54 protein-coding genes (1 of these 54 running past the window's edge) are annotated in these 57,671 nt (G+C 59.9%); 20 read left to right on the top strand and 34 right to left on the bottom strand.

Annotation, left to right across the window (positions count from 1 at the left end; genetic code table 11):
- The 9 genes from HX792_RS03115 to pdeM form a co-directional block, all read left to right on the top strand.
- Positions 1-81: the final stretch of a ligase-associated DNA damage response exonuclease gene (locus tag HX792_RS03115; RefSeq protein ID WP_176994719.1), read on the top strand. 924 nt of this gene lie to the left of the window's left edge; the window shows 81 of its 1,005 coding nt (coding positions 925-1,005); its start codon lies beyond the left edge, outside the window; it ends in the stop codon at positions 79-81.
- Positions 78-1,712 carry an ATP-dependent DNA ligase gene (locus HX792_RS03110; RefSeq protein WP_176994718.1) on the top strand — a complete coding sequence of 545 codons (1,635 nt, stop codon included), beginning with the start codon at positions 78-80 and terminating at the stop codon, positions 1,710-1,712. The genes HX792_RS03115 and HX792_RS03110 overlap by 4 nt, the downstream gene beginning before the upstream one ends.
- 328 nt (positions 1,713-2,040) lie before the next feature.
- Positions 2,041-2,820 carry a transporter substrate-binding domain-containing protein gene (locus HX792_RS03105; protein ID WP_176994717.1) on the top strand — a complete coding sequence of 260 codons (780 nt, stop codon included), beginning with the start codon at positions 2,041-2,043 and terminating at the stop codon, positions 2,818-2,820.
- A 59-nt stretch (positions 2,821-2,879) separates the two neighbouring features.
- A complete protein-coding gene (locus HX792_RS03100; RefSeq protein WP_176994716.1) occupies positions 2,880-3,608 on the top strand; it encodes an ABC transporter permease in 729 nt (242 codons plus the stop codon).
- Entirely contained in the window at positions 3,605-4,315 is a 711-nt protein-coding gene (locus HX792_RS03095; RefSeq protein ID WP_176994715.1) for an ABC transporter permease, read from the top strand. Before HX792_RS03100 ends, HX792_RS03095 begins: the two co-directional genes overlap by 4 nt.
- 9 nt (positions 4,316-4,324) lie before the next feature.
- Complete coding sequence (locus HX792_RS03090) at positions 4,325-5,443, top strand: succinylglutamate desuccinylase/aspartoacylase family protein (RefSeq protein WP_176994714.1); 1,119 nt, start codon at positions 4,325-4,327, stop codon at positions 5,441-5,443.
- A gap of 13 nt (positions 5,444-5,456) precedes the next feature.
- Positions 5,457-6,221: an ABC transporter ATP-binding protein gene (locus HX792_RS03085; protein WP_012722621.1), complete on the top strand. Its 765-nt coding sequence runs from the start codon at positions 5,457-5,459 to the stop codon at positions 6,219-6,221.
- A gap of 57 nt (positions 6,222-6,278) precedes the next feature.
- On the top strand, positions 6,279-8,759 hold the full coding sequence (locus HX792_RS03080; protein WP_176994787.1) for a ligase-associated DNA damage response DEXH box helicase: 2,481 nt from the start codon (positions 6,279-6,281) through the stop codon (positions 8,757-8,759).
- Entirely contained in the window at positions 8,759-9,409 is a 651-nt protein-coding gene (gene pdeM / locus HX792_RS03075; RefSeq protein ID WP_176994713.1) for a ligase-associated DNA damage response endonuclease PdeM, read from the top strand. Before HX792_RS03080 ends, pdeM begins: the two co-directional genes overlap by 1 nt.
- Before the next feature lie 30 nt (positions 9,410-9,439).
- Here the strand turns inward: pdeM and HX792_RS03070 are convergent, their stop codons facing one another.
- Positions 9,440-9,640 (bottom strand): hypothetical protein, encoded by a 201-nt coding sequence (locus HX792_RS03070; RefSeq protein WP_176994712.1) that lies wholly within the window; start codon positions 9,638-9,640, stop codon positions 9,440-9,442.
- Positions 9,641-9,747: 107 nt separating this feature from the next.
- Positions 9,748-10,314 carry a dCTP deaminase gene (gene dcd, locus HX792_RS03065; protein ID WP_016973172.1) on the bottom strand — a complete coding sequence of 189 codons (567 nt, stop codon included), beginning with the start codon at positions 10,312-10,314 and terminating at the stop codon, positions 9,748-9,750.
- 390 nt (positions 10,315-10,704) lie between these two features.
- Here dcd and HX792_RS03060 point away from each other — a divergent pair, with 390 nt between their 5' ends.
- Positions 10,705-10,914, top strand: coding sequence for a cold-shock protein (locus HX792_RS03060; protein WP_002554837.1), 210 nt, complete (start codon positions 10,705-10,707; stop codon positions 10,912-10,914).
- 245 nt (positions 10,915-11,159) lie between these two features.
- Here the strand turns inward: HX792_RS03060 and rpoS are convergent, their stop codons facing one another.
- The 8 genes from rpoS to HX792_RS03020 all read right to left on the bottom strand — a co-directional run bounded on the left by rpoS (position 11,160) and on the right by HX792_RS03020 (position 18,290).
- The gene (gene rpoS / locus HX792_RS03055; protein WP_176994711.1) at positions 11,160-12,167 is read right to left on the bottom strand and encodes an RNA polymerase sigma factor RpoS; all 1,008 of its coding nucleotides are present in this window, start codon (positions 12,165-12,167) and stop codon (positions 11,160-11,162) included.
- Between the two features lie 106 nt (positions 12,168-12,273).
- Entirely contained in the window at positions 12,274-13,116 is an 843-nt protein-coding gene (locus tag HX792_RS03050) for a peptidoglycan DD-metalloendopeptidase family protein (protein ID WP_176994710.1), read from the bottom strand.
- Between the two features lie 210 nt (positions 13,117-13,326).
- Positions 13,327-13,962 carry a protein-L-isoaspartate(D-aspartate) O-methyltransferase gene (locus HX792_RS03045; RefSeq protein WP_169850588.1) on the bottom strand — a complete coding sequence of 212 codons (636 nt, stop codon included), beginning with the start codon at positions 13,960-13,962 and terminating at the stop codon, positions 13,327-13,329.
- A gap of 41 nt (positions 13,963-14,003) precedes the next feature.
- Positions 14,004-14,753 carry a 5'/3'-nucleotidase SurE gene (surE, locus tag HX792_RS03040; RefSeq protein ID WP_176994709.1) on the bottom strand — a complete coding sequence of 250 codons (750 nt, stop codon included), beginning with the start codon at positions 14,751-14,753 and terminating at the stop codon, positions 14,004-14,006.
- Positions 14,741-15,799, bottom strand: coding sequence for a tRNA pseudouridine(13) synthase TruD (truD, locus tag HX792_RS03035; protein WP_176994708.1), 1,059 nt, complete (start codon positions 15,797-15,799; stop codon positions 14,741-14,743). Before truD ends, surE begins: the two co-directional genes overlap by 13 nt.
- The gene (ispF, locus tag HX792_RS03030) at positions 15,796-16,269 is read right to left on the bottom strand and encodes a 2-C-methyl-D-erythritol 2,4-cyclodiphosphate synthase (RefSeq protein WP_176994707.1); all 474 of its coding nucleotides are present in this window, start codon (positions 16,267-16,269) and stop codon (positions 15,796-15,798) included. The genes truD and ispF overlap by 4 nt, the downstream gene beginning before the upstream one ends.
- Positions 16,270-16,323: 54 nt before the next feature.
- Complete coding sequence (gene fghA / locus HX792_RS03025; RefSeq protein WP_176994706.1) at positions 16,324-17,169, bottom strand: S-formylglutathione hydrolase; 846 nt, start codon at positions 17,167-17,169, stop codon at positions 16,324-16,326.
- Between the two features lie 8 nt (positions 17,170-17,177).
- Positions 17,178-18,290, bottom strand: a complete 1,113-nt coding sequence (locus HX792_RS03020; protein WP_176994705.1) for an S-(hydroxymethyl)glutathione dehydrogenase/class III alcohol dehydrogenase — start codon at positions 18,288-18,290, stop codon at positions 17,178-17,180.
- Positions 18,291-18,399: 109 nt separating this feature from the next.
- Here HX792_RS03020 and HX792_RS03015 point away from each other — a divergent pair, with 109 nt between their 5' ends.
- Positions 18,400-19,302 (top strand): LysR substrate-binding domain-containing protein, encoded by a 903-nt coding sequence (locus tag HX792_RS03015; protein WP_176994704.1) that lies wholly within the window; start codon positions 18,400-18,402, stop codon positions 19,300-19,302.
- A gap of 75 nt (positions 19,303-19,377) precedes the next feature.
- Here HX792_RS03015 and ispD read toward each other — a convergent pair whose 3' ends face one another.
- The 23 genes from ispD to rpsB form a co-directional block, all read right to left on the bottom strand.
- Positions 19,378-20,091, bottom strand: a complete 714-nt coding sequence (gene ispD / locus HX792_RS03010; protein ID WP_176994703.1) for a 2-C-methyl-D-erythritol 4-phosphate cytidylyltransferase — start codon at positions 20,089-20,091, stop codon at positions 19,378-19,380.
- The gene (gene ftsB / locus HX792_RS03005; protein WP_017137157.1) at positions 20,088-20,366 is read right to left on the bottom strand and encodes a cell division protein FtsB; all 279 of its coding nucleotides are present in this window, start codon (positions 20,364-20,366) and stop codon (positions 20,088-20,090) included. Before ftsB ends, ispD begins: the two co-directional genes overlap by 4 nt.
- Before the next feature lie 183 nt (positions 20,367-20,549).
- Complete coding sequence (eno, locus tag HX792_RS03000; RefSeq protein ID WP_176994702.1) at positions 20,550-21,839, bottom strand: phosphopyruvate hydratase; 1,290 nt, start codon at positions 21,837-21,839, stop codon at positions 20,550-20,552.
- Between the two features lie 171 nt (positions 21,840-22,010).
- Positions 22,011-22,856: a 3-deoxy-8-phosphooctulonate synthase gene (kdsA, locus tag HX792_RS02995; RefSeq protein WP_176994701.1), complete on the bottom strand. Its 846-nt coding sequence runs from the start codon at positions 22,854-22,856 to the stop codon at positions 22,011-22,013.
- Between the two features lie 5 nt (positions 22,857-22,861).
- Entirely contained in the window at positions 22,862-24,493 is a 1,632-nt protein-coding gene (locus HX792_RS02990; RefSeq protein ID WP_034096253.1) for a CTP synthase, read from the bottom strand.
- A gap of 273 nt (positions 24,494-24,766) precedes the next feature.
- Positions 24,767-26,086 (bottom strand): tRNA lysidine(34) synthetase TilS, encoded by a 1,320-nt coding sequence (gene tilS / locus HX792_RS02985; protein ID WP_176994700.1) that lies wholly within the window; start codon positions 26,084-26,086, stop codon positions 24,767-24,769.
- A 192-nt stretch (positions 26,087-26,278) separates the two neighbouring features.
- Positions 26,279-27,226, bottom strand: coding sequence for an acetyl-CoA carboxylase carboxyltransferase subunit alpha (locus HX792_RS02980; protein WP_016974415.1), 948 nt, complete (start codon positions 27,224-27,226; stop codon positions 26,279-26,281).
- 128 nt (positions 27,227-27,354) lie between these two features.
- Positions 27,355-30,876 (bottom strand): DNA polymerase III subunit alpha, encoded by a 3,522-nt coding sequence (dnaE, locus tag HX792_RS02975; protein ID WP_176994699.1) that lies wholly within the window; start codon positions 30,874-30,876, stop codon positions 27,355-27,357.
- Between the two features lie 73 nt (positions 30,877-30,949).
- Positions 30,950-31,582, bottom strand: a complete 633-nt coding sequence (rnhB, locus tag HX792_RS02970) for a ribonuclease HII (RefSeq protein WP_176994698.1) — start codon at positions 31,580-31,582, stop codon at positions 30,950-30,952.
- On the bottom strand, positions 31,579-32,718 hold the full coding sequence (lpxB, locus tag HX792_RS02965; protein ID WP_176994697.1) for a lipid-A-disaccharide synthase: 1,140 nt from the start codon (positions 32,716-32,718) through the stop codon (positions 31,579-31,581). Before lpxB ends, rnhB begins: the two co-directional genes overlap by 4 nt.
- A 2-nt stretch (positions 32,719-32,720) precedes the next feature.
- A complete protein-coding gene (gene lpxA, locus HX792_RS02960) occupies positions 32,721-33,497 on the bottom strand; it encodes an acyl-ACP--UDP-N-acetylglucosamine O-acyltransferase (RefSeq protein WP_176994696.1) in 777 nt (258 codons plus the stop codon).
- The gene (gene fabZ / locus HX792_RS02955; protein WP_003172281.1) at positions 33,494-33,934 is read right to left on the bottom strand and encodes a 3-hydroxyacyl-ACP dehydratase FabZ; all 441 of its coding nucleotides are present in this window, start codon (positions 33,932-33,934) and stop codon (positions 33,494-33,496) included. The genes lpxA and fabZ overlap by 4 nt, the downstream gene beginning before the upstream one ends.
- 110 nt (positions 33,935-34,044) lie before the next feature.
- Positions 34,045-35,100 carry a UDP-3-O-(3-hydroxymyristoyl)glucosamine N-acyltransferase gene (gene lpxD, locus HX792_RS02950; RefSeq protein WP_176994695.1) on the bottom strand — a complete coding sequence of 352 codons (1,056 nt, stop codon included), beginning with the start codon at positions 35,098-35,100 and terminating at the stop codon, positions 34,045-34,047.
- Positions 35,101-35,103: 3 nt separating this feature from the next.
- Entirely contained in the window at positions 35,104-35,607 is a 504-nt protein-coding gene (locus HX792_RS02945) for an OmpH family outer membrane protein (RefSeq protein ID WP_003172279.1), read from the bottom strand.
- Between the two features lie 45 nt (positions 35,608-35,652).
- Positions 35,653-38,040, bottom strand: coding sequence for an outer membrane protein assembly factor BamA (gene bamA / locus HX792_RS02940; RefSeq protein WP_176994694.1), 2,388 nt, complete (start codon positions 38,038-38,040; stop codon positions 35,653-35,655).
- A 74-nt stretch (positions 38,041-38,114) separates the two neighbouring features.
- The gene (gene rseP / locus HX792_RS02935) at positions 38,115-39,467 is read right to left on the bottom strand and encodes a sigma E protease regulator RseP (protein WP_176994693.1); all 1,353 of its coding nucleotides are present in this window, start codon (positions 39,465-39,467) and stop codon (positions 38,115-38,117) included.
- Between the two features lie 52 nt (positions 39,468-39,519).
- Positions 39,520-40,710: a 1-deoxy-D-xylulose-5-phosphate reductoisomerase gene (ispC, locus tag HX792_RS02930; protein WP_176994692.1), complete on the bottom strand. Its 1,191-nt coding sequence runs from the start codon at positions 40,708-40,710 to the stop codon at positions 39,520-39,522.
- A complete protein-coding gene (locus HX792_RS02925; RefSeq protein ID WP_176994691.1) occupies positions 40,707-41,516 on the bottom strand; it encodes a phosphatidate cytidylyltransferase in 810 nt (269 codons plus the stop codon). Before HX792_RS02925 ends, ispC begins: the two co-directional genes overlap by 4 nt.
- Complete coding sequence (uppS, locus tag HX792_RS02920; RefSeq protein ID WP_016974405.1) at positions 41,517-42,272, bottom strand: polyprenyl diphosphate synthase; 756 nt, start codon at positions 42,270-42,272, stop codon at positions 41,517-41,519.
- 17 nt (positions 42,273-42,289) lie between these two features.
- A complete protein-coding gene (gene frr, locus HX792_RS02915) occupies positions 42,290-42,847 on the bottom strand; it encodes a ribosome recycling factor (RefSeq protein ID WP_016974404.1) in 558 nt (185 codons plus the stop codon).
- Complete coding sequence (gene pyrH, locus HX792_RS02910; protein WP_003189161.1) at positions 42,844-43,587, bottom strand: UMP kinase; 744 nt, start codon at positions 43,585-43,587, stop codon at positions 42,844-42,846. The genes frr and pyrH overlap by 4 nt, the downstream gene beginning before the upstream one ends.
- Positions 43,588-43,798: 211 nt before the next feature.
- Positions 43,799-44,662: a translation elongation factor Ts gene (gene tsf, locus HX792_RS02905; protein WP_176994690.1), complete on the bottom strand. Its 864-nt coding sequence runs from the start codon at positions 44,660-44,662 to the stop codon at positions 43,799-43,801.
- 202 nt (positions 44,663-44,864) lie between these two features.
- The gene (gene rpsB, locus HX792_RS02900) at positions 44,865-45,602 is read right to left on the bottom strand and encodes a 30S ribosomal protein S2 (RefSeq protein WP_003189158.1); all 738 of its coding nucleotides are present in this window, start codon (positions 45,600-45,602) and stop codon (positions 44,865-44,867) included.
- Between the two features lie 387 nt (positions 45,603-45,989).
- On the opposite strand from rpsB, the gene map reads away from it, so the two are divergent.
- The 5 genes from map (at position 45,990) to HX792_RS02875 (ending at position 52,677) form a co-directional block, all read left to right on the top strand.
- The gene (gene map, locus HX792_RS02895) at positions 45,990-46,784 is read left to right on the top strand and encodes a type I methionyl aminopeptidase (protein ID WP_176994689.1); all 795 of its coding nucleotides are present in this window, start codon (positions 45,990-45,992) and stop codon (positions 46,782-46,784) included.
- A gap of 64 nt (positions 46,785-46,848) precedes the next feature.
- On the top strand, positions 46,849-49,551 hold the full coding sequence (locus tag HX792_RS02890; RefSeq protein ID WP_176994688.1) for a [protein-PII] uridylyltransferase: 2,703 nt from the start codon (positions 46,849-46,851) through the stop codon (positions 49,549-49,551).
- A gap of 146 nt (positions 49,552-49,697) precedes the next feature.
- Positions 49,698-50,897: a succinyldiaminopimelate transaminase gene (gene dapC / locus HX792_RS02885; RefSeq protein ID WP_176994687.1), complete on the top strand. Its 1,200-nt coding sequence runs from the start codon at positions 49,698-49,700 to the stop codon at positions 50,895-50,897.
- Between the two features lie 172 nt (positions 50,898-51,069).
- The gene (locus HX792_RS02880; protein ID WP_176994686.1) at positions 51,070-51,786 is read left to right on the top strand and encodes a M12 family metallopeptidase; all 717 of its coding nucleotides are present in this window, start codon (positions 51,070-51,072) and stop codon (positions 51,784-51,786) included.
- Positions 51,787-51,942: 156 nt separating this feature from the next.
- Entirely contained in the window at positions 51,943-52,677 is a 735-nt protein-coding gene (locus HX792_RS02875; RefSeq protein WP_176994685.1) for a M12 family metallopeptidase, read from the top strand.
- On the opposite strand, the gene HX792_RS02870 is transcribed toward HX792_RS02875, so the two are convergent.
- The gene (locus HX792_RS02870; protein ID WP_176994684.1) at positions 52,667-54,310 is read right to left on the bottom strand and encodes a Na+/H+ antiporter; all 1,644 of its coding nucleotides are present in this window, start codon (positions 54,308-54,310) and stop codon (positions 52,667-52,669) included. The two genes, HX792_RS02875 and HX792_RS02870, sit on opposite strands and share 11 nt — an antisense overlap.
- 267 nt (positions 54,311-54,577) lie before the next feature.
- On the opposite strand from HX792_RS02870, the gene HX792_RS02865 reads away from it, so the two are divergent.
- From HX792_RS02865 to HX792_RS02850, 4 genes are all read left to right on the top strand, one after another.
- Positions 54,578-54,886, top strand: a complete 309-nt coding sequence (locus HX792_RS02865; RefSeq protein WP_231982825.1) for an arsenate reductase — start codon at positions 54,578-54,580, stop codon at positions 54,884-54,886.
- Between the two features lie 33 nt (positions 54,887-54,919).
- Entirely contained in the window at positions 54,920-55,954 is a 1,035-nt protein-coding gene (gene dapD, locus HX792_RS02860; protein ID WP_176994683.1) for a 2,3,4,5-tetrahydropyridine-2,6-dicarboxylate N-succinyltransferase, read from the top strand.
- A gap of 64 nt (positions 55,955-56,018) precedes the next feature.
- Positions 56,019-57,224: an aminotransferase class V-fold PLP-dependent enzyme gene (locus HX792_RS02855; RefSeq protein WP_176994682.1), complete on the top strand. Its 1,206-nt coding sequence runs from the start codon at positions 56,019-56,021 to the stop codon at positions 57,222-57,224.
- Positions 57,221-57,628: a SufE family protein gene (locus HX792_RS02850; RefSeq protein ID WP_176994681.1), complete on the top strand. Its 408-nt coding sequence runs from the start codon at positions 57,221-57,223 to the stop codon at positions 57,626-57,628. Before HX792_RS02855 ends, HX792_RS02850 begins: the two co-directional genes overlap by 4 nt.
- The last annotated feature ends 43 nt before the right edge of the window (positions 57,629-57,671 follow it).

The raw sequence follows: 57,671 nt of genomic DNA, 5'->3' as shown, positions 1-57,671 counted from the left end.
CGCCACCTGCGGGAAAAAGGCCTGGATGCCCAGGGTTTCACCACCGAATACGGCGATGACGAAGAAGAGGCCACGGCATGAAGGCCTTCGCCGAGCTGTACGCCAACCTCGACGCCACCACCTCCAGCAACGCCAAGCTGGCGGCCTTGCAAACCTACTTCTCGCACGCGCCGCCCGCCGATGCGGCATGGGCGGTGTACTTCCTGTCTGGCGGACGGCCCCGGCAACTGGTGCCCACGCGCCTGCTGCGGGACATGGCCACTGCAGCGTCAGGCATCGAGCCTTGGTTGTTTGAAGAAAGCTACCAGTCCGTGGGTGACCTGGCCGAAACCATTTCGCTGCTGTTGCCAGAATCGCCCTATACCTCTGAAGACGGCCTGGCGGTGTGGCTGGAAGAAAAACTCCTGCCCTTGAGAGGCTTGCCACCCGGGGACTTGACCGAACGCCTGCCCGCGTTATGGGCACAACTGGATCAACCCAGCCTGATGGTGTGCATCAAGTTGATCACCGGCAGTTTTCGCGTGGGCGTGTCCAAGTTGCTCGTCACCCGGGCTCTCGCTGCCATGGCTGACCTGGACAGCAAACGCGTGGCCCAGCGGCTGGTGGGCTACACCGATTTATCCAACCGTCCGACAGCAGAGGGTTACCTCAAGCTGATCGCGGCTGAATCTTCGGACGAGCACGCGCAAAGAGGCGGGCAGCCCTATCCGTTTTTTCTCGCCCATGGTTTGTCGCAACCGCTGGAACAATTCGACGCCCTGCTCGGTTCGCCCGCCGACTGGCAGGTGGAATGGAAGTGGGATGGCATTCGCGCACAACTGGTCAAGCGTGAGGGCCGCTTGTGGATCTGGTCCCGAGGAGAAGAACTGGTCACCGAACGCTTTCCTGAACTGCACAGCCTGGTGAGTGGTTTGCCGGATGGCACGGTGATTGACGGTGAAATTGTGGTGTGGAAAGACGCGGTGCAACCCTTCGCCCTGCTGCAACAGCGCATTGGTCGCAAGACTCTGAGCAAAAAGGTGCTCGACGAGGCGCCCGTCGTGGTCCTCGCCTACGACCTGTTGGAGTATCAGGGCGACGACTGGCGCAACCATACCCAGGCTGAGCGCCGCGCCCAACTCGAACAGGTGATTACCCTGTGTAACCAGCCCGTGTTGCTCGCCTCGCCACTGCTGACAGGCACGAGCTGGGAAGCGCTGGCGAAACAACGCGAAGCCTCTCGCAGCCTTGGTGTGGAAGGCATGATGCTCAAGGCATGCGACGGCCTCTACGGTGTGGGTCGCACCAAGGACATGGGCGTCTGGTGGAAATGGAAGGTCGACCCGTTCAGCGTCGATGCCGTATTGATCTACGCCCAGCGCGGCCACGGCCGGCGCGCCAGCCTGTACAGCGACTACACCTTTGCCGTGTGGGACGGCCCGCCCGGCAGCGAGCGCACGTTGGTGCCGTTCGCCAAAGCGTATTCAGGGCTCACCGACGAAGAGATGCGCAAAGTCGACGCGATTGTGCGCAAGACCACGGTGGAGAAGTTCGGCCCGGTCAGCAGCGTAACGCCGAGCATGGTGTTTGAGCTGGGGTTTGAGGGGATTGCCTTGTCGAAGCGGCACAAAAGCGGGATTGCGGTGCGGTTCCCACGGATGTTGCGGTGGCGGCAGGATAAGACGGTGGAAGACGCCGACAACCTTGCCACCCTGCAAGATCTCCTGACCTGACATCTCCCTGGCAAACACTGCAAATCAATGTGGGAGCCGGGCTTGCCCGCGATAGCGGTGGATCAGACAGAGCGATGTAGCTGACCCATCGCTATCGCAGGCAAGCCAGCTCCCACATTTTGATCAATGCCAGGATCCAAAATAGTGCACTGAAAAACCAATGCCCATTTTCGGGCATCTCCTACACTCAAAACGCCCTCGTCTCACCTTTTAAAACGCTCATTCGGAACTATGGTGCAGAAATTGCTACTTGTGATCCGTCTGACACCGTTCAGTAACAGTCCTAAACGCGCCACAAGCGCTTATCTTGGTTTCCAGGGATTACATAATGAAAAAAGCATTGCTGACCCTTTCTGCACTGGCTCTGTGCATGGCTGCAGGTGTTGCGACAGCCAAGGAATACAAGGAATTGCGTTTTGGTGTCGATCCGTCCTACGCGCCGTTCGAGTCCAAGGCCGCTGATGGCAGCCTGGTGGGCTTCGATATCGACCTGGGCAATGCGATCTGCGCCGAGCTGAAGGTCAAGTGCAAGTGGGTTGAAAGTGACTTCGACGGCATGATTCCGGGCCTCAACGCCAACAAGTTCGACGGCGTGATCTCCTCGATGACCGTGACCGAAGCCCGTGAAAAGGCGATCGACTTCTCCAGCGAGCTGTTCTCCGGCCCGACGTCCCTGGTGTTCAAAAAAGGCGCGAACTACTCCACGCCTGAGTCCCTCAAGGGCAAATCCGTGGGCTACGAGCAAGGCACCATCCAGGAAGCCTACGCCAAGGCCGTGCTGGACAAAGCCGGTGTGACCACCAAGGCCTACGCCAACCAGGACCAGGTGTACGCCGACCTGACTTCGGGCCGACTGGACGCTTCCGTGCAGGACATGTTGCAAGCCGAGCTGGGTTTCCTGAAGTCGCCAGCCGGTGCTGACTACGAAGTCAGCAAGGCCATCGACGACCCATTGCTGCCGTCCAAAACTGCGGTCGGTATCAAAAAAGGTAACAAAGAGCTCAAGGCGTTGCTCGATAAAGGTATCAAAGCGTTACACGATGATGGCACCTACGCCACCATCCAGAAGAAACACTTCGGCGACCTGAACCTGTACAGCGGTAAATAACACCCCGGCGCCCACCTGTTTCAGGTGGGCGCTTTTTTATCGCCATAGGTCCTGAATTCATGTTTGAAGATCTTTTACAAACCCTGGGGCTGAGTGCCTTCAGCTTGAAAGGGTTCGGCCCACTGTTGCTGCAAGGTACGTGGATGACCGTGAAGTTGTCGGTCGCCTCCCTGGCCGTCAGCGTCTTGCTGGGCCTGCTCGGCGCCAGCGCCAAACTCTCCAGCGTCGCCCTGTTGCGCGTTCCGGCGCAGATTTACACCACCCTGATTCGCGGCATACCCGACCTGGTGCTGATGCTGCTGATATTCTACAGCCTGCAGATCTGGCTGACCGGCCTCACCGACTTCATGGAATGGGAGTACATCGAGATCGACCCATTCAGCGCCGGGGTCATTACCCTGGGCTTTATCTACGGTGCCTATTTCACCGAGACCTTTCGCGGCGCGATCCTCGCGGTGCCCCGTGGCCAGCTTGAAGCGGCGACCGCCTACGGGCTCACCCGTGGCCAGCGGTTTCGCTTCGTAACCTTCCCGCAGATGATGCGCTTTGCCCTGCCCGGCATTAACAACAACTGGTGCGTGATGCTCAAGGCCACGGCGCTGGTGTCGATCATCGGCCTGGCAGACCTGGTAAAGGCCGCCCAGGATGCGGGCAAAAGCACCTATCAACTGTTCTATTTCCTGGTGCTCGCCGCCTTGATCTACCTGCTGATCACCAGCGCATCCAACGTCGTGCTGCGCTGGCTTGAACGCCGTTACTCCGCTGGGGCCCGGGAGGCCGTGCGATGATCGAACTTATCCAGCAATACTGGCGGCCTTTCCTGTATAGCGACGGCCAGCACATCACCGGGCTGGCCATGACCCTGTGGCTGCTCAGCGCGGCATTGGTCATCGGTTTCGTGGTGTCGATCCCGCTCTCCATCGCCCGGGTTTCGCGCAAGCGCTACATCCGCTGGCCGGTGCAGTTCTACACCTACCTGTTTCGCGGCACGCCGCTCTATATCCAGTTGCTGATCTGCTACACCGGCATCTACAGCATCGCGGCAGTGCGTGCGCAACCGGTGCTGGACGCGTTCTTTCGCGATGCGATGAACTGCACCATCCTGGCCTTTGCCCTCAACACGTGCGCCTACACCACCGAGATCTTCGCGGGTGCGATTCGCAGCATGGCTCATGGCGAAGTCGAGGCGGCCAAGGCCTATGGCCTGACCGGCTGGAAGCTGTATGCCTACGTGATCATGCCCTCGGCGTTACGCCGTTCGTTGCCCTACTACAGCAACGAAGTGATCCTGATGCTTCACTCAACCACCGTGGCCTTTACCGCGACCGTGCCCGACATTCTCAAAGTGGCCCGGGACGCCAACTCGGCCACGTACATGACCTTTCAATCATTCGGCATCGCTGCGCTGATCTACCTGACCGTGACCTTTGCCCTGGTCGGTCTGTTTCGCCTGGCGGAGCGCCGTTGGCTGGCCTTCCTCGGGCCGAGCCACTAAGGAGTCTTCATGCGTCATCAGGTACATGATCTGATCGCGCCGGTGCCAGGTACGGCGCGGCAGATTCACAGTTTCCACTTCGGCCCGGAAGAAGCCGCTGGCAAGGTCTACATCCAATCGTCGCTGCACGCCGATGAGCTGCCGGGCATGCTGGTGGCCTGGCACTTGAAAGTACGCCTGGCCGAGTTGGCCGCCGCCGGGCGCCTGCGCAGTGAAATCGTGCTGGTGCCCGTCGCCAACCCGGTGGGCCTGGAACAGGTGCTGATGGATATTCCGCTGGGCCGCTACGAGTTGGAAAGCGGGCAGAACTTCAACCGCTGGTTCGTGGACCTCAGCGACGAAGTCGGCAACAGGGTCGAGGACCTGCTGGGGGGCGATCCACAGCACAACGTCGAACTGATCCGCGCCGCGCTGTCCACTGCCTTGGCAGCACACACCGCCGACACCCAGCTGCATTCCCAACGCCTGGTGCTGCAACGTCTGGCCTGCGATGCCGACATGGTGCTGGACCTGCATTGTGATTTCGAAGCCGTGGCACACCTGTACACCACGCCTGAAGCCTGGCCGCAGGTGGAACCGCTGGCGCGCTATATCGGCTCGGAAGCCAACCTGCTCGCCACCGATTCGGGCGGGCAGTCCTTCGATGAGTGTTTCACCCTGGTGTGGTGGCAACTGCAGCAACGCTTCGACGGGCGGTTCCCAATCCCCATGGGCAGCTTTTCGGTGACCGTCGAGCTGCGCGGCCAAGGTGACGTCAATCACGGCCTGGCCGCCCTCGACTGCCAGGCGATCATCGACTACCTGATCCACTTCGGCGCGATTGCCGGTGACGTGGCGCCACTGCCCGACCTGCCCTACCCGGCCACGCCGTTGGCGGGGGTGGAACCGGTGGCCACGCCTGTCGGCGGTTTGCTGGTGTTCAGCGCCCTGCCCGGCGAATACCTGGAAGCCGGGCAACTGATCGCCGAAATCATCGACCCCATTACTGACCGCGTAACGCCTGTGCACTGCCAGAAGGCCGGCCTGCTTTACGCCCGTTCGCTACGGCGCATGGCCACTGCCGGGATGGTCATCAGCCATGTCGCTGGCAGTGAGGCCTACCGCAGCGGCTACCTACTTTCGCCTTGAGGATGCACGCCCCATGTACAAATTGACCGTTGAAGGCCTGCATAAAAGCTATGGCGACAATGAAGTGCTCAAAGGTGTCTCACTCAAAGCCAAGACCGGTGACGTGATCAGCCTGATCGGCGCCAGCGGCTCGGGCAAAAGCACTTTTTTGCGCTGCATCAACTTCCTGGAAACCCCCAATGACGGCGCGATGACCCTCGACGGCCAGCCGATCCGCATGGTCAGCGACCGCCACGGCATGCGCGTGGCCGACGACGCCGAACTGCAACGCCTGCGCACGCGCCTGGCGATGGTGTTTCAACACTTCAACCTGTGGAGCCACATGAGCGTGCTGGAAAACATCACCATGGCCCCGCGCCGGGTGCTGGGCTGCAGCAAGAAGGACGCCGAAGACCGCGCCCGCCGTTACCTCGACAAGGTGGGCCTGCCGGCACGCGTGGCCGACCAGTACCCGGCATTCCTGTCCGGTGGCCAGCAGCAACGGGTGGCCATCGCCCGCGCGCTGGCCATGGAACCGGAGGTGATGCTGTTCGACGAACCCACCTCGGCCCTTGACCCGGAACTGGTGGGTGAAGTGTTGAAGGTCATCCAGGGCCTGGCCGAGGAAGGCCGCACCATGATCATGGTGACCCACGAGATGAGCTTTGCGCGCAAGGTGTCGAGCCAGGTGCTGTTCTTGCACAAGGGCCTGGTTGAGGAACAAGGCGCGCCTGAGGATGTATTGGGCAATCCGAAGAGCGAGCGCCTGCAACAGTTCTTGAGCGGTAACTTGAAGTAAACCTTTGCTGCGCCTGGAGGGTCTTTGAAAGAGAGCCTCCAGAGCGTCAGCCGCCGAATGGCAAAACCCGTCGACTTCGCCAAAAAATGGTTTGCCGCCAAAGGCTGGAAACCGTTCGCCTTCCAGAAAGCCGTGTGGGCAGCGGTGAAGGACGGTCAGTCCGGTTTGCTGCATGCCAGCACCGGCGCGGGTAAAACCTACGCGCTGTGGTTTGCGGCCCTCAATCGTTTCGCCATCATTCGCCCGCCTGTCACCGCAAAGCGTAAACCGCCTGCCGAGCCTTTGACTGTGCTGTGGATCACGCCGATGCGTGCGCTGGCCGCCGACACCGCGCGCGCCCTTGAGGCGCCATTGCAGGCGCTGCAGATTCCGTGGAGCGTCGGCCTGCGTACCGGCGACACCAGCAGCAGCGAGCGCGCGCGCCAGACCCGCCGCCAGCCCACCGCACTGGTCACCACCCCGGAAAGCCTGACGCTGATGCTCGCCCGCGCCGACAGCGAGGCGAGCCTTGGGCACCTGCGCATGGTCATCGTGGATGAATGGCACGAACTGATCGGGAATAAGCGCGGCGTGCAACTGCAACTGGCGTTGGCCAGGATGCGGCGCTGGCACCCTGAGCTGATGGTGTGGGGGATCTCGGCAACCTTGGGTAATCAGTCCCACGCCTTTGAGGTATTGGTCCCGCAAGGCAACGGAATCAATGTGCAGGGGCAAACCGCCAAGCAGTTAATCGTCGATACCCTGGTGCCCCCAGTGACCGAGCGTTTTCCGTGGGCCGGACATCTGGGTTTGAAGATGCTGCCGCAAGTGGTCGCCGAGGTGGACGCCAGCACCAGTTGCCTGGTGTTTACCAACACCCGTGCGCAATCGGAGATCTGGTATCAAGCGCTGCTGGAGGCGCGGCCAGATTGGGCAGGGCCGATCGCGTTGCATCACGGTTCGCTGTCCCGGGAAACCCGCGACTGGGTCGAACGGGCATTGAAAGAAGGCCAGCTCAAGGCCGTGGTGTGCACCTCCAGCCTGGACCTGGGGGTGGATTTCCTACCGGTGGAGCGGGTGCTGCAAATTGGCTCGGCCAAGGGCGTGGCGCGCCTGATGCAACGCGCCGGGCGTTCGGGGCATGCGCCGGGGCGCCCCTCGCGGGTGACGCTGGTGCCGACCCATAGCCTGGAGTTGGTGGAGGCCGCCGCGGCCCAGGACGCCATTGCCCGGCGGCATATCGAGGCCCGGGAATCCCCCCACAAGCCGTTGGACGTACTCGTACAACATCTGGTGAGTATGGCTTTGGGAGGCGGTTTTACGCCGGATGCACTTTTGGCTGAAGTTCGCGGCGCCTGGGCGTATCGCGATCTCACCGACGCCGATTGGGCCTGGGCCCTGGGGTTTGTGCGCCATGGAGGCCTGTCGCTGACGGCCTACCCGGATTACCGCCGCGTCGAGCCGGATGAGCACGGCATCTGGCGCGTCCCGGATGCACGCCTGGCACGTCGGCATCGCATGAGCGTGGGCACGATTGTCAGCGATGCCAGTATCCACCTGAAGTTCTGGAGCAAGGGCGGCGGCGGCAAGAACCTGGGGAGTGTCGAGGAGGGCTTTATTGCACGGCTAAAACCGGGGGATGGCTTTCTGTTCGGCGGGCGCCTCTTGGAATTGGTGCGGGTGGAAAACATGACCGCGTACGTAAAGCGCAGCACTGCGAAAAAGGCCGCCGTGCCGCGCTGGAATGGCGGGCGAATGCCGCTTTCCAATGAGTTGGCGCAGGCGGTGGTGGAACGCTTTGACGCAGCTGCACACGGGCACTTCGATGGCCCGGAAATGCAGGCAGTGCAACCCTTGTTGCAAACACAGTTGCGCTGGTCCGGGCTACCGACACGCAAGCATTTATTGGCCGAGGCTCTGAAGTCTCGTGAGGGGTGGCACCTGTTTCTCTACCCCTTCGCCGGTCGGCAGGTGCACCTGGGGCTGGCGAGCCTGTTGGCGTGGCGGGTCAGCCGTGATCAAGCAGTCACTTTCTCGATCGCGGTCAACGATTACGGGATGGAATTATTGAGCGCCACAGAAGTGCAATGGCCGACCTTGCTGAACGAGGCGTTGTTGAGCCCCGACACGCTGTTGGAAGACGTCGTTGCCAGCCTGAACGCGGGAGAACTGGCCCTGCGGCGCTTTCGCGAGATCGCACGCATTGCCGGGCTGGTATTCGCCGGCTACCCCGGCGCGCCGAAAAGTACACGGCAGGTACAGGCTTCCAGCGGGTTGTTCTTTGAGGTGTTCAAGCAATATGACCCGCAGAACCTGCTGCTGGCCCAGGCGGGGGAAGAAGTCTTGCGTGATGAATTGGATATTCGCCGGCTGGAACAGACGTTACGTCACCTGTCGACACTGAAATTGGACATGCATCTGATCGAACGTCCTACGCCCCTGGCCTTCCCACTGCTGGTGGAGCGGATGCGCGAAAGCATGAGTTCGGAAAAACTCTCGGAACGCATCGCACGGATGGTCAGGGACCTTGAAAAAGTCGCGGACAACGGGAAGCGTTGATGGCCTGTTCAGTCATGCTTGAGGGTGAAGAACTGTGGCTGCTGGCAGACAAGGCGGTTTATTGGCCCGCTCGCCGCTGCCTGCTGATCGCAGACGTGCACTTTGGCAAGGCCTCGGCCTATCGCCGCCTGGGGCAGCCGGTGCCCCAAGGCACCACCACGGAAAACCTGGCGGTGCTGGATCGGCTTCTGGCGGCTTTTGCGTGCGAGCAGGTAATTTTTCTCGGCGACTTCCTGCACGGTCCGGGCTCCCATGCATCGGGCACCCTGGGCGCGTTGAGGGCGTGGCGAGCGCAAAACGCCTCGCTGTCCCTGGTGCTGGTCCGCGGTAATCACGACAAACGTGCTGGCGACCCGCCCATCGATTTGAACATCGAGGTGGTTGCAGAGCCGTTGCTGATGGGACCATTTGCCCTGCAGCATGAACCTCAGGCCCATCTCAGCCACCACGTGCTGGCGGGGCATGTGCACCCGGTGTATCGCTTGCGCGGTAAAGGCCGGCAGAGCTTGCGCCTGCCGTGCTTTCAGATCGGCAAACGCGTGAGCTTGCTGCCAGCGTTTGGTGCCTTTACGGGCGGTTATTCAGTGGAATCGAACGACGATCAGCAGGTATTCGTGATCGGCGATGCAGAGGTATGGCCGGTACGCTGAAGAACCGGCCATGTCTGCTGCACACCTCAATCAGGCGACAGGTGCGGGTGGCGGCTCATCAGGAAGGGTGGGCTCACCGGGCTCGGTGGGCTGCTGTGGCCAGTCTTCATCGGGCTGGCCGGGAATGCCGCCCGCAAACGCTGGGTCAGCCATCAGGGACCAGGCCAGAACGCCAATCTGGTTGGGTTCAAGCCGGGCGAGTTCGGCGCTTATTCGCGGGTCGAGCTTCATAAAGTACTCCTCAAGCGTGGCTCGGCGCGTTTTGCACGCGCCGAGGCAGTACACCCAATAGAGTCACTTCCCGCAGACAAATTCCCTTTGCGTGTAAGACCTTTCGATCAAGCGCGTGGGAGAGTAACGCCGCGCTGGCCCTGGTACTTACCGCCACGGTCTTTATAGGACACTTCACAGGCCTCATCGGACTGCAGGAACAGCATCTGTGCCACGCCTTCGTTGGCGTAGATCTTTGCTGGCAGCGTGGTGGTGTTGGAGAACTCCAGGGTCACGTGCCCTTCCCACTCAGGCTCAAGCGGCGTGACGTTGACGATGATGCCGCAACGCGCGTAGGTGCTTTTACCCAGGCAAATGGTCAGCACGTCGCGGGGGATACGGAAGAACTCCACGGTGCGTGCCAGGGCGAAGGAGTTGGGCGGGATGATGCACACGTCGCTCTTGATGTCGACGAAGCTCTTTTCGTCGAAGTTTTTCGGATCGACGGTGGCCGAGTTGATGTTGGTGAACACCTTGAACTCATCGGCGCAACGCACGTCGTAGCCGTAGCTGGAAACCCCGTACGAAATCAGGCGTTCGGCGCCTTCGCCACGCATCTGACGCTCTACGAAGGGCTCGATCATGCCGTGCTCTTGCGCCATGCGGCGAATCCACTTGTCCGATTTGATGCTCATGGCGGGTGTCCTGAATAGCGAGGTGGAAAAATTCTGTGGGGCATCTTACCGGGGCCGGCCCCGGGGTTCAAAGGCCATGGGGCTTTTCTTGACGAATGCACAGGCTGCTGTAAGCCGCGGCCAGCGGGGCCGGGACCTGCGTTGCAGGCGGCCGGTGACCTTAAATACCACCGCCAGTCACGAAAATAGAGAAACCTTCGGAAATATCATTGGCACGTCCCGGAAAAAGGGTTAAGGTGGCGCCACTGTGCTGCTTGTGTCACTGAGAATCTCTACACGATATGTTGAATTTCGATCCAACCATCTCCAAGAATTTTTCCTGCTCTTTGCACTCAGTCTCGGCCAGGGCTTTTCCTGAGTCGCAGTTAACTTTGTCCAAGGAGATACACCATGTCTAATCGCCAAACTGGTACCGTTAAGTGGTTCAACGATGAAAAAGGCTTCGGCTTCATCACTCCACAATCCGGTGACGACCTGTTCGTTCACTTCAAAGCTATCCAATCCGACGGCTTCAAAAGCCTGAAAGAAGGCCAACAGGTTTCTTTCATCGCTACCCGCGGTCAGAAAGGCATGCAAGCTGAAGAAGTTCAAGTTATCTAACTTGTACTGACTTAGTCGAAAAGACCCCGCCCTTAAAAGCGGGGTTTTTTTATGCCTGCCATTCGGTGCTACACCTTCCCTCGTAGGAGCCCGGCTTGCTGGGGATAGCGATCTCAGAGCCGCCATCGCCGGCAAGCCGGGCTCCCACGAGGGGGGAGTAGGTGTTGGCTATGAATGATCAGCACACAGCAAAACGCCCGGTGCACTCCCATACACCGGGCGTTTTGCTATAGCCGTCCTGATCGTTACTGGAACAACGACTCACTCGACAAGCCATTCTTCTCCAGGATCTCACGCAAGCGCTTGAGGCCCTCTACCTGGATCTGACGCACCCGCTCGCGGGTCAGGCCGATCTCCAGGCCTACATCCTCCAGGGTGCTGCTCTCATGGCCGCGCAGACCGAAGCGGCGAATGACCACCTCACGCTGTTTGTCCGTAAGCTCCGACAGCCACTGGTCAATGCTTTGGGAAAGATCATCGTCCTGCAACAGCTCGCAAGGATCTGTAGGGCGATCATCCGTCAGGGTGTCCAGCAGGGTTTTATCCGAATCCGGACCCAGCGAGACATCGACCGAAGACACACGCTCGTTCAGGCCGAGCATGCGCTTGACCTCCCCTACCGGTTTCTCCAGCAGGTTGGCGATTTCTTCGGGCGAAGGTTCATGATCGAGTTTTTGGGTAAGCTCACGCGCTGCCCGCAGGTAAACGTTGAGCTCCTTGACCACATGGATCGGCAACCGGATCGTACGGGTCTGATTCATGATCGCCCGTTCGATGGTCTGGCGAATCCACCAGGTGGCATAGGTTGAAAAGCGGAAGCCCCGCTCAGGATCGAACTTCTCCACCGCCCGGATCAGGCCCAGGTTGCCTTCCTCGATCAGATCCAACAGGGAGAGCCCACGATTGACATAACGTCGGGCGATTTTCACCACCAGGCGCAGGTTGCTTTCAATCATGCGCTTGCGCCCAGCCGGATCGCCCTTTTGCGACAAGCGCGCAAAATGGACTTCTTCTTCGGGAGTCAGCAGAGGGGAAAAGCCGATTTCATTGAGGTACAGCTGGGTCGCGTCGAGCGCCCGTGTGTAATCAATGTACTTGTGTTGCTTTAACGCGGTGGAGTTCTTGGATTTGGTGCGAACTGAAGGTGCAGCAGCCCCCTCATTATTCGACATCGATTCCGTATCGATGGGTTCTCCCATAAGGAGAAGCTCATCGTCGATGTCAAACTCCGGCGCTTCTTTACTGAGAGCCATTGTTATAGTCCTTTGGTGAGTTCGACCTCAAGCTCAAGCGACGCCTTTATCCTTGGCAACGCTGGAGCCTGTTCCTTCTACGTGAGGGAACAGGCTGTGCAACACATCAACGACGGGGCAGGAATTGCAGCGGATCTACAGGTTTTCCTTGGCGGCGAATCTCAAAGTGCAGTTTCACCCGGTCTGTACCAGTTGACCCCATTTCGGCAATTGTCTGTCCGACTTTGACCTGCTGCCCCTCCCGAACCAACAGCCTACGGTTGTGGCCGTAAGCACTGACGTAGGTATCGCTGTGCTTGATGATGACCAGCTCGCCGTAGCCCCGTAAACCACTCCCGGCGTACACCACTGTCCCATCAGACGCAGCTAAAACAGGCTGTCCCAAATCTCCGGCGATATCAATGCCTTTATTCAAACTACCGTTTGAAGAGAATTTTCCAATCAATACACCGTTCGAAGGCCATCCCCAACCGGTCGGCGCAGGGCCTGGAGGCGGCAACGGCGCGGGTGCCGGCTTGGTCGCAACCGCAGGCGCGGCGGTGCCTGCAGGCCGGGTAATGACGGTGGTTCGGCTCGAAGACGACGGCGAAGATCCGGTGTTTGTCACAACTCGCGTAGGCGTTGAACCCGTGCGCCCGTCAAAGCGAATGACCTGACCTATTTGTATCGTATAGGGCACAGGAATATTGTTACGAGCTGCGAGCGCCTTGTAATCCCAACCGTATCGGAAGGCGATCGAGAACAGCGTGTCCCCCTTTCGTACCACATATTGCCCGGTGGTGACCGTCGGCTTTTGAGGTACGGCACTGGCGTTGTTGCGGTCGACAACCCGCGCGCCGCTGGAGGGAGAGCTGGAGCAGCCCGCCAACAAGGAACTCAAGACAAGGCCAAGCACCAGTCGCTGAAAGCTTGTTTTACTCATACGCTGCGCAAGACCTGTGAGACTCACCCGCCGCTCCCTTTTATGGTGGCTGAACATGAATGCCTGTATCAGGCTTGAAATATGACGCAAGTATAACTGGGCATTGGTTTTTTACCGGCACACGACTGAAACGAAAAATTCATCGTGTTTAAAGCCAACAGCAGATCATGTTGACTTCATGAACCCCGCTGTAAGACACATCCCCACCAGCAGAATTCACTGCCCGCGCACAAATGATCAGGCCAGCGGGCCATTGAGCAACGGCACAAAGCGCACAGCACCCAGCACATGCCGTGAAAAACCTTCGTCCTCACGGATAATGAGCATCAATTGTTGCACTTCGCCGGAGCCCACCGGGATCACCAGCCGCCCGCCTGGGGCCAGTTGATCGAGCAGTGCCTGGGGAACATCGGTCGCCACGGCGGTGACAATGATGCCGTTGTACGGCGCGAGTGCCGGCCAGCCTTCCCAGCCATCTCCCCAGCGGAACACCACGTTGCGCAGATTCAGCTCCACCAGGCGTTCCTTGGCGCGGTCCTGCAGGACCTTGATGCGCTCCACCGAGAACACCCGCTCCACCAACTGCGAAAGCACGGCGGTCTGGTAACCCGAACCGGTGCCGATCTCCAGCACCTTGTCCAACGGCCCCGCCGCCAGCAGCAACTCGCTCATGCGCGCAACCATATAAGGCTGGGAGATGGTCTGGTTGTGGCCGATCGGCAACGCGGTGTCTTCGTAGGCGCGGTGCGCCAGGGCTTCATCGACAAACAAGTGCCGTGGCGTACGCCGAATCACTTCCAGCACCTGCGCATTGGACAGGCCTTCTTCATACAGGCGCTGGATCAAACGCTCGCGGGTGCGCTGGGAGGTCATCCCGATGCCACGGCGCAGCAGGTCATCCTGTTCACGAGCCATCAGCGCAGCCTCTCCAGCCAGCCATCGAGACGACTGAAGGCATCACTGAAGGTGCGATCAAGTTGCAGCGGGGTAATCGAAACATAACCTTGCATCACCGCATGAAAGTCCGTGCCGGGGCCACCGTCTTCGGCATCGCCCGCTGCGGCAATCCAATAGCCTTCCTTGCCACGCGGGTCGACCACCTTCAACGGTGCCGCCGCACGGGCACGATGGCCCAGGCGCGTGAGCTGGATGCCGCGGATGTGGTCGAGCGGCAGGTTGGGAATATTGACGTTGAGCACAGTACGCGGCGGCAGGTCCAGCGAACCGTGGGCCTCTACCAGCTTGCGCGCGAAATAGGCGGCAGTGGGCAGGTTATCCAGTTGCCGCGAGGCAAAGGAAAAGGCAAACGAGGTCCGGCCAAGAAAGCGCCCTTCAAGGGCCGCCGCCACCGTGCCGGAATACAGCACGTCATCGCCCAGGTTGGCGCCGAGGTTGATCCCCGACACCACCAGGTCCGGCTCACGGTCCAGCAGGCTGTTGATTGCCAGGTGCACACAGTCGGTGGGCGTGCCGTTCACACTGATAAAGCCATTGGCCAGGACTTGCGGGTGCAGCGGACGGTCGAGCGTCAGCGAACTGCTGGCGCCGCTCTTGTCCTGGTCCGGGGCAACCACCACGCACTCGGCATAATCCTGCAGCGCAGCATGGAGCGCAGCAAGGCCGGGTGCGGTGGCACCGTCATCGTTTGATATCAGAATACGCATGGGTTGTCCGTCTGCCCCACCGGCACCAGATCAACAAGCTCGCGCACCAAGACAGTGGCGAAGCATCCGGCCGGCAGGACGAATTCCAATTGCAGAATGTCCAGCGACGGATAATGCCACGTCAACCCGCCAATGGGCAGTCGCAGAATGCGACGTTCCTGGCTCATGCCTGCCTTCACCAGCCAATCGCGCAAGTCGGCTTCACCGGCGGCGACGGCCTGCTCCAGTTCAAAGGTTGCGCCCGCGGCCGGTGAATCCCCCTCGCCCCACTGTGGTCCGGTGGGATGCAGGTCGAGAATCGCCAGGCGCGGATCGCTGCATTCAGCCTCCCCGGCCGGGAAGAAACTGCGGCTGTCGGTGAACGCCAGCAGATCGCCGACTTGCGCACGCTGCCAGGAGCCATCGGCCACCCGCGCCGCCAACACTTTGTTGAACAGGTAACTGCGCGCCGTGGACAGCAGGCGTGAACGCACATTGCGCTGCTCTGGCAAGGCTTTGCGCGCCGCCCACTCGCGAGCATCCACCACATTGCCACCGTTGTGGCCGAAGCGCTGGGCGCCGAAATAATTGGGAATGCCGTGTTGTGCAATCAGTTGCAACCGCGCATCGATGGCGGCGGTGTCACCGGCCAGCTGGGTCAGGCGCAGGGTGAAACCATTGGCCGAATGTGCGCCGCGTTGCAGCTTGCGTTTGTGACGCACGATTTTCAGGATCTTGAGCGTGTCGTTTTCTGCACCGCTCATGTCCGGGTCGGCCTTGCCGGGCAGTTGCACGCTGAACCACTGGCGGGTCAGCGCCTGGCGATCCTTGAGCCCGGCATAGCTGACCGTGCGCAACGGCACGCCCGCCGCCTTGGCGATACGCCGCGCAGCTTCCTCAGTATTGAGGCCACGCTTCTCCACCCACAGCCAGAGGTGCTCGCCGTCACCGGTCAGTGGGATGTCCAGCACTTCGTCGACTTGGAAATCTTCAGCCGTGGCTTTGAGTACCGCGCTGCCCAAGGCCTCGCCATAGGCCCGCGGGCCCAGCAGTTGCAGGTCATTCATGCGCGCAGCAACAAGGCAACGGAGTGCACCGCGATGCCCTCTTCACGACCGGTAAACCCGAGCTTTTCGGTGGTGGTGGCTTTCACGTTCACTTGATCCAGTTCAATTTGCAGGTCTGCGGCGATCAGCGTACGCATCGACTCGATATGCGGCGCCATTTTCGGTGCCTGGGCCACGATGGTGTTGTCGACGTTGCCGACCTTCCAGCCCTTGGCGTGGATCAGGCCGACCACGTGACGCAACAGCACACGGCTGTCCGCGCCCTTGAAGGTCGGGTCGGTGTCCGGAAAATGCTTGCCGATGTCACCCAACGCCGCAGCGCCGAGCAAGGCATCGCTCAAGGCATGCAACACGACATCGCCGTCCGAATGAGCCAGCAACCCATGGTGATGTGCAATGCGCACGCCACCCAGGGTGATGAAATCGCCGTCGGCGAAACGGTGCACATCATAGCCGTGACCAATACGCATAAAAAAACGCCCCGATTTAATTCAGGGCGTGATTCTACCTACTTTTGCCTGACATTAACCGAGCAAAGCACGTCCGTGATGACGCAAATGATCGTCAATGAAGCTGGCGATAAAGAAGTAGCTGTGGTCATAGCCGGGTTGCAGGCGCAGTTCCAGCGGATGGTTGGCCGCCTTGGCCGCTTGCTGCAGGGCTTCGGGCTTGAGCTGGACTGCGAGGAAATCGTCACGGTCGCCCTGGTCCACCAGCAGTGGCAGTTTTTCCGAGGCTTCGCTGATCAGCACGCAGGCGTCCCATTCGCGCCACTTGGAGCGCTCTTCGCCCAAATAACGCGAGAAGGCCTTCTGGCCCCACGGACAATCCATCGGGTTGTTGATCGGCGAAAACGCCGACACCGATTGGTAACGCCCGGGGTTGCGCAGCGCACACACCAGCGCGCCATGGCCACCCATGGAATGGCCACTGATGCCACGTTTGTCCGAAGCCGGGAAATGCGCCTCAACCAGTGCCGGCAGTTCCTGCACCACGTAGTCATGCATCCGATAGTGCTTGGCCCAAGGCTCCTGCGTGGCATTCAGATAGAAGCCCGCCCCGAGGCCGAAATCCCAGGCGTTGTCCGGGTCACCTGGCACCCCGGGGCCACGGGGGCTGGTGTCCGGTGCCACGATGATCAACCCCAGTTCGGCCGCCATGCGCTGGGCGCCGGCCTTCTGCATGAAGTTCTCGTCGGTGCAGGTGAGACCGGACAGCCAGTACAACACCGGCAGCTTGCCGCCCTGCTCCGCTTGCGGCGGCAGGTAGACGGCGAAGGTCATGTCACAACCCAACACATCGGAATGATGCTTGTAGCGTTTATGCCAGCCGCCGAAGCTCTTCTGGCACGACAGGTTTTCCAGACTCATGGCCGACCTCAGAAGTGGATGACGGTACGAATGCTCTTGCCTTCATGCATCAGGTCAAACGCTTTGTTGATGTCTTCCAGGCCCATGGTGTGGGTGATGAAGGTGTCCAGCGGGATCTCGCCGGTCTGGGCCATTTCCACGTAGCTTGGCAATTCGCTGCGGCCGCGCACGCCGCCGAACGCCGAACCGCGCCAGACGCGCCCGGTGACCAATTGGAATGGGCGGGTAGCGATTTCCTGGCCAGCACCGGCCACGCCGATGATCACCGACTCGCCCCAGCCTTTGTGGCAGCACTCTAGGGCGGCGCGCATCAGTTGCACGTTGCCGATGCATTCGAAGGAGAAGTCCACGCCGCCGTCAGTCAGGTCGACGATCACATCCTGAATCGGGTGATCGTAGTCTTTCGGGTTGATGCAATCGGTAGCGCCCAGTTGCTTGGCGATTTCGAACTTGGCCGGGTTGATGTCGATGGCAATGATGCGACCAGCCTTGGCCTTCACCGCGCCGATCACCGCCGACAAACCGATACCGCCCAGGCCGAAGATGGCCACGGTGTCACCCGGCTTGACCTTGGCGGTGTTGATCACCGCACCGATGCCGGTGGTGACGCCGCAACCCAGCAGGCAGACCTTTTCCAGCGGCGCTTCTTTAGGAATCTTGGCCACGGAAATTTCCGGTAGCACGGTGTACTCGGAGAAGGTCGAGGTGCCCATGTAGTGGAAAATCGGCTGGCCCTTGTAGGAGAAACGCGTGGTGCCGTCCGGCATCAGGCCCTTGCCCTGGGTGGAGCGAATGGCCTGGCACAGGTTGGTCTTGCCCGACAGGCAGAATTTGCACTTGCCGCATTCCGGGGTGTACAGCGGGATCACGTGGTCGCCCACGGCCACCGAGGTCACGCCCTCGCCGATCGCTTCAACCACCGCGCCGCCTTCGTGACCGAGGATCGACGGGAAGATGCCTTCCGGGTCTGCACCCGACAGGGTGTAGGCGTCGGTATGGCAGACACCGGACGCGACCACGCGCAACAGCACCTCGCCGGCCTTGGGCATGGCCACATCCACTTCAACGATCTCGAGGGGCTTCTTGGCTTCAAAGGCTACGGCGGCGCGGGACTTGATCATCCGGGTTTCTCCAGGGGGTTAAAAACTGAGACGGTAAGTGTAAAACATGGCCTGTTGATTAATAATCCAGCCAAAAGCAAAACTTTATTGCCGTACAGGGATAATCACCATGTTGGAAAACCGCTGGGAAGGCATTGATGAGTTCGTCGCTGTAGCCGAATGCAGCCAATTCACCGCCGCGGCCGAGCGACTTGGGGTATCTTCGTCACACATCAGCCGGCAAGTGGCACGCCTGGAAGAGCGCCTGCAAACCCGCCTGCTCTATCGCAGTACGCGCAAGGTGACGCTGACCGAAGCTGGCCAGACCTTTCTGCAGCATTGCCAGCGCCTGCAGGATGGACGTGAAGAAGCCCTGCGCGCAGTCGGCGACCTCACCAGCGAGCCCAAGGGCATGTTGCGCATGACCTGCGCGGTGGCGTACGGCGAACGCTTTATCGTGCCGCTGGTCACGCGGTTCATGGCGCTCTATCCGCAATTGCGCGTGGACATCGAACTGACCAACCGCCAACTGGACCTGGTGCACGAAGGCCTCGACCTGGCGATCCGCCTGGGCCGCCTGCAGGATTCACGCATGGTTGCCAGCCGCCTGGCGCCCCGGCGCATGTACCTCTGCGCATCGCCGTCCTACCTGGAGCGGTATGGTCGGCCACATAGTTTGTCGGAATTGAGTCGGCACAATTGCCTGATCGGCAGCTCGGATATCTGGCAACTGGCACAGGACGGGCGGGAATTTTCCCAGCGTGTGCAGGGAAACTGGCGCTGCAACAGTGGGCAGGCGGTGCTGGATGCCGCACTTCAGGGCGTGGGGTTGTGCCAGTTGCCGGATTATTACGTGCTGGAGCATCTGCACAGTGGTGCGTTGGTGTCGCTGTTGGAAGCGCATCAGCCGCCGAATACGGCGGTGTGGGCGTTGTATCCGCAGCAGCGGCATTTGTCGCCGAAGGTCAGGAAGCTGGTGGACTTTTTGAAGGCTGGTTTAGCCGAACGCCCCGAATATGAACACCCTCTGTAGGAGCCGGCTTGCCGGCGATGAGGCCAGTTGCAGCATCGTAAGCCTCGAGGACGCCATCGCCGGCAAGCCGGACTCCTACAAGGGATCCCGGTTGGCCCATCGCAATCTGAGCCACTCCAGATCTTCCGGCCGGGTTACTTTGATATTGTCCGAACGCCCTTCAATCAGGCGCGGTGCCTGGCCGGACCATTCCATGGCCGAGGCTTCATCGGTGATCACCGCATCGGCCACCAAGCTGTCCGCTAGCGCACGATGCAAAGCACCCAGGCGGAACATCTGCGGCGTGTAGGCCTGCCAGATCAAACTGCGGTCGACGGTTTCCACCACCCGACCGTGCTTGTCGACCCGCTTGAGCGTGTCGCGGGCTGGCACCGCCAACAGGCCGCCGACGGGGTCGTCCGCCAGTTCAGCCAACAGTTTGTCGAGGTCGTCGCGACTCAGGTTCGGCCGCGCCGCATCATGCACCAACACCCAGTCGTCATCGCTGGCGCCCAGGGCATTGAGGTGCAGCAAGGCATTGAGTACCGAGCCCGATCGTTCCGAGCCGCCGTCCGCACGCAGAATACGCGGGTCGGCCGCACACGCAAGGCCAGGCCAATAAGGGTCATCAGAAGCAAGACTGACCACCAGGCCCTTGAGGCAAGGATGGTCGAGGAAACAGCCGAGGCTGTGTTCAAGAATAGTGCGCCCGCCCAGTTGCAAGTACTGCTTGGGACGGTCCGCAGCCATACGGGCACCCACGCCCGCGGCAGGAATCACGGCCCAGAAGACCGGTGAGGAGTTGCTCATTGGGCCAACTGGTAGAGGGTTTCACCCTCCTTGACCATGCCCAATTCATGACGAGCCCGTTCTTCAACGGTCTCCGTGCCTTTTTTCAACTCAAGCACTTCGGCATCGAGGACGCGGTTGCGCTCCAGCAGACGTTCGTTTTCGGCATGCTGGTCGGCAATTTGCTGGGTCAGTTCTTTCACCTGCGCAAAGCTGCCATTACCCACCCAAAGGCGGTATTGCAGGCCAGCCAGCAACAAGAGCAAGACGAGGAACAACCAATTGGGACTGCGCATCGAAATCCGGGTATCCAGTAAAAAAAGACAGCCATGCAAAACTTTTGAAGCAACTGATAGCACGAAGCCTGGAAAAACCAGGCTTGTGCTTGATAGCCATCAGATTAGCGCCGAAATCCACTCCATCGAGTTTTTTCCGACGCAACCCGTCGACTTTTTACCATGCTTTACATCAAGTAGCGATCAGCCGCGGAACTCGCCACGACCGTTGTACTTGGCCTTGCCAGCCAGTTGCTCTTCGATGCGCAGCAATTGGTTGTACTTGGAAACGCGGTCGGAACGGCACAGGGAACCGGTCTTGATCTGACCCGCCGAAGTACCCACGGCCAGGTCGGCAATGGTGGAATCTTCGGTTTCGCCGGAGCGGTGGGAGATCACGGCGGTGTAGCCCGCAGCCTTGGCCATCTGGATGGCTTCCAGGGTTTCGGTCAGGGTGCCGATCTGGTTGAACTTGATCAGGATCGAGTTGGCGATCGACTTGTCGATGCCTTCTTTCAGGATCTTGGTGTTGGTCACGAACAGGTCGTCGCCCACCAATTGGATCTTCTCGCCGATTTTGTCGGTGAGGACTTTCCAGCCAGCCCAGTCGGACTCGTCCAGGCCGTCTTCGATCGAGATGATCGGGTAGCGCTCGGTCAGGCCTTTGAGGTAGTCAGCGAAACCTTCGGAGGTGAACACGTGGCCTTCGCCGGACAGGTTGTATTTACCGTCCTCGTAGAACTCGCTGGCCGCGCAGTCCAGGGCCAGGGTCACGTCGGTGCCCAGCTTGTAGCCAGCGTTGGCCACGGCTTCGGAGATCACTTTCAGTGCATCTTCGTTGGACGCCAGGTTTGGTGCGAAACCACCTTCGTCACCCACTGCAGTGCTCAGGCCACGGGCCTTCAGCACAGCCTTGAGGTGGTGGAAAATCTCGGTGCCCATGCGCAGGCCTTCGGAGAAAGTCTTGGCGCCAACCGGCTGCACCATGAATTCCTGGATGTCGACGTTGTTATCGGCGTGCTCGCCACCGTTGATGATGTTCATCATCGGAACGGGCATCGAGTACACACCCGGGGTGCCGTTCAGGTTGGCGATGTGAGCGTACAGCGGCAGGTCCTGGTCCTGGGCAGCAGCCTTGGCAGCGGCCAGGGACACAGCGAGGATGGCGTTGGCGCCCAGGCTGCCTTTGTTCTCGGTGCCGTCGAGCTTGATCATCGCCAGGTCGAGGGCTTTCTGGTCAACAGGGTCTTTGCCCAGCAGCAGGTCGCGGATCGGGCCGTTGATGTTGGCGACGGCCTTGAGCACGCCCTTGCCCAGGTAACGGCTCTTGTCGCCATCACGCAGTTCCAGCGCTTCGCGCGAACCGGTAGACGCACCGGACGGCGCGCAGGCGCTGCCGATGATGCCGTTATCGAGAAGCACGTCAGCTTCGACGGTGGGGTTGCCACGGGAGTCGAGAACTTCACGACCTTTGATGTCGACGATTTTTGCCATTGTTGTAAACACTCCAAAGTTGACGAAAACGCTCTATACCGCTCGATTTAACTTGTGGTGCAAATTGCTTCTTTGTAGGAGCCGGCTTGCCGGCGACGGGGCCCGTTAGATCGCCACAAGGCTTGAAGGCGCCATCGCCGGCAAGCCGACTCCTACACAGGGATCGTGATGTTACGCGGTTTCGACGGCAGGGAAACGCTTGACCAGTTCGTCCAACTGCTTGAGCTGGGTCAGGAACGGCTCCAGCTTGTCCAGGCGCAGGGCGCAAGGGCCATCGCACTTGGCGTTGTCCGGGTCCGGATGGGCTTCCAGGAACAGGCCCGCCAGCGACTGGCTGATGCCCGCCTTGGCCAGGTCCAGCACCTGGGCACGGCGCCCGCCCGCAGAGTCGGCGCGACCACCGGGCATTTGCAGCGCGTGGGTCACGTCGAAGAACACCGGGTATTCGAACTGTTTCATGATGCCGAAACCGAGCATGTCCACCACGAGGTTGTTGTAGCCGAAGCTCGAACCGCGCTCGCAGAGGATCAACTGGTCGTTACCCGCTTCCACACACTTGTTCAGGATGTGTTTCATCTCCTGAGGTGCGAGGAACTGGGCTTTCTTGATATTGATCACAGCGCCGGTCTTGGCCATCGCGACGACCAGGTCGGTCTGGCGCGACAGGAAGGCCGGCAACTGGATGATGTCGCACACCTCGGCGACCACGGCAGCCTGCTCAGGCTCGTGGACGTCGGTGATGATCGGCACGCCGAAGGCTTGCTTGATGTCCTGGAAGATCCGCATGCCTTCTTCAAGGCCCGGGCCGCGATAGGAGGTCACGGACGAACGGTTGGCCTTGTCGAAGCTGGCCTTGAATACGTAAGGGATACCGAGTTTCTCGGTAACCTTGACGTACTCTTCGCAGACCTGCATCGCCATGTCGCGGCTTTCCAGCACGTTCATGCCGCCAAACAGCACCATGGGCTTGTCGTTGGCAATCTCGATGTCGCCGACGCGAATGATCTTCTGGGCCATCAGGGTTACGCCTTCTTCTGGTGTTGCGTCAGTGCAGCCTTGACGAAACCGCTGAACAGCGGGTGACCGTCACGCGGCGTCGAAGTGAACTCAGGGTGGAACTGGCACGCCACGAACCATGGATGATCCGGTGCTTCAACCACTTCAACCAGCGCGCCATCACCGGAGCGACCGGAGATTTTCAGGCCGGCTTCTTTGATCTGCGGCAGCAGGTTGTTGTTCACTTCGTAGCGGTGACGGTGACGCTCGACGATCACGTCCTTGCCGTAGCAGTCGTGAACCAGCGAGCCCGGCTCCAGCAGGCAGTCTTGCGCGCCAAGGCGCATGGTGCCGCCCAGGTCGGACGCTTCGGTACGGACTTCAACGGCGCCGGTGGCATCTTCCCACTCGGTGATCAGGCCCACGACCGGGTGGCCGCTCTTGCTGTCGAACTCGGTGGAGTTGGCGTCTTTCCAGCCCAGCACGTTACGGGCGAACTCGATGACGGCCACTTGCATGCCCAGGCAGATACCCAGGTACGGTACTTTGTTCTCACGAGCGTACTGCACGGCAGTGATCTTGCCTTCCACGCCACGCAGGCCGAAACCGCCCGGGACGAGGATCGCGTCGACACCTTCGAGCAGCGCAGTGCCCTGGTTCTCGATGTCTTCAGAGTCGATGTAGCGCAGGTTGACCTTGGTACGGTTGCTGATACCGGCGTGGCTCATCGCTTCGATCAGCGACTTGTACGCGTCCAGCAGCTCCATGTACTTGCCGACCATGGCGATGGTGACTTCGTGCTCAGGGTTGAGCTTGGCGTCGACCACGGCGTCCCACTCGGACAGGTCCGCACCACCGCATTGCAGGCCGAAACGCTCGACCACAAAATCGTCCAGGCCTTGCGAGTGCAGGATGCCCGGGATCTTGTAGATGGTGTCGGCGTCTTCCAGCGCGATCACCGCACGTTCTTCAACGTTGGTGAACTGCGCGATCTTGCGACGCGAGGAGATGTCGATCGGGTGATCGGAGCGGCACACCAGCACGTCCGGCTGCAGGCCGATGGAACGCAGTTCCTTGACCGAGTGCTGGGTGGGCTTGGTTTTGGTCTCGCCGGCGGTCGCGATGTATGGCACCAGGGTGAGGTGCATCAGCATCGCGCGCTTGGCGCCGACTTCGAAACGCAACTGGCGGATGGCTTCGAGGAACGGTTGGGATTCGATGTCACCCACGGTGCCACCGATCTCGACCATCGCCACGTCGGCGTCGCCTGCACCCTTGATGATGCGGCGCTTGATTTCGTCGGTGATGTGCGGGATCACCTGGATGGTTGCACCCAGGTAGTCACCACGGCGCTCTTTGCGCAGCACGTGCTCGTAAACACGGCCAGTGGTGAAGTTGTTGTTCTGGGTCATGGTCGTGCGGATGAACCGCTCGTAGTGGCCCAGGTCCAGGTCGGTCTCGGCGCCGTCATGAGTGACGAACACTTCACCGTGCTGGAACGGGCTCATGGTGCCCGGGTCAACGTTGATGTACGGGTCCAGCTTGAGCATGGTGACCTTAAGTCCCCGCGCCTCCAGGATGGCCGCCAATGAAGCGGAGGCAATGCCTTTCCCCAATGAAGAAACAACACCGCCCGTGACGAATATGTAGCGCGTCATGAAAAACCCTAGAAGTCTGCGTTAAAGCGGTCCGAGCCGCCGGGGAAAGCGAAGGAAGGCCGAAGCCCCCGATCACCTGCATTAATCACAGTGCACCTTTCAAAAAAACCGCCGCGTTGTGACAGACCAGCAGTGAAACACCGGTACGTTGATCGCTACACATTTTTTGGAATCGCCCAGCAAAGACTGCTTGGTAATCGGCAACTGCTGCGATTCAGGAGAATCCACAGAAGTTGTATCAAGAAGGGAGCGTAGTCTACCGGAAAGGCTCTATCAGCTCAAACCTCTATCGCAGGTCTGTGGCGTCCAATGCAATTGCCAGTCGGTTGCCGGGCCGCGCCACAGCCCGGCAAGGGTTGGGGCAGCCAGCAATTGCTCGCCCTCATACAGCAGCGGCAATCTGCCACGGATGAAGCCCGGCACCCCGCATTCATTAAGCAGGCGCTTCAAGTCACGCCGCCCGCGACCTGGCACTTCCACGATTTCACCGCCGTGGCGATAGCGAACCTCAAAGGGCCCTTCGGGCGCCTTGCCGACAAATTCCAGCTGGCCATTGCCGGGCAACGCCAGTGGTTTTTTTGGACGAATCCAACTCACTGCGTCGCCCGAAAAATCCGACCAAGTGACAGGCAACCACCAGATGCGCTCGCCACAACGGTGCAATTCACCGTCCGCCAGGCGCCATAGGGGTTGGGCATCACCCTTGGCATCGCGCAAGGCGTTCCAGCCAGCCCAGTGGTCGCTGTCGGGCAAACGGGTCAGAGGGTTCAACCAATGACGCAAGGCATTTCTTTGACGGGCGTCAGAAAGCTCGCGCAATGGCGCAAGAGCCAGGGATGGTAAAGGCAGCCAGGGAAAGGGTGAGGGTTGATCGGCAGCGTGCAGATCCATCCGAGCCAGCTCATCCAACAGGCCCTGGGCTTCACTCAGATGCTCAGCAGTACGCGCCAGGCTCGAGACGGCCTGGGGCCAGCGCTCGGTGAGCACGGGAAAGACGCGATGACGCAAGTAATTGCGGGAAAAACGCGGGTCGGCATTCGAGGGGTCTTCGATCCATTTGAGCTGATGCTCTTGGGCGTAGGCTTCCAGCGCTTCACGCGAGACATCCAGCAGAGGCCGCACCAGGTAACCATCCGCCAATGGGCGCTGCACCGGCATGGCCGCCAACCCGCGCACGCCTGCCCCGCGTAGCAAGCGGAAGAGCAGGGTTTCAGCCTGGTCATCGCGATGCTGGCCCGTCAGCAGCACCTGCCCTGCCCCGGTCACCTCGGCAAAGGCCTGGTAGCGTGCGTCACGGGCGGCACGCTCAAGGCTGGCACCGGGCTGGACCTGTACGCGCATGACCCGCAGCGGCACGCCCAACTTGTCGCATACCGACTGACAATGCTCCGGCCACAGGTCAGCAGCCGCTTGCAGGCCATGGTGCACATGCACAGCACTGAGGTGTGGCAGGGTTTCGGTGCTTGTCAAAGAGGCCAGGAGGTGCAGCAGGACGGTGGAATCAAGGCCACCCGAGAATGCGATGTGCCAGGCCGGGGCGTTGCGCCAGGGGGCCAGGGTTTGCAGGAGTTTGGCAGGCAGAGCTGGTTTCATCACAGGTTACCGCTGCAAATCTGGAGTACGTCAGCCCAGCATACACAAAGCAAATGTGGGAGCGGGCTTGTGTGGGAGCGTGGCTTGCCCGCGATGCAGGCGCCTCGGTTATGCAGTTGCACCGAGGTGACGCTATCGCAGGCAAGCCAGCTCCCACACAAGCCGGCTCCCACATTGGGTATTGCGTGGGTCTTAGAGACCGTAGCTCATCAGGCGCTCGTAGCGACGGGCCAGCAACGCTTCGTTATCCAGCTTCTTGAGCATCGCCAATTGCGAAGCCAGCTCAGCACGAATGGTGGCAGACGCGGCAGCCGGGTCGCGGTGGGCGCCGCCCAAGGGCTCGGCGATAACCTTGTCCACGATACCCAGGCCTTTGAGGCGATCAGCGGTGATGCCCATGGCTTCCGCAGCGTCCGGTGCCTTTTCTGCGGTTTTCCACAGAATCGAGGCGCAACCTTCAGGCGAGATCACCGCGTAGGTCGAGTATTGCAGCATGTTCAGTTGGTCGCACACGCCAATGGCCAGTGCACCACCGGAACCACCTTCACCAATCACGGTGGCGATGATCGGGGTTTTCAGGCGGGCCATGACGCGCAGGTTCCAGGCGATGGCTTCGCTCTGGTTGCGTTCTTCGGCGTCGATACCTGGGTAAGCACCCGGGGTGTCGATGAAGGTCAGGATCGGCATCTTGAAACGTTCAGCCATTTCCATCAGGCGGCAGGCTTTACGGTAACCTTCCGGACGCGGCATACCGAAGTTGCGGCGCACTTTCTCACGCACTTCACGGCCTTTCTGGTGACCGATCACCATCACCGGCTGGTCGTCCAGGCGAGCGATACCGCCCACGATGGCCGCGTCGTCAGAGAAGTGACGGTCGCCGTGCAGTTCGTCGAACTCGGTGAAGATGTGCTGGATGTAGTCCAGGGTGTACGGACGGCGCGGGTGGCGGGCCAGGCGCGCGATCTGCCAGCTGGTCAGCTTGCCGAAGATGTCTTCGGTGAGCGTCTTGCTCTTGTCTTGCAGGCGGGAGATTTCATCGCCGATATTCAGCGAATTGTCATTGCCGACCAGGCGCAGCTCTTCGATCTTGGCTTGCAGGTCAGCGATCGGCTGTTCGAAATCAAGAAAATTCGGGTTCATAAGCGTCCGTCTTGGGTCGACGGCCAGGGAGTGCCTGGCCAGCCGGTTGTCTATTCGCGCCCTACCTTAAGGGAGAGGCGCGTTTAGGTCGAGATTAAATGTTCAGTCGAGATCAGGTGCCCTGACCGTCAACGGTATTGGAGGAAGACGTTGTCTCGCCCGAACTGGTCACGCAAAGCTTGAATCAAGCCATCGGCGGGATCAATTCGCCAGGTCTCGCCAAACTGCAACATGGCCTTGGCGTCGCTGCCGGTGTACTCCATGGTCACCGGGCACGCACCACGGTGGCGTTTGAGCAGGTCACCCAACCAGCGTAGCTGATCGCCCTTGAGCGCTTCAGTTTTCACCTTCAAGCGCAGGCTTTCAGCCAGGTTGGTGCGGGCATCTTCCATGCTCATCACCCGCTTGATCCGCAGGCGCAGGCCGCCGGAGAAGTCATCGTTGCTGACCTCCCCTTCCACCACCACCATGGCGTCGGTCTGCAGCAGCGACTGGGCGGAGTGGAACGCGTCGGCAAACAGCGAGGCTTCGATACGGCCCGAGCGGTCGTCAAGGGTGATGAAGCCCATCTTGTCGCCCTTTTTGTTCTTCATTACCCGCAGGGCGATGATCATGCCGGCAACGGTCTGGGTATCCCGAGCAGGCTTGAGGTCGATGATGCGTTGACGGGCGAAGCGGCGGATCTCGCCTTCGTACTCGTCAATCGGGTGACCGGTGAGGTACAGGCCCAAGGTGTCTTTTTCACCCTTGAGGCGCTCCTTGAGGGTCAGCTCCTTGGCCTTGCGGTGGTTACCGTACACATCGGCATCTTCCTCGACGAACAGCCCGCCAAACAGGTCGGCGTGACCACTGTCGTGGGTGCGCGCGGTTTGCTCGGCGGCCTTGATCGCTTCTTCCATGGCGGTCAACAGCACCGCGCGGTTACGGTCGATGTTCGCCTGGTAGGCCTTGGGCTCATCATGGAAATACGGGCCAAGACGGTCGAGTGCACCGCTGCGGATCAGGCCATCGAGGGTTCGCTTGTTGATGCGCTTGAGGTCAACCCGCGCGCAGAAGTCGAACAGGTCCTTGAACGGCCCGTCCTGACGCGCCTCGGTGATCGCTTCCACCGGACCTTCACCCACACCCTTGATCGCGCCCAGGCCATAGATGATGCGGCCTTCGTCGTTCACCGTGAACTTGAACTCCGAGGCGTTCACGTCCGGCGCGTCGAGGCGCAGCTTCATGGTGCGCACTTCCTCGATCAAGGTCACGACCTTGTCGGTGTTGTGCATATCCGCCGACAGTACCGCAGCCATGAACGGCGCCGGGTAGTGAGCTTTCAGCCAGGCGGTCTGGTACGACACCAGGCCGTAGGCGGCGGAGTGGGATTTGTTGAAGCCGTAACCCGCGAACTTCTCTACCAGGTCGAAGATGTTACCGGCCAGGTCCGCGTCAATATTGTTGGTGGCGCAACCCTCAATGAAACCGCCACGCTGCTTGGCCATTTCCTCGGGTTTTTTCTTACCCATGGCTCGACGCAACATGTCCGCGCCGCCGAGTGTGTAACCGGCCATCACCTGGGCGATCTGCATCACCTGTTCCTGGTACAGGATGATGCCGTAGGTCGGTGCCAATACAGGCTTGAGGCCTTCGTACTGGTAGTCGGAGTGCGGGTACGCCAACTCGGCGCGGCCGTGCTTACGGTTGATGAAGTCATCCACCATGCCCGATTGCAACGGGCCCGGACGGAACAGCGCCACCAGTGCGATCAAGTCTTCCAGGCAGTCGGGCTTGAGCTTCTTGATCAGCTCCTTCATGCCGCGGGATTCAAGCTGGAACACCGCCGTGGTTTCGGCTTTTTGCAGCAGGGTGTAGGTCGGCTTGTCGTCCAGCGGGATGAACGCGATGTCCAGCGGCTCCTCGCCCACCTTGGCGCGGTCGCGGTTGATGGTCTTGAGCGCCCAGTCGATGATCGTCAGGGTTCGCAGGCCGAGGAAGTCGAACTTCACCAGGCCGGCCGCCTCCACGTCATCCTTGTCGAACTGGGTTACCAGGCCGTCGCCTTCTTCGTCGCAATAGATCGGCGAAAAGTCTGTGAGCTTGGTCGGGGCGATAACCACACCACCGGCGTGCTTGCCAACGTTACGCACCACGCCTTCGAGCTTGCGGGCCATATCCCAGATTTCGGCGGCTTCTTCATCGACCTTGATGAAGTCACGCAGGATCTCTTCCTGCTCAAAGGCCTTTTCCAGGGTCATGCCGACTTCGAACGGGATCATCTTCGACAGGCGATCCGCCAGGCCGTAGGACTTGCCCTGCACCCGCGCCACGTCACGGATTACCGCCTTGGCCGCCATGGAGCCGAAGGTGATGATCTGGCTGACCGCGTTGCGACCGTATTTCTCGGCCACGTATTCGATGACGCGGTCACGACCGTCCATGCAGAAGTCGACGTCGAAGTCGGGCATGGAAACCCGTTCCGGGTTCAGGAACCGTTCGAACAGCAGGTCATATTCCAGCGGGTCGAGGTCGGTGATCTTCTGCACATAGGCTACCAGCGAGCCAGCACCTGACCCCCGGCCAGGCCCCACAGGCACGCCGTTGTTCTTGGCCCACTGGATAAAGTCCATCACGATCAGGAAGTAACCGGGGAACCCCATCTGGATGATGATATCCAGCTCGAAATTCAGCCGGTCGACATACACCTGGCGCTTGGCGTCGTAGTCTTCGGTGGTGTCCTTGGGCAGGAGGACCGCGAGCCGCTCTTCCAGACCATCAAACGACACTTTGCGGAAATACTCATCGATGGTCATGCCATCGGGAATCGGGAAGTTGGGCAGGAAGTGCTTGCCCAGCTTCACTTCGATATTGCAGCGTTTGGCGATTTCGACGGAGTTTTCCAGCGCCTCGGGCAGGTCGCTGAACAGCTCGGCCATTTCATCGGCGCTTTTGAGGTACTGCTCTTCGCTGTAATTCTTCGAACGACGCGGGTCATCCAGGGCCCGGCCTTCGCCGATACACACGCGAGTTTCGTGGGCCTCGAAGTCTTCCTTCTTGATAAAGCGCACGTCGTTGGTGGCCACCAGTGGCGCGCCCAGCTTGTCGGCCAGAGCCACAGCTGCGTGCAGGTGCTCTTCATCGTTGGGGCGGTTGGTGCGCTGGACTTCCAGGTAGAAACGGTCGGGGAAGACCTGCATCCACTCGCTGGCCAGCACTTCGGCTTCCTGGGGATTGCCGCCCAGCAGCGCGATACCGATCTCACCCTCTTTAGCGGCCGACAGCATGATCAGGCCTTCGCTGGCCTCGGCGACCCACTCGCGCTCGATGATGATCGAGCCATTGCGCTGGCCGTCGATAAAGCCGCGGGAAATCAGCTCGGTGAGGTTGCGGTAACCCACGCCATTCATCGCCAGCAGGCTAATGCGGCTCAAGGGGTTATCCGGGTCTTTGTTGGAGAGCCACAAGTCGGCGCCGCAGATCGGCTTGATGCCAGCGCCCATGGCGTTCTTGTAGAACTTGACCAGGGAACACATATTGTTCTGATCGGTCACCGCGACCGCAGGCATGTTCATGCCCACCAGGGTTTTGACCAGCGGTTTGATCCGTACCAGGCCGTCGACCAGGGAGTATTCAGTGTGCAGGCGTAGGTGAACGAATGAAGCCGGCATAGTGATCTCTTATACGTGGAAAACAACAAGGCCCGGATTGTACCGGGCCTTGGCAAAAACATCAGCCTCGCGACTAAACCTCGCTGAGGCTCTCCCGCGCCTCGTAAGCCTGGCGCACCGGGGCGAACGAGCGGCGGTGGATCGGCGTGGGCCCCAGGCGAGCCAGGGCTTCCAGATGAACGGGCGTCGGGTAGCCTTTATGCCCACCCATGCCGTAGCCGGGGTAGATCAATTCGAAAGCCGCCATTTCACGGTCACGGCTGACCTTGGCCAGGATCGAGGCGGCGGCAATGGCTGGCACCTTACTGTCCCCCTTCACCACCGCTTCAGCTGGCATGGCCAGCTTGGGGCAACGGTTGCCGTCGATCATCGCCAGTTTTGGCGTGACGTGCAGGCCTTCCACCGCGCGCTGCATCGCGAGCATGGTGGCATGGAGGATGTTCAACTCGTCGATTTCCTCGACCTCGGCTCGGGCGATATGCCAGCTCAGGGCTTTCTCGCAGATCTCGTCGAAAAGCTTTTCGCGGCGGGCCTCAGTGAGCTTTTTCGAGTCGTTGAGACCGAGGATCGGGCGGTTCGGATCAAGAATCACCGCGGCCGTGACGACAGCACCGCACAACGGGCCGCGCCCTACTTCGTCAACGCCGGCCACCAATTCATGGGCTTCGGCAACCAGACTGAAATCCAGACCCATTTGCGTCGTCATAGGGCTTCCTGTTTGTGGCCGATCAAGGTCAGCACGGCATCCGCCGCCTGGTTCGACGCATCACGGCGAAGGGTGCGGTGAATCTCGTCAAAGCCACGGGTTTGCTCTTCGCCACCCTCGATCAGCGGGAAGAGGGTTTGCGCCAGGGCTTGCGGCGTCGCATCGTCCTGTAACAACTCCGGCACCAGCAGGCGCTGGGCCAGCAGGTTGGGCAAGGAGATGTAAGGGCTTTTGACCATGCGCTTGAGAATCCAGTAGGTCAGCGGCGCCAGACGATAGGCCACGACCATCGGGCGCTTGTACAGCAAGGCTTCCAGGGTGGCGGTACCGGAGGCGATCAACACCGCATCGCAGGCCGCCAACGCCAGGTGCGACTGACCGTCGAGCAAGGTCAACGGCAGGTTGCGGCCTTCCAGCAGTGTTTCGATCTGTGCCCGGCGTTGCGGGCTGGCGCACGGCAGCACAAAACGTACCCCGGGCTTCAAGGCCATCAAACGCTCGGCAGCATCAAAAAACAGCGCCCCCAGCCGACCGACTTCACCGCCGCGACTGCCCGGCATCAATGCGACCAACGGGCCGTCAGGCAAACCCAACTCGGCACGGGCAGCCACGCGGTCGGCTTGCAGCGGAATGGCGTCGGCCAGGGTGTGGCCAACAAACCGCACCGGTACGCCCTTTTCTTCGTAGAACCTGGCCTCAAACGGCAGCAGGGTCAGCATCAGGTCGCAGCCTTCACGGATCTTCAGCACGCGCTTCTGCCGCCACGCCCACACTGACGGACTGACGTAATGCACGGTCTTGATCCCGGCCTGACGCAACTTGAGTTCGATATTAAGAGTGAAGTCCGGCGCGTCGATTCCGATAAAGACGTCGGGCTTTTCTTCGATGAGCGTCTGGATCAGCAGCTTGCGGCGGGCGAGCAGCTCACGCAGCCGGCCCAGCACTTCCACCAACCCCATGACCGACAAACGCTCCATGGGAAAGTAGGAAGTGAGGCCTTCGGCCTCCATCAGCGGGCCACCCACGCCAATGAACTCCACCGCAGGATGCTGGGCCTTGAGGGCCCGCATCAAACCTGCACCCAGAATATCGCCGGAAGCTTCTCCGGCCACCAACGCGATACGCAGATTGGCCATGATCAGCGGGTGATGCCGCGAGTCGACGCCTGGATCGAGTCGCGGAACACGGCGACTTCCGGGAACTGTGCTGCCGGCTCGGCCAGTTCGGCCAACGCCTGGTCAACAGTCAGCCCCTGGCGGTAGACCACCTTGTAGGCACGACGCAGGGCGTGAATCGCATCTTCGCTGAAACCACGACGGCGCATGCCTTCGAAGTTCATGCTGCGCGCTTCAGCCGGGTTGCCGAATACCGTGACAAACGCCGGCACATCCTTGCCGATGGCGGTGCCCATGCCGGAAAAGCTGTGGGCGCCGATATGGCAGTACTGATGCACCAGGGTGAAACCGGACAGGATCGCCCAATCATCAACGTGCACATGGCCCGCCAGGGCGGTGTTGTTGACCAGGATGCAGTGGTTGCCGATCACGCTGTCGTGGCCGATGTGCGCATAGGCCATGACCAGGTTGTGGTCGCCCAGCGTGGTCTCGGCACGATCCTGCACGGTGCCACGGTGAATGGTCACGCCTTCACGGATGATGTTGTGATCACCGATTACCAGGCGTGTTTCTTCACCCTTGTACTTCATGTCCGGGGTGTCTTCGCCTACCGAGGAGAACTGGTAGATGCGATTGTGTTTGCCAATGCGGGTCGGACCTTTGAGGATCACGTGCGGCCCGATGACTGTCCCCTCGCCGATTTCCACACCTGCGCCGATGATCGACCAAGGGCCGACCTCAACGTCGGCGGCCAGTACGGCCGACGGATCGATGATTGCGCGAGGGTCAATCAAACTCATAGTTTGCGTTCCGCGCAGATGATCTCAGCGGAGCACACTGGCTTGCCGTCGACCGAGGCCTGGCACTCGAACTTCCAGATCTGGCGCTTGCAGCTGATGAACTTGGCTTCCAGGATCAACTGGTCACCCGGCGTGACCGGGTTGCGGAAACGCAGCTTGTCGGAGCCCACGAAATAGTAAAGCGTGCCGTCGGCAGGCTTGAGGTCGAGCATTTTGAAACCAAGGATACCGGCAGCCTGGGCCATCGCTTCGATGATCAGCACGCCTGGCATGATTGGATGCGCAGGAAAGTGACCATTGAAGAACGGTTCGTTGATGCTGACATTCTTGTAGGCACGAATGCGCTTTTCCTCGACATTGAGGTCCACTACGCGGTCCACCAGCAGGAACGGGTAACGGTGAGGCAGGTATTCGCGAATCTCGTTGATGTCCATCATTTCGGGGGGAAGCCTGTAATAAAGATTGGGGGCGGGCGAACTAAAGCACGCCCCGCTAGCAAATCAAGGAGGCAGTCTAGCGGCTGTGCACACTTGATATGGAAATGGTATCAGCCTTCTGATGAAGCATTACCGCCAGGGGTCACGTCTCCAACACGCTTTTCCAGCTGTTTGAGACGTCGAGCCATGTCGTCGAGCTGCCTCAAGCGCGCTGCACTCTTGCGCCATTCAGCGGCGGGCTGCATGGCGGTTCCGGATGAGTAGGCCCCGGGCTCGGTAATCGAGTGGGTGACCATGGTCATGCCGGTAATGAAAACGTTGTCGCACACTTCGATATGCCCCACCAGCCCAACGCCACCGGCGAGCATGCAATGCTTGCCGATCTTGGTGCTGCCGGAAATACCTACGCACGCGGCCATGGCGGTGTGATCGCCGACCTGTACGTTGTGGGCGATCTGAATCTGGTTGTCGAGCTTCACGCCATTGCCCAGCACGGTATCGGCCAGGGCCCCGCGATCGACAGCGGTGTTGACGCCGATTTCCACGTCATCGCCGATCAATACACCGCCCACCTGGGCGATCTTGTTCCAAATGCCTTTCGAATTGGCGAAGCCGAAGCCCTCGCCACCGATCACAGCACCCGACTGGATGACCACGCGCTCACCGATACGTACATCGTGATACAGGGTCACACGGGGCGCCAACCAGCCATCGGCACCAATGGTGCAGCGGGCGCCGATAAAGCAATGCGCACCCACCGTTACCCCGGCCGCAATGCGCGCGCCACTTTCGATCACCGCAAAGGCGCCAATGCTTGCCGCAGGATCAACCTGGGCATCATCGGCGATCACCGCAGACGGATGAATCCCGGCTGCGGCCTTGGGTTTTGGATCGAACAGGTGCGACGCCCGTGCATAAGCCAGGTACGGGTCAGCTACCACCAATGCATCCCCCGTAAACCCTTCGGCGTCGGCGGCCTTCAGCAACACGGCTGCGGCTTGGCTATCAACCAGGTATTTACGGTATTGAGGATTTGCGAGGAAGCTCAACTGAGCTGGGCCAGCCTCCTGCAAGGTGGCTAGCCCAGTGATTTCTTTCTCCTTGGAGCCACGCAAGGTGGCCCCCAGGAACTCGGCCAACTCGCCGAGCTTGATAGTCGCGGTCATGGCTTACTTCAGCTGGTTCATGCGCTCGATCACCTGACGGGTGATGTCGTATTGAGGCTTGACGTCGATCACAGCGCCACGCTCGAACACCAGGTCAAAGGCACCTTTCTTGATGACTTCTTCCACAGCACTGTCGAGTTTCGGCTTCAGCTGTTTCAGCATTTCACGGTCGGCAACAGCCTTGGCTTCGTTCAGCTCTTTGGACTGGAACTGATAGTCACGGGCCTTTTGCTTGAACTCAAGCTCCAGACGCTCGCGCTCGCCTTGCTGCATCTTGTCACCACCGGCAACCAGACGATCCTGGATACCCTTGGCGCTGCTTTCCAGCGTCTTGAGCTTGGTCAGTTGCGGACCGAACTTCTTCTCGGCATCCACGGCGTATTTCTTGGCCGCGTCCGACTCCAGCAGAGCCATCTGATAGTTCAGGACGGCGATTTTCATTTCGGCGAAGGCCGGGGTGGTTACCAGCACAGTTGCCAGCAGAACCAATTGAGTCAACTTACGCACGATGTACTCCTACAGAATCCGTTGTCGTTATCTTGGGTCAGACGCTTAGAACGTCTGGCCGAGGGAGAATTGGAAAATCTGGGTTTCAGCGTTATCCGGTTTCTTGATCGGCATGGCCAGAGCAAAGCTCAACGGGCCGAGCGCAGTCACCCACGTCACACCCACACCCACGGAACTGGCGAGGTTACTCAGACTGATATCGTTGCACTGAGTCTGAGACTTCACGCCACTCGGGTTGGTGATCTGGTCGCACTTGGAGTCGAACACGTTACCCACGTCCCAGAATACCGAGGTCCGCAGCGAACGCTGATCCTTGACGAATGGCAGCGGGAACAGAATTTCCGCACCACCCTGGATCAACACGTTGCCACCGAACGGCAGCGGGTCGTTGTCCGAGTCAGCCACTGTGCCATTGTTGCCGGTTACGCCAACACCACGGCTCGGAGTACCACGCGGGCCGAGGGTGCTGTCCTTGAAACCACGTACAGAGTTAAAGCCACCTGCGTAGTAGTTCTCGTAGAACGGTAGACCATGAGTCGAACCATAACCATCGCCATAACCCAATTCGGTGTGCAGGCGCATGGTGTAGTTATCGCTCAGTGGCTGGAACAACTGGCCACGGTAGTCGAGCTTGAAGAACGACAGGTCGCTGCCCGGCGTGGTGGCTTCCAAAGTCAGGCTCTGGGAGTGGCCACGGGTCGCCAGTACGCCTTTGTTCAGGGTCGACTCGGACCAACCGGCCGATGCCTTGAAGTTCAGGAACTTGTCACCTTCGGTACGCACGAAGTTGAAGATCTCGTCCACGGTGTACACACCAGTCTTGATCTCATCCTGTTGCGCGGTCAGGCCGAACGTCAAACGCGAGGTTTCGCTGATCGGATAACCGATGTTGACACCGGCACCCAGGCTGTCGATCGCATAGCTTGCAACGTCAACGTCGAGGTCTTTGTAGTCGGTGGTGCGATAGAAGGCGTTGTAGCCCAGGCTCACACCGTCAGCAGTCCAGTAGGGGTCGACATAACCGAAGTTATAGCGGCTCTGGTATTCGCTTCGGGTCAGGCCGATGGAAACCTTATTACCGGTACCGAGGAAGTTGTTCTGGGTAATCGAACCACCGAGGATCAGGCCGGCACTCTGTGCAAAGCCGACGCTGGCGGTGATCGAACCCGACGCTTGCTCTTCTACGGCGTAGTTCACGTCAACCTGGTCATCCACACCCGGTACAGCCGGGGTCTCAACGTTGACTTCCTTGAAGAAGCCCAGGCGCTCAAGACGGGTCTTGGACTGGTCGATCAGGTAAGTCGACGCCCAGCCACCTTCCATCTGGCGCATTTCACGGCGCAGCACTTCGTCCGCAGACTTGGTGTTGCCACGGAAGTTGATACGGTTCACGTAGGCACGCTTGCCTGGATCGACAACGAAGGTGATGTCCACGGTGTGGTCATCATCATGCGGGGTCGGTACGCCGTTGACGTTGGCGAAGGTGTAGCCTTCGTTACCGAGGCGGCGGGTGATCAGTTCGGAAGTGGTGGTCATCAGCTTGCGCGAGAACACTTGGTTCTTCTGCACCAGCAGCAGGGCCTTGACCTGGTCTTCAGGGACTTTCAGGTCACCGCTGAGCTTCACATCACGAACGGTGTACTTCTCACCTTCGTTGACGTTGACTGTGATGTAGACGTGCTTTTTGTCCGGAGTGATGGACACCTGGGTCGAAGCGATATCCATGTTGATATAGCCACGGTCCAGGTAGTAGGAACGCAGGCGCTCCAGGTCACCGGACAGCTTTTCACGGGCGTACTTGTCATCGTTCTTGAAGAACGACAACCAGTTGGTGGTCTTGAGTTCGAACAGGTCGATCAGGTCGTCATCAGAGAACTTGGTGTTGCCCACCACGTTGATGTGCTGAATGGCGGCCACGGTGCCTTCGTTGATGTTGACCTTCAGGCCGACACGGTTACGAGGCTGCGGGATCACTTCCGTTTCCACGGTCGCGGAATAGCGGCCCTGGGCAACGTACTGGCGTTGCAGTTCGTTACGCACACCCTCGAGTGTGGCGCGCTGGAAGATCTCGCCTTCGGCCAGGCCGGATTGCTTGAGGCCCTTCATCAGGTCTTCAGTAGAGATCGCCTTGTTACCCTCGATCTCGATACTGGCGACGGAAGGTCGCTCGACGACGGTGATGACCAGGACGTTGCCTTCGCGACCCAGTTGGATATCTTGAAAGAACCCGGTTTTGAACAGCGCACGAGTGGATTCCACCAGGCGACGGTCATCAGCCTGTTCCCCGACGTTCAACGGCAAGGCACCAAAGACGCTACCTGCGGAAACCCGCTGGAGGCCGTTGACGCGAATATCGGAGATAGTGAAGGACTCGGCGTGAACTTCGGCGATCATCAATACGGTGAGAACCGCAGTTAGCAGCAGACGTTTCATGAAGTCCTTTCTTATTCCAACTGGCAATAAACAAACTGCCGCAAAATGCGGCAGATTCGCAATTCAGCGAAGCGTTACAGTCGTCCCAGATCGTTGACCAGAGCTAACAACATCACCCCGACCACCAAACTGATACCGATCTGTATCCCCCAACCCTGCACCCGATCCGACAAGGGGCGACCACGCACCCACTCGACCAGATAAAACAACAGATGCCCCCCATCCAATACTGGAATGGGCAGCAAATTCAAAACCCCCAGGCTAATACTCAGATAAGCCAGGAAATTCAGGAAATCTGCGACACCCGACTGGGCAGAAGCGCCCGCCACTTTAGCAATGGTTATCGGTCCACTCAAGTTTTTTACCGAGAGCTCGCCGAACAACATTTTCTTGAGGGATTCGAGGGTCAGTACACTCATGGTCCAAGTGCGTTTCGCACCCTCGCCAATCGCTGCCAAAGGCCCGAAGCTGACCTCGCGCACCATCGACGGCGGCCACTCTACGCCCTTGACGCCAGCACCCAGGTAGCCCCCGGCCGCCTTGGCTTCGCCCCGCGCCGACAAGGTCACAGGGACGTCGATTTGAGCACCATCGCGCTCAACTTTCAGCACAATTTTGGTATCAGGGCGTACACGCACCAGATCGACCACCTGCTGCCAGTCACCCACCGACTGACCATCGAGCGCCAGCAGGCGATCACCGGTTTTCAGGCCGGCAGCCTGGGCCGGACCTTTCGGGTCCAGCTCGGCAAGTACTGGCGGCAACGCAGGGCGCCACGGGCGAATACCCAGGGATTTGATCGGGTCCGGCTCATCGGCACCCTTGAGCCAATGATCGAGGGCCAGCTCACGTGGCGTTTCAGTGGTGGAATCTTGTTCGCGCACCACCACATTAACGGTACCGCTTTCGCCCAGGCGACGAACCAACTGCAGGTTGACCGCGCCCCAACCGGTGGTGGGTTCGCCATCAATGGAAACAATTTCTTGCCCAGCAGCCAGGCCGGCCTTGGCCGCCATGCTATCTGCCTCGACCGCACCGATAACCGGACGCACCTGCTGGCTGCCCAGCATGGCCAAGACCCAGAAGAACACCATCGCCAACAGGAAGTTGGCAATCGGGCCCGCGGCAACAATGGCAATGCGCTGACGAACGGTCTTGCGATTGAAGGACTGGTCAAGTTGATCAGCCGGCACTTCGCCTTCACGCTCATCGAGCATCTTGACGTAGCCGCCGAGCGGAATAGCCGCAATGACGAACTCGGTGCCATGGCGGTCGTGCCAGCGTACCAGCGGCATGCCGAAACCGACGGAAAAGCGCAATACCTTGACGCCGCAACGACGCGCCACCCAAAAGTGGCCGAATTCGTGGAAGGTAACCAACACACCCAGAGCAACCAGGGTGCCGACAATCATGTAGAGCGCACTCATCTAATTTCTCCGCATTCCAATCCAGTGCCCGAAGGCCTACTGCGCCGACAGACTAACGCGCATTGCGGTTCAGCCATTGCCCGGCCAGCGCTCGAGCCTTTGCATCCGCCTCGAACACCGCGCCCAGGTCATTCACCGCGACCACAGGCTCAAGGCTCAGCACGTCCTCGATGATACTCGCGATCTGCGGAAAGCGGATGCGCCCATCAAGAAACGCCGCCACCGCCACTTCGTTAGCCGCATTGAGCATGGCCGGCGCACTGTTGCCGGCCTCGGCCGCTTGTCGCGCCAGGCGCAGACAAGGGAAGCGCTGCTCGTCCGGCGCCTCGAAGTCCAGGCGGGCGATGGCAAACAGATCCAGAGGCGCGACCCCGGAATCGATCCGCTCAGGCCACGCCAGGGCATTGGCGATCGGTGTGCGCATGTCGGGGTTGCCCAACTGCGCCAATACCGAACCGTCCACATAGTCGACCAGGGAATGAATCACACTTTGTGGGTGAATCACCACCTCAACCTGATCCGGCCGGGCATCGAACAGCCAGCAGGCTTCGATCAACTCCAGGCCCTTGTTCATCATGCTGGCTGAGTCTACGGAGATTTTGCGCCCCATAGACCAGTTCGGATGAGCACAAGCCTGGTCAGGAGAGACATGCTCCAGCTCCGCCGACGGCGTCTGACGGAACGGGCCACCCGAAGCGGTCAGCAGAATGCGACGCACACCGACCTGGCTCAGACCACGGGAAAAATCCCCCGGCATGCACTGGAAGATCGCATTGTGCTCACTGTCGAGAGGCAGCAATACGGCGCCGCTCTTGCGCACCGCCTGCATGAAGAGTGCGCCGGACATCACCAGCGCTTCTTTATTGGCCAGCAGGATCTTCTTGCCCGCATCAACAGCCGCGAGCGTCGGACGCAGGCCCGCAGCACCAACGATGGCTGCCACGACGGTATCGACCTCGGCATCTGCCGAAACCTGGCAAAGTCCCTCCTCGCCCACCAACACTTGAGTGGCAAGACCGGCTGCCCGCAGGTCTTCCTGCAAGCCACGGGCTGCCGCCGCCTCAGGCACTACAGCAAAACGCGGCGCGTGGCGCACGCACAAGGCCAGCAGCTCATTCAGGCGGGTAAACCCGGTCAAGGCGAAAACTTGATAACGGTCCGGGTGACGCGCGATCACATCCAGGGTGCTCAACCCTACCGAGCCGGTCGCACCCAGCACGGTCACTTGCTGCAGGCGGCTCACGAAGCGGTCATCCACAACAGTACGGCGAAGATAGGAATCGCAGCAGTCAGGCTGTCGATACGGTCCAGCACACCACCGTGACCTGGCAGCAGGTTGCTGCTGTCCTTGATCCCGGCCTGGCGCTTGAACATGCTTTCAGTGAGGTCGCCGACTACGGAGATAAACACGACGACAGTGGTACCCAACAGCGCCAGGAAGATCTCCTTGGCTGACCAATCGCGTACAACACCAACCACCAGCGTGATGACCAGGGTCAATGCCAGACCGCCGTACACCCCCTCCCAGCTCTTGCCCGGGCTGACAGCCGGCGCCAGCTTGCGCTTGCCGAAGGCCCGACCTGAGAAGTACGCGCCGATATCAGCGCCCCACACCAAGACCATTACCGCCATGATCAGCCAGTTGCCCATGGGCGAATTCTTGATTTCCACCAACCCTTGCCAGGCCGGCAGCAGAATCAACAAACCAATCACCAGCTTGCTGGCAACGCTGGACCAGTGACCGCTGGTGCGCGGAAACGTCAACACCAGGAAGGTCGCAAGCGCCCACCACAACACAGCCGCCCCCAACACCCAAGGCACGACGATGCTCGACAGGGTATGCATCAGAAACAGCAGCACCGCGACCACGGCGGCGTACACCACGCGCGGCAATTGCGCATTGAAACCCGCCAGGCGCGCCCATTCCCAGGCGCCCAGGGTCACGACCAGGCCGATGAACAGCGCAAAGCCGGAACCATCGAGCAGGAAGAACCCGCACAGGGCGATCGGCAGCAGGATCAGTGCAGTGATGATTCGTTGTTTAAGCATTTAAACCCGGGCTCCAGCTTCGATCTGCTCGCTCGTTTTACCGAAGCGACGCTGACGGGAAGCGAAATCGGCCAGCGCATTGCGCATGGCATCGTGTTTGAAGTCCGGCCAGAACAGGTCGGAGAAGTACAGCTCGGTATAAGCCAGCTGCCACAGCAGGAAATTGCTGATGCGGTGCTCACCACCGGTACGGATGCACAGGTCCGGCAACGGCAGGTCACCGGTGACCAGGCAGGTTTGCAGCAGTTCGGGCGTAATGTCGTCCGGCCGCAGATGACCGGCCTGCACTTCGCGGGCAAGGCGTTGCGCCGCTTGCGCGATATCCCACTGACCGCCGTAGTTGGCGGCAATCTGCAGCACAAAACGGTTGGCGCCGGCCGTGATAGCTTCCGCCTCGCGCATGGCTGCCTGCAGCTCCGGGTGAAACCGCGAGCGATCACCAATGATGCGCAGGCTGATGTTGTTGTCGTTGAGGCGTTTGGCCTCACGACGCAGGGCCTTGAAGAACAGGTCCATCAAGGCACTGACTTCTTCGGCAGGGCGCTGCCAGTTTTCACTGGAGAAGGCGAACAAGGTCAGCACTTCGACCTTGGCTTCGGCGCACACCTCAATCACAGCCCGCACCGCATCGACACCCGCTTTATGCCCGGCTACACCCGGCATAAAGCGTTTCTTCGCCCAGCGATTATTCCCATCCATGATGATCGCGACATGGCGCGGCACCACAGAGGGTACAGTCTGCTTGGTCTTTTCCATGAAGGCGTCCTGACCCCTTATACGGCCATCAGGTCCTTTTCTTTTTCTTCCGTGGCCTTGGTGATCTGGGCCTCGGCATCTTTGGTCAGCTTGTCGATATCGGCAACCGCACGACGCTCTTCGTCTTCGCTGATTTCCTTGTCCTTGACCAGCTTCTTCAGGTCACCCAAGGCATCGCGACGGATGTTGCGCACGGCAACACGGGCATCTTCTGCTGCGCTGCGCGCCTGCTTGGTGAAGCCCTTGCGGGTTTCCTCGGTCAGGGCTGGCATGGAGATCAGCAGCAACTCACCCAGGTTGGTCGGGTTGAGGTTCAGGCCGGCGCTCTGGATTGCCTTGTCGACCGCGGCGAGCATGTTGCGCTCGAATGCCACGACCTGCAGGGTACGCGAGTCTTTCACGGTGACGTTGGCCACGCCGCTCAGCGGGGTGTCAGCGCCGTAGTAAGGCACCATCACGCTGCCCAGGATGCTCGGGTGCGCCTTGCCGGTACGAATCTGGCCGAATGCGTGGCTCAGAGACTCCAGGGATTTCTGCATACGCGCTTGGGCGTCTTTCTTGATTTCGTTGATCATTGTTGGCCTTCCTCGATCAGAGTCCCTTCCGCGCCGCCGTGTACGATATTCAGCAGGGCGCCGGGCTTGTTCATGTTAAATACGCGCAGCGGCATCTTGTGGTCGCGGCACAGGCAAATAGCCGTCAGGTCCATCACGCCCAGCTTGCGATCCAGTACTTCATCGTAGGTCAGATGATCGAACTTCTCGGCATGCGGGTCTTTGAATGGGTCTGCGGTGTACACACCATCCACCTTGGTGGCCTTGAGCACCACATCGGCATCGATCTCGATGGCACGCAGGCAGGCAGCCGAATCGGTGGTGAAGAACGGGTTACCCGTGCCAGCGGCAAAGATCACCACTTCCTTGGAGTTCAGGTGGCGCATGGCTTTACGACGATCATAGTGATCGGTCACGCCGACCATGGAAATAGCCGACATCACGATGGCCGAGATATTGGCGCGCTCCAGGGCGTCGCGCATGGCCAGGGCGTTCATCACAGTGGCCAGCATGCCCATGTGGTCGCCCGTGACCCGATCCATGCCGGCCGCACTCAGTGCCGCACCGCGGAACAGGTTGCCACCGCCGATCACCAGGCCGACTTGCACGCCGATACCGACCAGTTGGCCGACTTCCAGCGCCATGCGGTCGAGCACCTTGGGATCGATCCCGAACTCTTCCGAGCCCATCAGGGCCTCGCCGCTAAGCTTGAGTAGAATGCGTTTATAGCGAGCCTGATAACCACTGCCCTGCTGAGCCATTGCGAATCTCTCCTGCGGCGTATTTTTTAAAAATTCTTGGCGAGCCGTTTACGGCTTGCGTTCACTCTAGCTGGACGCTATCACAGCGCCATCGGAACACGGCTTTGTAAGCCAGTTCCGAGGGGAAGCCAAATAAAATCGGCCTTCCCATTTGAAAAGAGGCTGCGCGCGTGAGCGGGCAGCCTCTTTCGGGCGACAGTTTAAAACTGTCTTATTGCTTGGCGGCAGCCAGCTGGGCAGCAACTTCTTCAGCGAAGTTGTCGACCGGCTTCTCGATGCCTTCGCCTACTTTGAAGTAGGTGAAGGAAACGATTTCAGCACCGGCTTTCTTGGCCAGGTCGCCAACCTTGATTTCAGGGTTCTTGACGAACGCCTGCTCAACCAGGCTTGCTTCAGCCAGGAACTTGCTGATACGGCCTTTGACCATGTTCTCAACAATGTTTTCTGGCTTGCCTTTGATTTTTTCTTCGTTCAGCTGCAGGAATACAGCTTTTTCACGCTCGATCGCTTCGGCCGAAACTTCCGAAGGCAGCAGGAACTCAGGGTTGCTTGCAGCAACGTGCATAGCGATGTCTTTGGCCAGCTCTACGTCGCCGCCTTTCAGAACAACCGCTACACCGATCTTGTTGCCGTGCAGGTAACCACCAACCACGTCACCTTCAACTCGGACCAGGCGACGGATGTTGACGTTTTCGCCAACCTTGCCGACCAGTACCAGGCGAGCAGCTTCTTGAGCTTCGATCAGAGGCTCAACAGCAGTCAGCTTGTCAGCGAATGCTTTTTCAACGCTGGCAGCTACGAATGCCTTGAAGTCGTCCTGCAGAGCCAGGAAGTCGGTCTGCGAGTTCACTTCCAGCAGAACAGCGGATTTACCGTCTTCTTTCAGAGCGATAGCGCCTTCAGCAGCGACGTTGCCGGCTTTCTTGGCAGCCTTGATGGCGCCCGAAGCACGCATGTCGTCGATGGCTTTTTCGATGTCGCCGCCGGCCTTGGTCAAGGCCTTTTTGCAATCCATCATGCCTTCGCCAGTACGCTCACGCAGTTCTTTAACCAACGCTGCAGTAATCTCTGCCATTTCAAAATCCTCTTGGATAGGTTTTCAACCATTCCACCCGATCAAACGGGCGATCAATTCTTCCCGAATCACCCTTGTAGGCTGCTGCACGTTACAGTCGCTAGGTTGCGCTGTCACAAGTGAGCGCCGACAAATGGTTTTCGAGGTGGCAAAAAGGGGGCCAAGCCCCCTTTTTGCTTACTGAGTCAACGCCAGGGCGCTATTACTCAGCGGCAGCTACCGGAGCTTCTTCAACGAACTGCTCGGTACCACCAGCAACGTGGTTACGACCACGGATTACAGCGTCAGCCATCGAACCCATGTACAGCTGGATAGCGCGGATTGCGTCATCGTTGCCTGGGATGATGTAGTCAACGCCTTCCGGGCTGCTGTTGGTATCGACTACGCCGATAACAGGGATGCCCAGCTTGTTGGCTTCGGTGATCGCGATGCGCTCGTGATCAACGTCGATAACGAACAGTGCGTCAGGCAGACCGCCCATGTCCTTGATACCACCCAGGGAACGATCGAGCTTTTCCAGGTCACGGGAGCGCATCAGCGCTTCTTTCTTGGTCAGCTTGGCGAAAGTACCGTCTTCGGCTTGTACTTCAAGGTCACGCAGACGCTTGATGGAAGCACGGATGGTTTTGAAGTTGGTCAGCATGCCGCCCAACCAGCGGTGATCGACGTACGGCGAACCGCAACGTGCTGCTTCTTCAGCAACGATCTTGCCAGCGGAACGCTTGGTGCCGACGAACAGAATCTTGTTTTTGCCCTGGGCCAGACGCTCTACGAAAGTCAGAGCTTCGTTGAACATTGGCAGGGTTTTTTCAAGGTTGATGATGTGGATCTTGTTACGCGCGCCGAAAATGTATTTACCCATTTTCGGGTTCCAGTAACGGGTCTGGTGACCGAAGTGCACACCGGCCTTCAGCATATCGCGCATGTTGACTTGGGACATGATAGTTCCTTAATAAGTCGGGTTTGGCCTCCACGTATCCCAATGACCAACCAGCGGCATCAAGGCCTCCGGCACCCAGGTCATCGTGTCGACACGTGTGTGGATTTAAGCTTTGCGGGGTATCCCCGGAAAGCGGCGCATTTTATACCACAGCATCGACGAAAACGAAACCCGCAATCACATCTGCCGTCGACCGCTTTCACGCAAGCCCTTGAATAGAGCCCACAACCCCCTACCTTATAGAGAGAAGCGATTATCAGAGGCTCATGATTTGACGCCATCGTCTGTTAGAATCGCGTTTTTTGTGGCTTGTGCGAATTCTGTAACCTTTTGTCGCACGCCCGTAAACCGTATTGATTTCAGCGCGTCGCGCTAGAGAGAGCCTGTATGACCGTAAGTTTGAAAACCGCCGAAGACATCGCCGGCATGCGCATCGCCGGCAAACTGGCTGCCGACGTGCTGGAAATGATCGCCGAACACGTCAAGCCCGGCGTCACCACTGACACCCTGAACCAGATCTGCCACGACTATATAGTCAATGTGCAAAAGGCCATCCCTGCCCCACTGAACTACAAGGGTTTCCCCAAGTCGATCTGCACCTCGGTCAACCACGTGGTCTGCCACGGGATCCCGGGCGACAAACCCCTGAAGGACGGCGACACCCTGAACATCGACGTCACCGTGATCAAGGACCGCTACTTCGGCGACACCAGCCGCATGTTCCACGTCGGCACTGTGCCGGTCTGGGCCGAGCGCCTGTCCCAGGTGACCCAGGAATGCATGTACAAGGCCATCGAAATCGTCAAACCCGGCTGCCGCCTGGGCGACATCGGTGAAGTGATCCAGAAGCACGCGGAAAAGAACGGCTTCTCGGTGGTGCGCGAGTTCTGCGGCCACGGCATCGGCACCGTGTTCCACGAAGAGCCACAGATCCTGCACTACGGCCGCGCCGGCACCGGCATGGAGCTGAAAGCAGGCATGACCTTCACCATCGAGCCCATGATCAACCAGGGCAAGGCCGACACCAAGGTGCTGGGCGACGGCTGGACCGCCATCACCAAGGACCGCAAGCTCTCGGCCCAATGGGAACACACCCTGCTGGTCACCGAAACCGGCTACGAAATCTTCACCCTGCGCGCCGACGACACGATCCCGCGCACGTCGGGTGCGGCTTCGGCGTAAAGCTTGCTTAGGTTTTCCCCCACTGTGTTGTGACTGACTGATAGATAGAAAGGAAAACCGATCGATGCCCCAGGTGGATCCCGAACTCTTCGACCGTGGCCAGTTCCAGGCCGAACTGGCGTTGAAGGCAAGCCCCATCGCCGCCTTCAAGAAGGCTATCCGCCAGGCCCGCGAGGTGCTCGATGAGCGCTTTCGCAGTGGCCGGGACATCCGCAGGCTGATTGAGGACCGCGCCTGGTTCGTCGATAACATCCTGCAAAAGGCTTGGGAGCAGTTCAGCTGGAGCGAAGACGCCGACATCGCCCTGGTGGCCGTCGGCGGTTACGGGCGCGGCGAACTGCACCCCTACTCCGACATCGACCTGCTGATCCTGCTGGACAGCGCTGACCATGAGATCTTTCGCGATTCCATCGAGCGCTTTCTCACGTTGCTGTGGGACATCGGCCTGGAAGTTGGCCAGAGCGTGCGCTCGGTGGACGAATGCACCGAAGAAGCCCGCGCCGACCTGACCGTCATCACCAACCTGATGGAAAGCCGCACCATCGCTGGCCCCGAACGCCTGCGCCAGCGCATGCTCGAAGTCACCAGCACCGCGCACATGTGGCCGAGCAAGGACTTCTTCCTGGCCAAACGCGCCGAGCAGAAGGCCCGGCACCACAAATACAACGACACCGAATACAACCTGGAACCCAACGTCAAAGGCTCGCCCGGTGGCCTGCGGGATATCCAGACGATTTTGTGGGTTGCCCGTCGCCAGTACGGCACCCTGAACCTGCGTGCCCTGGCGGGCGAAGGCTTCCTGGTGGAAAGCGAAAACGCCCTGCTGGCCGCCTCCCAGGAGTTTCTGTGGAAAGTGCGCTACGCCTTGCACATGCTCGCCGGGCGCTCCGAAGACCGCCTGCTGTTCGACCACCAACGCTCCATCGCCACCCTGTTGGGGTTTGAAGGCGAAGACGCGAAGACCAGCATCGAAAGCTTCATGCAGCAGTACTACCGGGTGGTCATGAGCATTGCCCAGCTCAGCGACCTGATCATCCAGCACTTCGAAGAAGTGATCCTCGCTCCTGAGGACGAAGCACCACCTCAGCCGATCAACTCACGCTTCCAACTGCACGACGGCTATATCGAGGCGCGCAACGACAACGTCTTCAAACGCACCCCGTTCGCCATGCTGGAGATCTTCGTGCTGATGGCCCAGCAGCCGGAAATCAAGGGCGTGCGCGCCGATACCATCCGTTTGCTGCGGGAAAACCGTCACCTGATCGACGATGAGTTCCGCAACGATATCCGCAACACCAGCCTGTTTATCGAGCTGTTCAAGTGCAAGATCGGCATCCACCGCAACCTGCGGCGCATGAACCGCTACGGCATCCTCGGGCGCTACCTGCCGGAATTCGGCTTTATCGTCGGGCAGATGCAGCACGACCTGTTCCACATCTATACCGTGGACGCCCACACCCTGAACCTGATCAAGCACCTGCGTAAGTTGCAGTACACCCAGGTGTCAGAGAAATTCCCGCTGGCCAGCAAACTCATGGCCAAGCTGCCCAAGCCCGAACTGATCTACCTGGCCGGCCTGTACCACGACATCGGCAAGGGCCGCCATGGCGACCACTCCGAAGTCGGCGCCGTCGACGCCGAGGCGTTCTGCCAGCGCCACCAGTTGCCCCTGTGGGACAGCCGCCTGATCGTCTGGCTGGTGCAAAACCACTTGGTGATGTCGACCACCGCCCAGCGCAAGGACTTGTCCGACCCGCAGGTGATCCACGATTTCGCGGGTATCGTCGGCGATGAAACCCGTCTCGACTACCTGTACGTGCTGACCGTCTCCGACATCAACGCCACCAACCCCACGCTGTGGAACTCGTGGCGCGCCAGCCTGTTGCGCCAGCTGTACACCGAGACCAAGCGCGCCTTGCGCCGTGGCCTGGAAAACCCGGTGGACCGCGAAGAGCAGATCCGTCGCACCCAAAGCGCAGCCCTGGACATCCTGGTGCGTGGCGGCAATGACCCGGACGACGTCGAGCAACTCTGGTCGCAACTGGGCGATGACTACTTCCTGCGCCACACCGCCGGCGACGTGGCCTGGCACAGTGACGCGATCCTGCAGCAACCGGCCGATGGCGGGCCGCTGGTGCTGATCAAGGAAACCACCCAGCGCGAATTCGAAGGCGGCACGCAGATCTTCATCTATGCGCCGGACCAGCACGACTTCTTTGCCGTGACCGTGGCTGCCATGGACCAACTCAACCTGAATATCCATGACGCACGGGTCATCACCTCCAGCAGCCAGTTCACCCTCGACACCTACATCGTGCTCGACACCGACGGCGACTCGATCGGTGACAACCCGGTGCGGGTGAAAAAGATCCGCGAAGGCCTTACCGAGGCCCTGCGCAACCCTGACGACTACCCGACCATCATCCAGCGCCGGGTACCGCGCCAGCTCAAGCACTTTGCGTTTGCACCCCAGGTGACCATCTCCAACGACGCCCAACGGCCGGTGACCGTGCTGGAACTCAGCGCACCGGACCGCCCGGGCCTGCTGGCACGCATCGGCGGGATTTTCCTGGAGTTCGATCTGTCGTTGCAGAACGCCAAGATTGCGACCCTCGGCGAGCGCGTGGAAGACGTGTTCTTCATCACCGACGCCGACAACCAACCGCTGTCCGACCCGGAGCTGTGCCTGCGCTTGCAGGAAGCCATCGTGCAGCAGTTGAGCGTGACCCAGGAACCCGGCGTTGAACTGACACGCCTGACCATTTGAATTGTTAACTTTGTGAACACGACCCTTTTTGTAGGAGCCGGCTTGCCGGCGATACGGCCACGTCGGTGCCTCAGGTGTACCGAGGCGATGCCATCGCAGGCAAGCCAGCTCCCACAAGGTCGGTGTTCACCGTGATAGAGGCTTACATGAACAACGCCCTGAACCAGCTGCAGCCCTACCCGTTCGAGAAACTGCGCGCCCTGCTCGGCAGCGTCACGCCGAACCCGGAAAAACGCCCGATTGCGCTGTCCATCGGCGAACCGAAGCACAAATCCCCGGAATTCGTCGCCAAGGCCCTGGCTGATAGCCTCGACCAGATGGCGGTGTACCCGACCACCCTCGGCATCCCGGCCCTGCGCGAGGCCATCGGCGCCTGGTGCGAACGCCGCTTCAATGTACCCAAGGGTTGGCTCGACCCGGCGCGTAACATCCTGCCGGTGAACGGCACCCGCGAGGCGCTGTTCGCTTTCACCCAGACCGTGGTCAATCGCGGTGACGACGCCCTGGTGGTGAGCCCGAACCCGTTCTACCAGATCTACGAAGGCGCGGCGTTCCTGGCCGGGGCCAAGCCGCACTACCTGCCGTGCCTGGATGCCAACGGTTTCAACCCGGATTTCGATGCCGTGACGCCGGACATCTGGAAACGCTGCCAGATCCTGTTCCTGTGCTCCCCAGGCAACCCAACCGGCGCGCTGATTCCGGTCGACCCCCTGAAAAAACTCATCGCCCTGGCAGACGAATATGACTTCGTGATCGCCGCCGACGAGTGCTACAGCGAGCTGTACTTCGACGAACAAACCCCGCCACCGGGCCTGTTGAGTGCCTGCGTCGAGCTGGGCCGCCAGGACTTCAAGCGTTGCGTGGTGTTCCACAGCCTGTCCAAGCGTTCCAACCTGCCGGGCCTGCGCTCCGGCTTTGTGGCCGGCGACGCCGACATCCTCAAGGCCTTCCTGCTGTACCGCACCTACCACGGTTGCGCGATGCCGGTGCAAACCCAACTGGCGAGCATCGCTGCCTGGAAAGATGAAGCCCACGTGCTGGCAAACCGCGACCTGTACCGCGAGAAATTCGACGCGGTACTGGCGATTCTCAAGCCGGTACTGGATGTGCAAAGCCCTGACGGTGGGTTCTACTTGTGGCCGAATGTGAAGGGCGACGACGCGGCGTTCTGCCGGGATCTCTTCGTGGAAGAACATGTGACGGTGGTGCCGGGTTCGTACCTGTCCCGTGAAGTCGACGGTTTCAATCCGGGTGCCGGGCGTGTGCGCCTGGCGTTGGTTGCGCCATTGGCGGAGTGCGTTGAAGCCGCAGAGCGGATTCGCGATTTCATTCAACGCCGTCAGTAATTCCGCAAAACCCGCACTGTGCAATGCAGTGCGGGGAGGCGACCCGCCGAAAGCCGCGGCCTGGCACTTCAATCACCGGCATGGAACTGGTCACTCAGGGCCCACCACCAAACGGGCGGACTCATGAACTGAATGGACGCTCTTACCCACCGAAGATGGCCCTGACACTTAGATGATCAATAATCTCTCTCGCTACGCTTATAACGACCCCGCACTCATTCAAGCCCAAATAGCCGAGCCGACACTCATCAGGCACGCTCGCGGCATCGCCTCGACTCAATACTTATGGCCGCAAGGTTCAACGTTGAATATCTCAATATTCGACATGCCAGAGAAAGCAATAGAATACATAAAGAAAAATATAAATCTCTGGCAACCCTATACAAACTTGAAGTTCAACTTCATCAACACCCGAGACGGCGACATCAGGATATCGGGTAAAGACGACGGTTCTGGAAACTGGTCTGCCATCGGTACCGAGGCAAAACTAAAGCCTCTGCACGAACCCACGATGCACATTGACCTCCTTCAGACGGCCGACATGCTCAACCACACTATCCGGCACGAGTTCGGGCATGCGCTTGGATTGTTACATGAACATCAGCATCCGGATAACGAGATACAGTGGGATAAGGAAAAACTGTACGAGGAATCCGGGAAACTGGGTCATACACGACAGGACACCGACGAGAATTTTTTAAACCCTCCCGATTCGAAAACCACCATTACCTCGACCTATGACTCGAGGTCCGTGATGCACTACAAAGTTCCGGCAGAGGTTACGAGCAATGGCGTCGCTGTGGCTTTCAACGAGGACATATCGGAAGGCGACAAGCAATTTATAGCATTACTTTACCCGCCAACGCATGTCCAATTATTGGACGATTAATACTGTTTCGGGTATTGCCACTGCTCTCGACACCGCCAGCAATATGCCGGATGCGAGACACTGGTTAACATCCTCACACAACACGCTCGGAACTTTTCCTGCGACCTGAACGAATAAACCAACACATTCGTCCTCAGTCGTCGCAGGAAAGTACACATGATAGCCGTCAGCTCCCTACCCGTTTTCCACTACCCACCTGCTGCTTCGTCCTTCGAAAATATTGCCGACGCCGCACAACCCCTTTCCAGAAACCGGCGCAACATTGGTGAACCCGCCAAATACTGGCCCCAAGACAGTACGATCAAAATCGCCATGTATGACTACGACATGGACGATCCCTACGTATCGGCCGTCAAGAAAGCCGCCAGCGAATGGCTGCCCCACATCAATCTGAAGTTCGAGTTCGTGCCTGGAGAGGAAGGCGACGTTCGCATTACTCAGAATATAAACAATGAAGAAGGGGGTAGCTCAGCCATAGGGACAAAGGCGCTCGATATGTCTCCCGCAAGCCCCACCATGTCATTGCCAAGGGACCATACGCACCCACGATTCAAGTATGTGGTGATGCATGAATTCGGTCATATGCTCGGCGCTCATCATGCCCATCAACACCCTGACGCCAACATTCCGTGGGATATGGACAAAGTGTATGAGGGCTATAACCGTATCGCCGGGCTAGACCGGAAAGGTGTGCAAAAAAACGTGCTCCCTCTGCCTCGCTCCGACCAATACGACTTCCTGCCCTACGATGGCGACTCGCTCATGCACTATGAAATCAGCCCTCACCTGACCCATGGAGGTTGGGGACAGTCTGAAAACTGGTCGTTGAGCGATGGGGACATCGCCTGGGCAAAAAAAGCCTACCCAAAAGCAGAAGCCGCTACTTCTTGAGCCCCAGGTTCGCCTCACTCATATCCAGCTCGGCCAACACCTCACGCAGCACGTCATCACCGATCTGGTGGTGACGGCTCAAGCTATACAATTCCAGGCGCTGTGCCCGCAGGGCTTTGAGGCGCAACTTGCGTTCAAGCAGGTCCATCTGGTGCGCCAGCGCCTGGGCCTCGGCCGAGTCGTTGAACACTTCCAACTGGTGGCGGTATTCTGACATCAAGCGCGCCTTTAACTCAGTCGCGAGCGCAGCCTGGGCAGCGTCCTGGGGTTCGGCTTCGGCCGGTTCTTCAGTTTCCAGGGCATGGATCGCGGCCACGGCGGTCTTTTTCCAGGCCTCGCGAATTTCCTTGTGGCGCTTCTCATCCGGGCTCTTTTCGATACCGCGCAACAGCAGCGGCAAGGCAATGCATGCGGCGATCAGCGACAACAGAATCACCCCTGCGGCAATGAAGATCAGCAGGTCACGCTCAGGAAAATCCTGGCCCGGCGCCAACAGCAGTGGCACCGACATGACACCGGCCAGGGTTACGGCACCGCGTACGCCGCCGACGGTCAGCAGCCAGCAAGAGCGCGCGGTCGGCACCAGTGTCAGCTCACTTTTCCCACGCAGCCTGCGCAGCAACCCTGACAGCCGCCAAATGCTCTGCACCCAGACAAACCGCAACACCACCAGCACCAGGAAGATCCCGATCACATCGAGACAGCGATAGAACAGGGCCGGCCATAATGTCGGCTCATGACTCACCACCGCCTTGATGATGTCCGGCAGTTGCAGGCCCAGCAGCAAGAAGATCAAACCGTTGAAGGCAAACTCCAGCAGCGACCACACACTGCGATTGAGCAGGCGCGTGCTGGTCTGGCGCGGCAACAGGTCCAGCCAGCTTTGCATCATGCCGGCTGCGACCGCGGACAAAATGCCCGAGGCCCCCAGACGCTCAGCCAACACATACGCGGCAAACGGCAGCAGCAACATGAACACCACGTGGGTCGCCGGGTCATCCCACCCCCGGGCAATCATCCACGCGCGCAGGCGGCCGACCAGCCAGCTCAGCGCAACACCCACGGCCAAACCACCGACGGCCACCAGGACAAACGTAAGGCTGGCATCCGCAAGGGAAAACACCCCGGTCAACGCAGCGGCCAGGGCGAACTTGAAGGTCACCAGGCCCGATGCATCGTTCATCAGGGCTTCACCTTGCAGCATGTGCATCAGCGGTGTGGGCAGGCGGTTCTGGGAAATGGCCGACACGGCCACGGCATCCGTCGGCGACAACACGGCCGCCAGGGCGAAGGCCACCGGCAGCGGGATCGTAGGCAATATCCAATGAATGAAGTATCCGGCACCGACCACCGTGAACAGCACCAACCCCACTGCCAGCGTCAGGATCGGCCCACGCAACCGCCACAGTTCACGCTTGGGCATGCGCCAGCCATCGGAGAACAACAACGGTGGCAGGAACAGAAACAGGAACAGCTCCGGGTCGAGCGCCACGTGCAGCCCCAGCGTGGGCCACGCCAGCAAGGCACCGGCGGCAATTTGCACCAGGGGTAACGGCAGAGGAATCACACGCCCGACCAGACGCGAAACGCTGACCAGCATCAGCAGGATAAGAACGGTGTAGGCGGTTTGCATAAAGCGGTTTTCCCGGACAATCGACGTGCAACGACACACATACGGCAACAACTCGCCGTTGAAGTGCCATATAACCCAGCTATGTTACCCACCTGGCTGCAGCCTGGCATTTGCACATAAGTCGCACGCCGGCATGACGAGCGGCACTCAAACCCGCTGGTCGTGGCATAATCCGTGACCTTCCGTTTTCACACGCTCAAAGGGGGCAATTCCTTGACCGCTTCAAGCAAAACGTTGCACCTTTTTGGCATCAAAGCCTGCGACACCATGAAAAAGGCCCGCACCTGGCTCGATGAGCACGCTGTGAGCTATGAGTTCCACGACTACAAAACGGCCGGTATTGACCGCGAACACTTGACCCAATGGTGCAACGAGCACGGTTGGCAGGTGGTTTTGAACCGTGCGGGCACCACCTTTCGCAAACTCGAAGACGAACGCAAAGCCGATCTCGATCAGTCGAAAGCCATTGAATTGATGCTCGCACAACCTTCGATGATCAAGCGCCCGGTGCTTGATCTCGGTGACAGAACCCTGATTGGCTTCAAGCCAGATAGTTATTCGGCGGCCCTCAAGTAGGCCAGCCCTTTCCATTTTTGTAGAGGTAACAGCATGTCCAATTCCCTGTTCAGCCTGGGCTTCGGCGTCGGCACTCAGAACCGCCAAGGTGCTTGGCTGGAAGTGTTTTACGCACAACCGCTGCTCAACCCATCGGCCGAGATCATCGCCGCCATCGCACCGATCCTCGGTTACACCGAAGGCAACCAGGCGATCACCTTCACTATCAGCCAAGCACTGCAACTGGCTGATGCGCTCAAGAATGTCGATGCGACCCAAGCCGCGCTGCTCAATCGCCTGGCTGAAAGCCACACGCCACTGGTCGCCACCCTGCTGGCCGAAGACGCCGCACTGACCTCCACGCCTGAGGCCTACCTCAAGCTGCACCTGCTGTCCCATCGCCTGGTCAAGCCCCACGGCCTGAGCCTGGCCGGTGTGTTCCCGCAACTGCCGAATGTGGCCTGGACCAGCCAGGGCGCCATCGACATCAGCGAACTGGCCGAACGCCAACTGGAAGCGCGCCTGCGTGGCGAGCTGCTGGAAGTGTTCTCGGTGGACAAGTTCCCGAAAATGACCGACTACGTGGTTCCGGCCGGCGTGCGTATCGCTGACGCGGCCCGTATCCGCCTGGGCGCCTACGTGGGCGAAGGCACCACCGTGATGCACGAAGGTTTCGTCAACTTCAACGCCGGCACCGAAGGCCCGGGCATGATCGAAGGCCGTGTATCGGCTGGCGTGTTCGTCGGCAAGGGCTCGGACCTGGGCGGCGGTTGCTCCACCATGGGCACCCTGTCGGGTGGCGGCAACATCGTGATCAAGGTGGGCGAAGGCTGCCTGATCGGCGCCAACGCCGGTATCGGTATCCCGTTGGGCGACCGCAACACCGTGGAGTCGGGCCTGTACGTCACCGCCGGCACCAAGGTTGCGCTGCTGGACGAGCAGAACCAACTGGTCAAGGTGGTCAAGGCACGCGAACTGGCCGGCCAGCCGGACCTGCTGTTCCGCCGCAACTCCGAGACCGGTGCCGTGGAGTGCAAAACCCACAAATCGGCCATCGAACTGAACGAAGCGCTGCACGCTCACAACTAAGCAGCCACTCGATGCCACTAGCGAGCCCCCACCCCGGGGCTCGCTTATACGAGTCTTTATCACCATGCTTGTGCCCTCTCCCTGGCGCGCCGATTTCCCGGCCATCGCCACCCTGCAACGGCAAGACCAGACCTACCTGGACAACGCCGCCACCACACAAAAACCCCAAGCCCTGTTGGATGCCATCAGCCATTACTACGCCAATGGCGCAGCCAATGTGCACCGTGCCCAGCATTTGCCGGGGGCTCACGCGACTCAGGCGTTTGAAGACAGCCGCAGCAAGGTCGCGCAGTGGTTGAATGCAGGTGACAGCGGGCAAATCGTGTTCACCCACGGCGCGACGTCGGCGCTGAACCTCTTGGCCTATGGCCTTGAGCACTTATTCAATGCGGGCGATGAGATTGTCATCAGCGCCCTGGAACACCACGCCAACCTGCTGCCCTGGCAGCAACTGGCCAAACGCCGCGCGCTGAACCTGGTGGTATTGCCCCTGGGTGACGACGGCGTGATTGACCTTGCCGCCGCCGCCGAACTGATCGGCCCGCGCACGCGCCTGCTGGCGGTGAGCCAGTTGTCCAACGTGCTCGGCGCCTGGCAGCCACTCGACGCCTTGCTGGCACTGGCCCAGCCACATGGCGCACTGACCGTCGTCGACGGTGCCCAGGGCATCGTCCATGGCCGTCACGACGTACAGGCCCTGGGGTGCGACTTCTATGTCTTCTCCAGCCACAAACTCTACGGGCCGGACGGCGTCGGCGTGCTGTTTGGTCGCAACGAGGCCCTGCATCACCTGCGCCACTGGCAGTTTGGTGGCGAGATGGTGCAACAGGCCGACTACCACAGCGCCAGCTTTCGCCCGGCGCCCCTGGGTTTCGAAGCCGGCACGCCGCCGATCGCCAGCGTAATCGGCCTGGGGGCCAGCCTGGACTACCTGGGTTCGCTGGACCAAAACGCAGTGATCACCCACGAAGCCGCCTTGCACGACTATTTGTTGCGCGGGCTCAAAGCGCGCAAGGGCGTGCAGGTACTGGGATCGCCACAGGTGGCCTTGGTCAGTTTTGTGGTCGAGGGCGTGCACAACGCTGATCTTGCCCACCTGCTGACTGAGCAAGGCATTGCCGTGCGGGCCGGTCATCATTGTGCGATGCCGTTGCTCAAGGCGATGCAACTGTCGGGGGCGATTCGTGTGTCCCTGGCGCTGTACAACGACTCCGACGATCTGGAGCGTTTCTTTGAAGCGCTGGATCAAGCGCTGGATATGCTGCGATGAGTTTGCCGGTGGATGCAGTGGCAGCGCTTGAAGCCTTCCAGGCTGTCGGCAGTTGGGAACAGCGCGCGCGGATGCTGATGCAATGGGGCGAACGTCTGCCGGCCCTGGCCGACGGGGATAAAGTCGACGCCAACCTGGTGCAGGGCTGTGAAAGCCTGGTCTGGTTGGTGGGGCACTTGCAGGATGGCCGTTGGCAGTTTGCTGCCGCCAGCGATGCACGGATGATTCGCGGGTTGGTGGCATTGCTGCTGGCGCGGGTGAATGGGTTGACGGCCGCCGAGTTGCAGGCCGTTGATCTGCCGGATTGGTTCAACCAGCTGGGGCTTTCCCGCCAACTGTCGCCGTCCCGCAGCAATGGCCTTAACGCGGTCCTGCAGCGCATGCGAGCGTTGGGCTATACATAAAAACAAATGTGGGAGCTGGCTTGAACTGGTCAAGTAATCTTGG

Source organism: Pseudomonas sp. B6002 (genome assembly GCF_013385985.1).
Classification (GTDB): Bacteria; Pseudomonadota; Gammaproteobacteria; order Pseudomonadales; family Pseudomonadaceae; genus Aquipseudomonas.
Note: the sequence above shows the minus strand (reverse complement) of the source record. Positions and strands in the feature narration are given on the sequence as shown.

Coding starts and splice junctions, on each gene's coding strand:
- HX792_RS03070 (WP_176994712.1), bottom strand. CDS start 9,640: ATGAAGCTCGACCCGCGAATAAGCGCCGAACTCGCCCGGCTTGAACCC.
- tilS (WP_176994700.1), bottom strand. CDS start 26,086: ATGAAACCAGCTCTGCCTGCCAAACTCCTGCAAACCCTGGCCCCCTGG.
- HX792_RS02850 (WP_176994681.1), top strand. CDS start 57,221: ATGAGTTTGCCGGTGGATGCAGTGGCAGCGCTTGAAGCCTTCCAGGCT.
- pyrH (WP_003189161.1), bottom strand. CDS start 43,587: ATGGCTCAGCAGGGCAGTGGTTATCAGGCTCGCTATAAACGCATTCTA.
- HX792_RS02990 (WP_034096253.1), bottom strand. CDS start 24,493: ATGACGCGCTACATATTCGTCACGGGCGGTGTTGTTTCTTCATTGGGG.
- HX792_RS03045 (WP_169850588.1), bottom strand. CDS start 13,962: ATGACCTCCCAGCGCACCCGCGAGCGTTTGATCCAGCGCCTGTATGAA.
- dcd (WP_016973172.1), bottom strand. CDS start 10,314: ATGAGCATCAAATCGGACAAGTGGATTCGCCGCATGGCGCAAGAGCAC.
- HX792_RS03090 (WP_176994714.1), top strand. CDS start 4,325: ATGCGTCATCAGGTACATGATCTGATCGCGCCGGTGCCAGGTACGGCG.
- dapC (WP_176994687.1), top strand. CDS start 49,698: ATGAACAACGCCCTGAACCAGCTGCAGCCCTACCCGTTCGAGAAACTG.
- ftsB (WP_017137157.1), bottom strand. CDS start 20,366: ATGCGCAGTCCCAATTGGTTGTTCCTCGTCTTGCTCTTGTTGCTGGCT.
- HX792_RS02880 (WP_176994686.1), top strand. CDS start 51,070: ATGATCAATAATCTCTCTCGCTACGCTTATAACGACCCCGCACTCATT.
- rnhB (WP_176994698.1), bottom strand. CDS start 31,582: ATGACGACGCAAATGGGTCTGGATTTCAGTCTGGTTGCCGAAGCCCAT.
- rpsB (WP_003189158.1), bottom strand. CDS start 45,602: ATGTCCCAAGTCAACATGCGCGATATGCTGAAGGCCGGTGTGCACTTC.
- HX792_RS02855 (WP_176994682.1), top strand. CDS start 56,019: ATGCTTGTGCCCTCTCCCTGGCGCGCCGATTTCCCGGCCATCGCCACC.
- HX792_RS03095 (WP_176994715.1), top strand. CDS start 3,605: ATGATCGAACTTATCCAGCAATACTGGCGGCCTTTCCTGTATAGCGAC.
- HX792_RS02890 (WP_176994688.1), top strand. CDS start 46,849: ATGCCCCAGGTGGATCCCGAACTCTTCGACCGTGGCCAGTTCCAGGCC.
- uppS (WP_016974405.1), bottom strand. CDS start 42,272: ATGGAAAAGACCAAGCAGACTGTACCCTCTGTGGTGCCGCGCCATGTC.
- eno (WP_176994702.1), bottom strand. CDS start 21,839: ATGGCAAAAATCGTCGACATCAAAGGTCGTGAAGTTCTCGACTCCCGT.
- surE (WP_176994709.1), bottom strand. CDS start 14,753: ATGCGTATTCTGATATCAAACGATGACGGTGCCACCGCACCCGGCCTT.
- map (WP_176994689.1), top strand. CDS start 45,990: ATGACCGTAAGTTTGAAAACCGCCGAAGACATCGCCGGCATGCGCATC.
- fghA (WP_176994706.1), bottom strand. CDS start 17,169: ATGAGTCTGGAAAACCTGTCGTGCCAGAAGAGCTTCGGCGGCTGGCAT.
- truD (WP_176994708.1), bottom strand. CDS start 15,799: ATGAATGACCTGCAACTGCTGGGCCCGCGGGCCTATGGCGAGGCCTTG.
- HX792_RS03085 (WP_012722621.1), top strand. CDS start 5,457: ATGTACAAATTGACCGTTGAAGGCCTGCATAAAAGCTATGGCGACAAT.
- HX792_RS03110 (WP_176994718.1), top strand. CDS start 78: ATGAAGGCCTTCGCCGAGCTGTACGCCAACCTCGACGCCACCACCTCC.
- rpoS (WP_176994711.1), bottom strand. CDS start 12,167: ATGGCTCTCAGTAAAGAAGCGCCGGAGTTTGACATCGACGATGAGCTT.
- ispF (WP_176994707.1), bottom strand. CDS start 16,269: ATGCGTATTGGTCACGGCTATGATGTGCACCGTTTCGCCGACGGCGAT.
- HX792_RS02925 (WP_176994691.1), bottom strand. CDS start 41,516: ATGCTTAAACAACGAATCATCACTGCACTGATCCTGCTGCCGATCGCC.
- bamA (WP_176994694.1), bottom strand. CDS start 38,040: ATGAAACGTCTGCTGCTAACTGCGGTTCTCACCGTATTGATGATCGCC.
- dnaE (WP_176994699.1), bottom strand. CDS start 30,876: ATGCCGGCTTCATTCGTTCACCTACGCCTGCACACTGAATACTCCCTG.
- HX792_RS03015 (WP_176994704.1), top strand. CDS start 18,400: ATGTTGGAAAACCGCTGGGAAGGCATTGATGAGTTCGTCGCTGTAGCC.
- HX792_RS02980 (WP_016974415.1), bottom strand. CDS start 27,226: ATGAACCCGAATTTTCTTGATTTCGAACAGCCGATCGCTGACCTGCAA.
- HX792_RS03060 (WP_002554837.1), top strand. CDS start 10,705: ATGTCTAATCGCCAAACTGGTACCGTTAAGTGGTTCAACGATGAAAAA.
- dapD (WP_176994683.1), top strand. CDS start 54,920: ATGTCCAATTCCCTGTTCAGCCTGGGCTTCGGCGTCGGCACTCAGAAC.
- HX792_RS03100 (WP_176994716.1), top strand. CDS start 2,880: ATGTTTGAAGATCTTTTACAAACCCTGGGGCTGAGTGCCTTCAGCTTG.
- lpxD (WP_176994695.1), bottom strand. CDS start 35,100: ATGACCGCGACTATCAAGCTCGGCGAGTTGGCCGAGTTCCTGGGGGCC.
- HX792_RS02870 (WP_176994684.1), bottom strand. CDS start 54,310: ATGCAAACCGCCTACACCGTTCTTATCCTGCTGATGCTGGTCAGCGTT.
- HX792_RS03080 (WP_176994787.1), top strand. CDS start 6,279: ATGGCAAAACCCGTCGACTTCGCCAAAAAATGGTTTGCCGCCAAAGGC.
- tsf (WP_176994690.1), bottom strand. CDS start 44,662: ATGGCAGAGATTACTGCAGCGTTGGTTAAAGAACTGCGTGAGCGTACT.
- HX792_RS03105 (WP_176994717.1), top strand. CDS start 2,041: ATGAAAAAAGCATTGCTGACCCTTTCTGCACTGGCTCTGTGCATGGCT.
- pdeM (WP_176994713.1), top strand. CDS start 8,759: ATGGCCTGTTCAGTCATGCTTGAGGGTGAAGAACTGTGGCTGCTGGCA.
- rseP (WP_176994693.1), bottom strand. CDS start 39,467: ATGAGTGCGCTCTACATGATTGTCGGCACCCTGGTTGCTCTGGGTGTG.
- HX792_RS03020 (WP_176994705.1), bottom strand. CDS start 18,290: ATGATCAAGTCCCGCGCCGCCGTAGCCTTTGAAGCCAAGAAGCCCCTC.
- kdsA (WP_176994701.1), bottom strand. CDS start 22,856: ATGGCCCAGAAGATCATTCGCGTCGGCGACATCGAGATTGCCAACGAC.
- HX792_RS02875 (WP_176994685.1), top strand. CDS start 51,943: ATGATAGCCGTCAGCTCCCTACCCGTTTTCCACTACCCACCTGCTGCT.
- frr (WP_016974404.1), bottom strand. CDS start 42,847: ATGATCAACGAAATCAAGAAAGACGCCCAAGCGCGTATGCAGAAATCC.
- fabZ (WP_003172281.1), bottom strand. CDS start 33,934: ATGATGGACATCAACGAGATTCGCGAATACCTGCCTCACCGTTACCCG.
- lpxB (WP_176994697.1), bottom strand. CDS start 32,718: ATGGCCAATCTGCGTATCGCGTTGGTGGCCGGAGAAGCTTCCGGCGAT.
- HX792_RS02865 (WP_231982825.1), top strand. CDS start 54,578: ATGAAAAAGGCCCGCACCTGGCTCGATGAGCACGCTGTGAGCTATGAG.
- ispD (WP_176994703.1), bottom strand. CDS start 20,091: ATGAGCAACTCCTCACCGGTCTTCTGGGCCGTGATTCCTGCCGCGGGC.
- lpxA (WP_176994696.1), bottom strand. CDS start 33,497: ATGAGTTTGATTGACCCTCGCGCAATCATCGATCCGTCGGCCGTACTG.